The sequence below is a fragment of the Saccharothrix sp. 6-C genome (assembly GCF_016695385.1).
Taxonomy (GTDB): domain Bacteria; phylum Actinomycetota; class Actinomycetes; order Mycobacteriales; family Pseudonocardiaceae; genus Actinosynnema; species Actinosynnema texasense.
Map to the genome: position 1 here is coordinate 8,359,058 of NZ_CP064192.1, position 57,237 is coordinate 8,416,294.

The following is a 57,237-nucleotide window of genomic DNA, read 5'->3' on the forward strand; positions in this document are numbered from 1 at the left end:
CCCTCCTTCGCATGTTGGTGTGGGAGCGACCGGAGCCGCCGGACCGACCGGTGCCGGCCCCGCTGAGCCGGGAGCGGATCGTGCGGGCGGCGATCCGGCTCGCCGACGCGGACGGCCTGGACGCGGTGTCGCTGCGCAAGGTCGCCGCGGCGCTGGACGTCGGGCCGATGCGGCTGTACGGCTACATCGCCACCAAGGAGGAGCTGCTCGACCTGATGGTCGACGCGGTCCACGAGGAGATCCGGCCGACCGGCGACGGGTGGCGTGAGGTGCTGCGCTCCCTGGCCGAGACCACCCGGCAGGCCGCCCGGCGGCACGAGTGGCTCGCCGACCTGATCGGCGGGCGGCCCCAGCTCGGGCCGAACACGCTGGCCGGCGGGGAGGCCGTGCTGGCCGCGATGACCGGGGTCGACCTGGCCACGGTCGTGCCGGCGGTCGCCGCGGTCAACGCGTACGTGGTCGGCGCGGTGCGGCGGGAGATCACCGAGCTGCGCGCCGAACGGGCTTCCGGGCTGGACAAGGAGCAGTGGCAGGCCACCTACGGGCCGTACCTGACCAAGGTCTTCGCCACCGGCCGGTTCCCCGCGCTGGCCAACCTCGTGCACGACGGCCCCCACCTGGACGCCGACGAGACCTTCCGGGCAGGCCTCGACTTCGTCCTCGACGGCATCGCGGCCCGCGTCCCGGGCTGACACCCGGCGGCACGCGCTCGCGGACCTCCCGCCGCGGGCGCGACCGCCAGGGGGAGCGATCAGGAATCGAGAAGCGCAGGTCAGCGTGCGTGCTTAGGCTGGTCGCCATGGAACTCACGATCAACACCAGCGTCCTGCCGCACGACGACCCGGAGGCGTCCCTCGCCTTCTTCCGCGACACCCTCGGCTTCGAGGTCCGCAGCGACGTCGGCCAGGGCCGGATGCGCTGGATCACGGTCGGCCCCGTCGGCCGGCCCGACACGTCGATCCTGCTCGCGCCGCCCGCCGCCGACCCGAACATCACCGAGGACGAGCGCAACACCATCACCGAGATGATGGCCAAGGGCACCTACGGCTGGATCCTGCTGGCCACCCCGGACCTCGACTCGACGTTCGAGAAGGTGCAGGCGGGCGACGCCGAGGTGGTCCAGGAGCCGACCTCGCAGCCCTACGGCGTCCGCGACTGCGCTTTCCGGGACCCGGCGGGCAACCTGATCCGCATCCAAGAGCTCCGCTGACCGGGAAGGCCCGCCATGTGCCACCCCGCGTGGGCACGCGCACGTGCCACCGCGCGACGCCTCGAAGACCTGGCGCGCCTGCGCCGCGTGCGCGACCGGATCGACCGCGACCTCGCGCGGCCGTTGGACGTCCTGGCGCTCGCCCGCGACGCGGGCATCCCCGCCGGGCGGCTCAGCCGCGAGTTCCGCAGCGCCTACGGCAGGTCCCCGTACTCGTACCTGGTGGCTCGGCGCGCCGAGCGGGCCGGTCACCGGTTGCGCGCTCGGTGAGTCATTCCCGCACCGCGGGAACTGCGCATACGATCGAAAGATGCCACCCGACGCGGCGCGGCGCAGCGACCGTTCGAGGCGGGCGATCCTCGTGGCCGCGTGGGAGTTGGTCGAGGCGCTCGGCCACTCCCGGTTGACCATCGAGGCGGTGGCGGCGCGGGCCGGGGTCGGCAAGCAGACGATCTACCGGTGGTGGCCGTCGAAGGGGCCGCTGCTGTTCGACGCCTTCGTGGAGTTCGGGCCGGCCGGCGCGGACGAGCTGCCCAGCGGCGTGCTGGCGATCGACCTGAAGCGGGAGCTGTGGGCCGCCGCCGAGGAGCTGGCCGAACGGCGGTTCGACCAGGTGTGCCGGGTGCTGGTGCACGAGTCCCGCACGGACCTGGTGACGTTGCTGCTGATGCCCCGCCGGATCGCGTTGGAGGACCGATTACGCGCGGCCCGGCGATTAGGCGACGTACGGGCCGACGTCGACGTGCCGGCGGCGGTGGAGTTGTTGTTGGGACCGGTCTACCAGCGGTGGTTCCTGAGGACGGCGCCGTTGACCGAGGAGTTCGTCGACGCGGTGGTCGATCTCGTGCTCCGCGCGCTGAGCGGGTGACCATGATCGGTAGGGTTCGTCGATCATGGGGTACGCGGTGGTCGACGTGGAGACGACCGGGTTCGCCGCGCGCGGGTCGGACCGGGTGGTCGAGGTGGCCGTCGTCGGGTTGGACGACGCGGGCCGGGTGACCGACGAGTGGTGCACCCTGCTCAACCCCGGGCGCGACCTCGGGCCGCAGCACGTGCACCGCATCCGCGCGGCCGACGTGTGGCACGCGCCGACGTTCGCGCAGGCCGCGGGCGCGGTGGCGGCACGTCTCGCCGACCGGGTCGTGGTCGCGCACAACCTGTCCTTCGACGCCCGGTTCCTGACCGCCGAGTTCGCCCGCGCCGGGGTGGACCTGCCGGTGACGGGCCTGTGCACGATGCGCCTGGCCGACCGGTACCTGCCGGACCGGGCCGGGCGGTCGCTGGCCGCGTGCTGCGCGGCGATCGGCGTGGTGCTCGGCTCGGCGCACTCCGCGCTGCACGACGCCCGCGCCACGGCCCGCTTGTTCGCGCACTACCTGGGGTTCGGCGTGCCGGCGGCCGAACCCGTGCCGCGCCTGCCGTTGGCCGACGACGTGGTCGAGGTGCGCCGCGGCACGGGCGTGCCGGCGTCGCACCGGCCGGAGCTGGTGACGTTGGTGCGCGGTGACCGGGTCGTGTTCACGGGCCGGATGCACGCGCCGCGCGAGGAGTGGGTCGACCGGGCCGCGTCGGTCGGGCTGGTCAACCAGGGGCACGTGACCAGGGCGACCCGCCTGGTCGTGGCCGCCGACCCGTTCACGCTGTCGAGCAAGGCGCGCCGGGCGCGGGCGTACCGGGTGCCGATCGTGTCCGAAGAGGACTTCGCCGGGATGCTGGATTCGCTGGGCGTTACAGCGCCGGCCAAAGATCACCGGACCGGGTGGCGCCGGGGCTATTGAAAAGCCCGCTACCCGCAGGGAGGCTCTTCACGGACAGGCCATGCCTCAGCGGAAGGCACGAGTCCTATGAGTACCGTGCAGACGAGTACCGCGCAGACGACGGTTCCCCGTGCGGTGTGGGACGAGTTCGTCTCGGAACTGCCGGTCGGGGTCCTGCTCCAGGACGGGAACGGCGTGGTGCTCGCCGCGAACCCGATGGCGTCGTCCCTGCTCGGTGACGCCCGCGCCCTCGACGACTCCGGCGCGCCGCTGCCCAGCTGCGCCGAGCTCGCCGCCCAGGTGCTGCGCACCGGATCACCGCTGACCATCCCGATGGCGCTGCCGCACGCCAAGGTGTGGGCCGAGTACTTCCCGGTCGAGGCCCGCGGGCAGGTGCTGGTGCTGCTGCGGCCGGTGCAGGCGGACGTGCCGCACAGCGCCGGGCTGCTCGACGCGCTGACCGGGCTGCCGGGCCGGGCGCTGCTGCTCGACCGGTTGGACCAGGCGTTGATCCGGGCCCGCACCCAGGGCACGTTGGCGTCCCTGGTGCTGGCGGACGTGCACCGGATGGCGGCGGTGAACGCGGCGCACGGCTTCAGGCGCGGCGACGAGCTGCTGGCCGTGCTGGCGAAGCGGCTGCGGCAGGGTTTACGGGCCGACTACACCGTGGCGCGGTACGGCGGCGACTCGTTCGCCGTGGTCGCGGAGCACCCGAACGGCAGCGGCGAGGCGGTCGCGGCGCGGGTGCGCGAGCTGACCGGGCGCGCGGTGCGGCTGGGCGGTGAACGCGTGCGCACCGGGGTGCGGGTGTGCTGGGTGACCAGCGACGGCGAAGCGCCGCTGCACTCGGTGATCGCGCACGTCGAGGAACGCCTGCGCCGCTGACCACGCCACCGAACCCACGCCACCGAACCACGCCGCCGCCGCACGGCCCCGCGCACACGACCGGGCCCCTGGCACGTCGAGTGCCAGGGGCCCGGTAGCGGGGACGGGTCGTGGATCAGATCCGCGGCATCACGGCGGTGTCCTCAAGCGAGTTGAAGACGCTGCGCGCGTCGATGCCCGCCAGGGCGGGCGCCTGCGCCTCGGTGAACCGCGTCGGGCCGGTGCCACCCTGCACCGGGTTGACGTTCAGGCCGCTCAGGGCCAGCGGCGGCACCATCGGGGACTCGGTGCGGGGCTGCGCCACACCGGGCGTCGGCAGCACGAACGGCAGCCCGGCCGGCGCCGCGACGGGCAGCGTCGGCAGGGTGCGGCCCTGCGTCAGGCCCTGCAGCGGCAGGCTGTCCACGGCCGGGAGGGCCGACGTCGAGGTGAGGTCGCCGATCAGCGGCAGGCTGCCGCCGAACGAGCGCTCGTCCGACTCGGACTGCACCGAACGGGTCAGCACACCCGCGACGGGCACCGTGCGGAACGCGGCGCGGCTCGCCTGGACGACCGGCGGCAACCCGTTGCGGAGCACCTGGTCGACGCTGCCGATGCGCGGCATCTCCTGGGTGGGCAGCTCGGCCTGCGACAGCGCGCCGAGCGGCGCGTCCGCCTCGGGCAGCTGGGGCTTGGGCAGTTCGGGCTTGGGCAGCTCCACCTCCGGCGCTTCCGGCTTCGGGACGGACCGGGCGAGCAGGTCGCTGCCCGGCAGCTGGACCTGGTCCAGGCGGTCGATCGGCAGCGCGCGCAGGTCGTCCATCCCCGGCAGGGCCACCGGCACGGTGTACCGGGACACCATGCCGAGGAGGTCCAGGGTCGGCACCTCGGTGACGCGCAGCAGGCTGTCGACGCTCGCCGGGAGCTGGATGCCCCGGTTCGCGTCACCGACCTGGGCGGTGTCGCCCCGGTCGTCGCCGGTGCGCACGTCGTTGACCTCGTGCGCGTTGGTGGTGGCCGTGCCGAGCACGTCCACCGGGATGCCGAACATGCGGGCGAACGCCTCGGTCGGCGCTTCCAGGTCGTGCGCGCTGACCGCGCCGCGGCCCCCGGTGGTGGTCACGCCACCGGACTGGCTCTGCGACCGGCTGGCGGTCGCGGCGTCCGCGAGGCCGGCCACGGTCACGGCGTCGCCGTGCACCGACGGCGTGAGCGCGGCGGGCGCGGTGAGCAGGTTGCCCGACCACGCGCTGTCCTCGGCGGAGGTCAGGTGCCGGCCGCCGGCGATCAGGCCGGTCCGGTTGTCCGTCCGCGACTCGCCGTTGCCGGCGGCGGTGACGGCGTCGCCGAACACCTGCAGCGGGATCGACGGCTGCGCGCCGACGCCGTTGCCCGAGAACGACGCGTCGTCGCCGGAGGTCTGCACGTCGCCACCGGAGTGCGAGCCGAACTGGTTGCGGCTCTCCGACTCGACGTTGCTGCCCGCGCCGATCGCGCTGCCGAACACCTGCGGCGAGGAGGCCTCGGGCAGCGACAGCACGTTGCCCGACAGCGAGCCCTCGTCACCGGTGGTGGTGGCGGCCCCGCCGGAGCGGGAGTCGAGCTTGCTGTCGGTCTCCGACGAGCCGTTGCCGACCGCGACCACGGAGTCGCCGAAGACCTGGGCCGGGTTCGAGGTGGGCAGGTGCACGATGTTGCCGGAGGCGGAGCCGTGCTTGCCGTTGGCGGTCGGCGGGTTGCCGAGGTCGATCTCGGTGTCGCTGTCCGTCTTCGACGTCGGGTTGGCGACCGCGCCGCCCGAGTTGCCGAACACCTGGCCGCCGAGCGCGGTCGGCGCGGACACCACGTTGCTGGACGCGGTGCCGTTGTCGTCGACGCTGGTCGCGACCCGGCCGGAGCGCACGGTCTTGTTCTCGGTGGCCCGGCCGGTCGGCGTGCCCGCCGCGCCGACGCCGTTGCCGAACGCCTCGGCGGGCAGGCCCAGCGGCACCTGGCCGACGTTGCCGGAGCCGACCGCGTCGTTGCCGGTGGTGCCGTTGTAGCCGCCGGAGTCCGCGACCACGTCGTTGCCGCAGTCGGCGTCGGCGATGCCGCCGCCGGCCAGGCCGTTGCCGCACAGGTCGGCCGCGCCGGCGGGCGGCAGGTTCACCGAGTTCGCCGCCAGGACCGACCGGTCGCCGTTGGTGTAGGTGTCGCCGCCGGAGACCGCGGTGGCCTCGTTCGCGTGCCGGGCCGAGGTGGTGCCCACGCCGGACAGCGCGTTGCCCGCGCCGGAGACCGGCAGGGCGACGGGCGCGTCGGCGAAGGTGCCGGACAGCACCGAGTCCTGGCCGGCGGTGAAGCTGTTGCCGCCGGCTTCGGCGTCGTGCGCCATGGCGTTGTCGACCTGCGCGTTGCCGCCGCCCGCCAGGGCGTTGTCACCCGCGGCGACGGGCCCGGCGAACGCGGGCTGGACCACGTTGCCCGCGAGGGTGCCGTCGTTGCCGGAGGTGTAGGTCCACATCGGCAGGTCGGTGTGGTCGCGGTGGGTGGTGCCCGCGTCGGCCGACGCCCGGTTCTCGGTGGCGGTGTCCGCGTTGCCCGCGGCGGCCACGCCGTTGCCGGTGACCGCGACGACCGGCGCGACCGGCGCGCCGAGGACGTTGCCGCCGGCGGTGCCGCGCCGGCCGGTGGTGGTCAGCGAGCCGACGGCCTGGGCGTCGTTCGAGGACGAGGCCCCGCTGAAGGAGTTGCCGCCCGCGGCGACCGCGTTGTTGGTGACCTGCGCGGGCACCGCGCCCTGGACGGCGGCGATGTTGCCCGACAGCGAGCCGTCCTCGCCCGAGGTGCGGACGCGGTCGCCCGCGACCGCCCGCTGGTGGGACGTGGCGTGGGACTCGGCGTTGGCCAGGGCCGCGACGGCGTTGCCGTTGACCTGGGGCGAGACGGCGGCGGCGGCGTGCGCCACGTTGCCGGCCAGCGTGCCGCGCGACCCGTCGGTCCGGATCTCGCCGGTGCTGGAGGCCGACTGGACGCACACGCCGTCGCTGTAGGCGTCGCCGGTGGCCGCGATCGCGTTGCCGCAGACGCTGACCGGCACGACCACGTCGGCGTCGGCGGTGTTGCCGCGGGTCAGGCCCCCGGTCTCGACGCCGGCCGCCCGGTCCTGCGCGCCGCGGACCAGCGGGTTGGCCGGCTCGGCGAGGTGGCGGACGGGCAGGCCGGCCGCGCTCGGGGTGCCGAACTCGTGGTGGATGTCCGGCAGGTCGTGGTTGCCGAGCAGGGTGCCCAGGTTGTTGTGGTCGACGTCGACCGGCACGCGAACCTTCGCGTCGAGCGGGTTCGGTTTCGCGTCGGGGTTGACGTTCTCCTGGGCTGAAGCGATGCCCGTGCCGAGCATCAGCAAACCACCAGTGACAAGTGCGGTCTGGAGACCGCGCTTGGCCCAGGTGTGCATGGGTTCTCCTTCTTCCGGTGTCCCTTGCGGGAGGTGAGGGGTGATCGGACGCGGCGACCGCGTCGAAGAGGACGACCACCCTGGTCTTTTTTCGAGGGGCGCGGCAGCTCGACCGGTGTGGGAGCGCACGCGAAGCGGCGCGACGGTCGAGCACCGGGTCAGCTCGTCGATGAGCTGCCGCGGACCGCGCGCTGGGGTCAGTCGGGAGTGACGCCGGGCTGCTTGCCCTGCGTCACGGTGTTCCGCTCGGTGGCGGGGAACAGAGCCCGGGCCACCGCGGGGTCGATGCGGCCGGCGGAGACGGCCGTGAAGGAGCCGTTGCCGCCGCCGGAGGAGCCGGAGCCGTCGCCACCGCAGGAGCAGTGGGCCGGCGCGCCGAGCGGCGCGAACGGCATCGACGGCAACCCGGACGGGTCTCCCGGCAGGGAGGGCACGTCCGCGTCGGACAGCGCGGCGACCGGCTGCCGCGGCGCGTCCAGCCACGACCGGCTGAGCTTGCCGAACACCCCGTGCACCACCGGGGTGCCGGCGGACACCGGCACGGCGGCGGCGGCCGGGGTGGTCTCGGTGACCTGCCGCGTCACGGCGCCGGCGACGACCACGTCGACGGGCGCCTGCTCGGACGCGCGGTGCCCCAGCCAGTCGCGCACGCCTCCGACGGCGCCGCGGAGGTCATCCGCGACGCGGCGCAGGTCGGGCGGGCTCGGCTCGGGCACCCGTGGGCTGCTCAGCGCGGTGTCGAGGTCGTGCACGGCTCGGCCGACCGGGGCCAACGCGGCCTCGACCGAGCCTTCCGCCGCACGGGGCGGCAGCGAGTCGTGCGCGATCTCGGCGATCGGCTCGACGACGGGGATCTGCGCCGACGCCGCGGTCGCGGACAGCGCCCAGGCCGCGGCGGTGCCGGCCAGCGTGCCGCCGACGACCAGCAGGGCGCGGGAGAGCAGCCGCCGAACGCGGCTCGCCCCCGTTCCCACTTGCTGGTCACCGCACGACATCGCTGAAACCTCCGCCGAAAAGCCCTGGGATTCGCCGGCGACGTGATCCGGGTGATCAAGCCGACGACGAGAGACTGCCAGCAGCCGGTGCCCGCGCGCACTCCATCCACACCTGGTTCGCCGGATCGTGTGACGAACACTCTGTGCTTCCGGGAGTGACGGTACGTGATCAGACCCGCTTGAGCACCCGCGCCGCGCCGGCGGCGGCCGTCGACGCGAGGATCCAGCCGACCGCGATCAGGGTGCTGGAAATCCACTGCGAGGCGCCGCTGAACTTCCACTTGCCGTCCTGGCCGAGGTCCACGATCGGGATCAGCAGGTCCATCGACAGCAGCCAGGCGTTCCAGGACGGCGACTCGTCCTCGTTGAGCTTCGGCACCTCGTGGCCCAGGAACCAGCCCGTGCCGGCCAGCCAGAACGCGGTCAGCCAGGCGATGGCGAGCCACGGCCGGTAGCCGTAGCCGACCGTCCAGCGCTGCAGGAAGCCCCAGACCCGGCCTGCGACGCCGAGCTCGGAGTAGCGCCGCCGCTGCTTCTCCAGCTGCACGAGCTGCGCCAGCTCCTCCTCGCCGCCGTCGCGGTACACCGCGGCCAGCTGCTCGTAGGGGCCGGGCGCGAAGTCCGGCTGCACCTCGCGCAGCCAGCGCAGCCGGGTGCGCACGTCCACGTGCGGCGTGGACGAGATCGAGCGGAACGTGAAGTCCTCCACGTCGACGCCGCCGGTGGCGGCCCACAGCCCCGGCCCGTCCAGCACGGTCGCCGCGCCGACCCGGGTCAGCACGACCCGGCCCACCGGGGTGCGGTCCTCCGAGAGCCGCAGCACGAGCTGGCTCACCGTGAGCCCGTAGGCGTTCAGCGCGATGTCGCTGCCCGGACCGCCCAGGCGCGCGCCCGCGAAGGTGGCCATCTTGCCGACCTCGGCGAGCCGGATCCGCACGCCGCCCGCGGCGGTGAAGCCGTGGCTGCACAGGAAGTCCTTGCCGATGGTGGCCACGCGGGCGTCCAGCGACGGCTTCACCGTGCCGTCGGGGCGGCGGCGCGGCGAGAGCAGGGACGCGCCGGAGCAGTCGAGGGTGGAGCCGATCTCGGCGTTCTGCAGGCGCAGCGAGCCGTGGGCGCGCAGGTCGCGGAGGAACAGCGTGCCGCCGACGCGCAGCCGGTCGGCGAACAGCACGTCGATGCCGGGCCCGTGCAGCTCGACGCCGGACAGGGACGCGCTGCCCCGCACGTGCGCGTCGACCAGGCGCACCTGGCCGTAGGCCTTCAGCGCGGCGGTCCGTTCGCCGTCGCCGTGGATGCCGCCGTTGACCGCGCCGCGCGCTTCGAGGTCGCCGCGCACCTGGATGCCGTCCGCGTGCAGGGCGACCGGGATGCGCTGGACGGCCTCGCCGGCGTGCTCCGCCGGGTCCTCGACCGCGTCGCGGCGGCCGATCACCGCGCCGGAGAGCCGCAGGTAGCCGCCGATGTCGGCGTTGGGCAGGCGGACCGTGCCGGAGGAGGTGAAGCCGTCGTCCAGCTCGACGTTGCCCTCCACCCGCATCCGGTCGGCGACCAGCGCGGCGGCCTCGTCGGCGGTGCCGCGCGGTATCACCAGGACCGGGCGGTCGACCACGCTGGCGTGCAGCCGGGCGCCGGAGAACACGGCGCTGCCGCCGATCCGCGCGCCGTCGAGCAGGATGCGGCCCTCGGCGGTGAACCGGCCGCCCTCGGCGTCGCAGAACAGGGTGCCCGCGATGGTGACGCCGGTGGCGTCCAGGGCGTTCCGGCCGGCGTTGAGCAGGCGCGCGCCGCCGAGGTGCACGTTGCCGCCGACGTCCGCGCCGCGCAGCCGCACCTCGCCGCCCGCGCGCAGCGCGATGGCCTGCAACGAGCCGGACAGCCGGATGCGCGCGGCGAGCAGGGCGTGGTCGCCGCCGCCGTCGCGCAGCACGGCGCCCGCCAGCCGGAACGTGCCGTCGACCGAGGCGTCGGTCAGGTCGACCACGCCGTCGCTGGTGAAACCGGCCTCCAGCACCAGGTCGCTGCCGACGCGCAGGTTGCGGCCCCACAGGCCGGGCACCTCGCAGCCGCGCATCCGCAGGCCGACCAGGCGGGCCATGCGCAGGTCCGGCGGGCGTTCGAAGGAGCAGTCCAGGAAGTCGACCACGTGGTCGACCCGCGCTCCCTCCAGGGCGAACGAGCCGACGACGTTCGCGCCGACCAGCCTCAGCGCGGCGGTCCGCGGGCCGCTGTCGGTGAGCAGCCCGGACAGCAGCTCGCCGCGGACCGTGCGGTTGCGCTTGGGCGTCCTGGGGTCGAACCGCAGGGGGCGGCCGGCGGCGAACGCGGCGCGGACGGCGCCCTCGACGGTCTGCTCGGCGGTCACGCCCGCGATCCGATCACCCGCCGTGCCGGTTCCGCCAGGGTTTGCCGCAATCCGAAACGTGGGGTTCGACATGCGGGCGGGGTGCTCGACCGGCGCACCCGGGGTGGTGGGGCGGGCTACCGTGATCGGCGTGACGGGCAGTGATGAGATCAGCGAGAGGGTGCCGCGGCTGTTGCGCGTCTCGGCCGCCCTGAGTTGGCGGTTCGTGGCCGTGGTCGCGGCGCTCTACGTGGTGTTCCACGTGGTCGGGTTCATGGCCACGATCGTCATCCCGACCGGGGTGGCGCTGCTGCTGGCCGCGCTGCTGTCGCCCGCGGTGTCGCAGCTGAACCGGGCGGGCATCCCGCGCGGCCTGGCCACGGGCGTGGTGCTCGTCGGCGGCATCGCGGTGGTCGGCGGCGTGCTCACGTTCGTGATCACCGAGTTCTCCAAGGGCCTGCCGCAGTTGCAGGAGCAGGTCAGCGCGAGCCTCGACACGATCCGCGGCTGGCTCAAGGACGGTCCGCTGCACCTGAGCGACGTCCAGCTCCAGCAGTACCTGGACCGGGTGGTGGAGACGGTCAAGGAGAACCAGACCGAGATCACCTCCGGGGCGCTGACCACGGCGGCCACCGTGGGCGAGCTGCTGACCGGGTTGATCCTCGCCCTGTTCACGCTGATCTTCTTCCTGCACGACGGCGACGGCATCTGGCGGTTCCTGGTCCGGATCGTGCCGCGCGACGTGCGCGGCCGGGCCGACGTGGCGGGGCGGCGCGGGTTCGCCTCGCTCGTGTCGTACGTGCGGGCGACCGCGCTGGTGGCGGTCGTGGACGCGGTCGGCGTCGGCATCGGGTTGTGGATCGTGGACGTGCCGCTGGTGGTGCCGCTGTCGGCGCTGGTGTTCCTCGGCGCGTTCATCCCGATCGTGGGCGCGGTGATCACCGGCGCGGTGGCGGTGCTGGTGGCGCTGGTGGCCAACGGGCCGATCGAGGCGCTGATCATCCTGGCCGTGCTCATCGGCGTGATGCAGCTGGAGAGCCACGTGCTGCAGCCGCTGCTGCTGGGGCGCGCGGTGAAGCTGCACCCGCTGGCCGTGGTGCTGGCGATCACCACCGGTCTCGTCGTGGGCGGCATCGCGGGCGCGCTGCTGTCGGTGCCGCTGCTGGCGGTGCTGAACTCGGGGATCAGGTCGTTGCTGTCGGAGTCGGACCGGGACGTGGAGCCGCGCCAGGTCGACGTGCTGGAGCCGCAGGAGAGCGGGCCGATCGACACCGGCGGGGAGCGGGTCGCCGACGACGGGGTCGTCGACCGGATCCAGGACGCCTTGTCGGACGACACCGACCGCGGGCACCCGGACGCCGGGCACAGCGGGCGGCGGTAGGCGCCGCGGGTCAGGCCATCTCGACCAGGTTGCGGCCGTAGCCCTTGGCCGCGAGCAGCGCGGCGTCGGCGGCCACCAGCAGGTCGGGCAGCTCGTAGCCGAACCGCTGGGTGGTCGCCACGCCGATGCTCACGGTCAGCCCGGTGAGCAGGTGCTCCCGGCCGTCCGTGCCGACGGTGGGCACGGCGAGGTCGGCGACGGCGTGCCGCACGCGCTGGGCCACGGACCGGGCGATGGCGGGCTCCGCGTCCGGCAGGAGCACGACGAACTCCTCGCCGCCGAAGCGGCCGACCAGGTCGCCGCTGCGGACGGTGCCGGTGAGCAGCAGGGCGACCGCGCTGAGCGCCGAGTCGCCCGCCAGGTGGCCGACCTCGTCGTTGACCCGCTTGAAGTGGTCGAGGTCGAGCAGCATCACGGCCATCGGCCGGTCGCGCGCCCGCGCCTTGGACAGCTCGTACCTGGCCCGGCTGTCCCAGTGCACGGCGTTGGCCAGGCCGGTCTTCGCGTCGCGCTGGGCGGAACGCCGCCAGTGCGGCAGCTGCGCCGCCCGTTCCAGCAGGGCCAGCGGGGGTCCGGCCATCAGCGCGTGCACCGGGGTGGTCGCGGCGACGAAGCCCATCAGGCCGCCGATGCTCACCGCGACGACGCCGAGCACCACGTCGATCGGCTCGCCGATGACCTCCTCGCCCTTGGCGCGCGGGCTGCGCAGCTTCAGGCCGAGCGCGATCACGCCGGCGCGCGCCACCAGCAGCACGGTCGCGCCGAGCACCATGACGACCAGGTCGGTGCGCGGCTCGGCCCAGCCGATGGCGAAGCGGGTGGCGAACACGGCCAGCGCGGTCGCGGACAGGGTGAACACCCAGCGGTGCGACTCGGGGCGCTGGGTCAGCACGCCGTGCAGCGCGGGGCCGAAGAGCAGCAGGACGAGCAGGTTGCACGGCAGGGCGACCAGGCCGGCGGTGAGGTAGCAGAGGTGGGCGGCCCACGGGTTGCGCGCGGCCTCGCCCACCCGGTGGGAGTAGATGGAGCTGCCGATGATCACCGCGCCCGCGGTGCCCGCGATGGCCGCGAACCGGCCGATCTCGCCGGGCGACGGCTGCGGCGACGTCACGATCGCGTAGACCACGACGGCCAGCCCGAGCAGATCCACGAGCAGCCAGTAGGCCAGCGCGGAGCGCTTCAGCGTCCACAGTGGCCAGTGGCGCACGCTCGGCCCTCCCTCGCCGCAGCAGCCCACGGACGTGATCTTCACCCCCGGAGGTAATCAGACTCCGGGAGATCACGCTCGGTGACTCCCGTCAGCCTTCCACAGGTGTCGTTATCGGAACAGACGGCCACCTGGGGGTTAGCTGCGCCACTCCGACACGGCAAGATTGGGGGTGAAGGGAGCACACCGTGCACACAAAGCCATCCGACCAGGGGACGGCGGCCATGGACGACCCGGTCGCGCACCTCTGGCGGGGAACGGTAGCGCTACGCGTAGTGACGTTCCTGTTCGCCTTGGGCAACGCGATCGTCCAGCGCGACGAGTACGAGCGACCGTGGCTCGCGTGGGCGACCATCGCGGCGATGGCCCTCTGGTCGGCGTTCACCATCCAGGCCTACAGCCGGCAGCACGGGCGGCGGCCGTGGATCGTGGCGGCGGACGTCGCGGTCACGTGCGGGCTGATGTCCCTGTCCCCGCTGATCATGACGGATGCCCAGTTCCTGTTCGACGTCCCGCTGATCACCACGATCTGGGCGGCCGGGCCGCCGGTGGCGGCGGGCGCGCTCGGCGGGCAGGTCGCGGGCGCGGTGTCCGGGTTCGCGGTCGGGCTGAGCACCTACCTCAACCGCGGCGGGCTCACCGTCGACCTGGTGCGGGACGTCGTCCTGCTGGCGGGCGCCGGGTTCTTGGTCGGCATGGCGTCGACCACGGCGCGCCGCTCGGCGGTGCGGCTGGCGCAGGCGTTGCGGACCGAGGCGGCCACCGCGGAGCGCGAGCGGCTGGCTCGGTCCATCCACGACGGTGTGCTGCAGGTGCTGGCGCGCGTGCGCAAGCGCGGCACGGAGCTCGGCGGCGAGGCGGCGGAACTGGCGGAGCTGGCCGGTGAGCAGGAGGTCGCGCTGCGGTCCCTGGTGGCCGCCGCGCCCACGGAGTCCACTGTGGACGGTGACGCGGACCTGAGGCCGGCGTTGCAGCTGCTCGCCACGTCCCGGTTCCAGGTGTCCACCCCGGCCACGCAGGTGATGCTGCCGGCCGGCACGGCGTTCGAGCTGACCGCCGTGGTGCGGGAGGCCCTGTCCAACGTGGACAAGCACGCGGGGCCGGACGCGCGGGCGTGGGTGCTGCTGGAGGACCTCGGCGACGAGGTCGTGATCAGCGTGCGCGACGACGGCCCCGGCATCCCCGACGGCAGGCTCGCCTCCGCCGAGGCGGAGGGCCGGATGGGTGTCGCCCAGTCCATCCGGGGCCGGGTGGAGGCGCTGCGTGGGACCCTTGAGCTGCAGACGGGGCCGGGGGAGGGCGCCGAATGGGAGGTGCGGGTCTACCGATGAGCGTGTCCGTGATGGTGGTGGACGACCACCCGCTGTGGCGCGACGGCGTCGCGCGCGACCTGGCCGAGCGCGGGTTCGAGGTGGTGGCGACCGCGGGTGACGCCGCGTCGGCGGTGCGGATCGCGCGCGCCGTGCGGCCCGACGTGGTGCTGATGGACCTCAACCTCGGCGAGACGACCGGGGTGGAGGCGACCACGCTGATCACCGGGTCGCTGGAGGGCACCCGGGTGCTGGTGCTGTCCGCGAGCGGCGAGCACAGCGACGTGCTGGAGGCGGTGAAGGCCGGCGCGTCCGGCTACCTGGTGAAGTCGGCCTCGGCCGAGGAGCTGGTGGAGGCGGTGAACCGGACCGCGGCCGGCGACGCGGTGTTCACCGCGGGGCTGGCGGGGCTGGTGCTCGGCGAGTACCGGCGGATGGCCGCCACGCCGGACGACGACAAGCCGCAGCTCACCGAGCGCGAGACCGAGGTGCTGCGACTGGTGGCGAAGGGGCTGACCGCGCGGCAGATCGCGAACCGGCTGGTCATCTCGCACCGCACGGTGGAGAACCACGTGCAGTCCACCCTGCGCAAGCTGCAACTGCACAACCGCGTCGAGCTGGCGCGGTACGCCATCGAGCACGGGCTCGACGTCGAGCCGGAGGGCTGAGCCATGACCGACCCCAAGGACTTCCGGGTGTCCGACGCCGAGCGCGAGCACGTCGTCGGCCTGCTGCAGAAGGCGATCGGCCGCGGCCTGATCACGCTGGACGAGTTCACCGAGCGCACCGACACCGCGCTGGCCGCCCGCACCCGCGGCGACCTGAACGCGGTGCTGCTGGACCTGCCGGGCATGGTGAACAACGAGCAGCTGCTCGCCGTGCCGCAGGACCAGCAGGAGCTCAAGGCCACCATGTCCGCGGTCAACCGCAAGGGCAGCTGGACGGTGCCCCGCCGGCTCGTCGTGCGCAGCCGGATGGGGTCGACGGACCTGGACTTCCGCGAGGCGTCCATCCCGCACGCGGTGGTGGACATCGAGCTGGACGTGACCGCCGGTTCGGTGAAGCTGGTGCTGCCGGAGGGCGCGACGGTCAACGCCGAGGGCGTCGAGCTGGCCGCGAGCAACCTCAAGGACAAGGTGGGCACCGGCGCGAACGGCCGGCCGCACTTCGTCGTGCACGGCCTCGTGCGCGCGGGCAACGTGGAGATCAAGAAGAAGGCGCGCTGGTTCCGGCACGCGTGACGCCCGTCGTGCGCGCCGGCCGCCGGGCGGCGAGGATCGTGACGTGCACTGCCTCGTCACCGGCGCGACCGGCTACCTCGGCGGACGGCTCGTGCCCCGGTTGCTCGCGGCGGGCCACCGGGTCAGGTGCCTGGTCCGCGACCCGCGCAAGCTGCGGGACGTGCCGTGGGCCGGGCAGGTGGAGGTCGTGCGCGGCGACGTGCTCGACCGGGCGTCGCTGGACGCGGCGATGGTCGACGTCGACGTCGTGCACTACCTCGTGCACTCCTTGAGCGACCCGGACTTCGTCGACGCCGACCGCCGTGCCGCGGAGAACACCGCGCGCGCCGCCGCGGACGCGGGCGTGGGGCGGATCGTCTACCTGGGCGGACTGCACCCGCCGGGGGTGGCGCTGTCACCCCACCTCGCCTCGCGCAAGGAGGTCGGGGACGTGTTCCTGCGCGGCCCGGTGCCCGCGGTGGTGCTGCAGGCGGCGGTGGTCATCGGGTCCGGGTCGGCGAGCTTCGAGATGCTGCGCTACCTCGCCGAGCGGCTGCCGGTCATGGTCACGCCGCGCTGGGTGCGCAACCGGGTCCAGCCGATCGCGGTGCGGGACGTGCTGCGTTACCTGGTCGACGCGGTGAGGCTGCCGGCCGAGGTGAACCGGACGTTCGACATCGGCGGCCCGGACGTGCTGACCTACCTGGACATGATGCTGCGGTACGCGGAGGTGGCCGGGCTGCGCCGGCGGCGCGTGCTGCCGGTGCCGGTGCTCACCCCGCGCCTGTCCGCGCACTGGGTCAACCTGGTCACGCCCGTGCCGCGCTCGATCGCCGCGCCGTTGATCGAGTCCCTGGTGCACGAGGTGGTGTGCCGGGAGCACGACGTCGAGACCTGCCTGCCGGGGGAGAACACCGGCTACGACCAGGCGGTGGCGCTCGCGCTGACCAGGATCCGCGACGCGGACGTGGAGACGCGCTGGTCGGGCGCGTCAGTGCCGGGCGCGCCCGCCGACCCGCTGCCCACGGACCCCGACTGGTCCGGCGGCTCGTCCTACGTCGACGTGCGGGAACGCCGGACCGCCGCCTCGCCGGAACGGCTGTGGCAGGTCGTGGAGGGCATCGGCGGCGAGCACGGCTGGTACTCGTTCCCGCTGGCCTGGGCGGTGCGCGGCTGGCTGGACCGGCTGGTCGGCGGGGTCGGGCTGCGGCGCGGGCGGCGCGACCCCCGGCGGCTGCACGTCGGCGAGGCGCTGGACTTCTGGCGGGTGGAGGAGCTAGACCGGGGGCGGCTGCTGCGGTTGCGCGCGGAGATGCGGGTGCCGGGTCTGGCCTGGTTGGAGCTGCGGGTCGCGGCGGCGGAGGGCGGCGGGTCGACCTACCGGCAACGGGCGGTGTTCGTGCCGCGCGGGCTGGCCGGGCACGTCTACTGGTGGCTGGTGTGGCCGTTCCACGGGGTGGTGTTCGGCGGCATGGCCCGCAACATCGCCTGTGAAGCTGAACTTACGAGTGAATTCAGAAAGTCCTGATGGACTGCACAAGGCGGCGGGAGCACACTCGCCCGCATGAAGGCACTGGTCAAGGCGACCGCCGGGCCGGGGTTGTCGCTGACCGACGTCCCCGACCCCACTCCCGGCGCGGGTGACGTGGTGGTCCGGGTCCTGCGCACCGGCATCTGCGGCACGGACCTGCACATCGACTCGTGGGACGAGTGGGCCGCGCACAACATCCACGCGCCGCTCGTGCTCGGGCACGAGTTCGTCGGCGAGGTGGTGGAGACCGGCCCCTCGGTGACCGGGGTGGCGGTCGGCGACCTGGTCAGCGGCGAGGGCCACCTGGTCTGCGGCACGTGCCGCAACTGCAAGGCGGGCCGCCGGCACCTGTGCGCCAACACCCGCGGCCTCGGCGTGCACAGCGACGGCGCGTTCGCGCAGTACGTGGTGCTGCCCGAGCAGAACGCCTGGGTGCACCGCGCGCCCGTCGACCTGGACGTGGCGGCGATCTTCGACCCCTTCGGCAACGCCGTGCACACCGCGCTGTCGTTCCCGGTCATCGGCGAGGACGTGCTGATCACCGGCGCCGGCCCGATCGGGATCATGGCGGCGGCCGTGGCCAAGCACGCGGGCGCGCGCAACGTCGTCATCACCGACGTCAGCGAGCACCGGCTGGACCTGGCCCGCGCGGTCGGCGTCGACCTCGCCCTGAACGTCACCGGGCGCACGATCGCCGACGCGCAGGCCGAGCTGGGCATGTCCGAGGGCTTCGACGTCGGCATGGAGATGTCCGGCAAGCCGGTCGCGCTGCAGGAGATGATCGGCAACATGGCCCACGGCGGCCGGGTCGCCATCCTGGGCCTGCCCGCCGAGGAGTTCGCGGTCGACTGGAGCAGCGTCGTGCTGAAGATGCTGCACATCAAGGGCATCTACGGCCGGGAGATGTTCGAGACCTGGTACTCGATGTCCGTGCTGCTGCAACGCGGCCTCGACCTGACGCCGGTGATCACGCACCGGTTCGACTACACGGCGTTCGACGAGGCGTTCGCGACGGCGCGCGAGGGCAAGTGCGGCAAGGTCATCCTCGACTGGACGGGAGCTCACTGATGTACGGCGCGATGCGCGAGGACCTGCGGACCGGGCTGGACGAGATCCGCGCGGCCGGGCTCTACAAGGCGGAACGGGTGATCGGCACGCCGCAGAACGCCGCCGTCCGCGTCGGCTCCGGCGCCGAGGTGCTGAACTTCTGCGCCAACAACTACCTGGGCCTGGCCGACCACCCGAGGCTGGTCGAGGCCGCGCACGAGGCGCTGGACCGGTGGGGCTTCGGCATGGCGTCGGTGCGGTTCATCTGCGGCACCCAGGAACCGCACAAGGAGCTGGAGCGCCGGCTCTCGGAGTTCCTCGGCACCGAGGACACGATCCTCTACAGCTCGTGCTTCGACGCCAACGGCGGCCTGTTCGAGACCCTGCTCGGCGCGGACGACGCGATCATCTCCGACGAGCTGAACCACGCGTCGATCATCGACGGCGTGCGGCTGTCGAAGGCGCGGCGGTACCGGTACAAGAACCGGGACATGGACGACCTGGAGCGTCAGCTCAAGGACTCCGCCGACGCCCGCTACCGGCTGATCGCCACCGACGGCGTGTTCTCCATGGACGGCTACCTCGCGCCGCTGGACGACATCTGCGACCTGGCCGAGCGGTACGACGCGCTGGTGATGGTCGACGACTCGCACGCGGTCGGCTTCACCGGGCCCCGGGGCCGCGGCACGCCCGAGCTGTTCGGCGTGCAGGACCGGGTGGACATCGTCACCGGCACCCTCGGCAAGGCGTTGGGCGGCGCGTCCGGCGGCTACACCTCCGGGCGGTCGGAGATCGTGGAGATGCTGCGGCAGCGGTCGCGGCCGTACCTGTTCTCCAACTCGCTGGCGCCGTCGATCACCGCCGCCGCCATCGCCGCGCTGGACCTGCTCAGCTCCTCCGGCGAGCTGCTGACCAGGCTGCGCGAGAACACCGCGCTGTTCCGGTCGCGGATGACCGAGGCGGGCTTCGACCTGCTGCCCGGCGAGCACCCGATCATCCCGGTGATGATCGGCGACGCGGCCGAGGCGTCCCGGATGGCCGACCTGCTGCTGGAGCAGGGCATCTACGTGATCGGCTTCTCCTACCCGGTCGTGCCGCACGGCAAGGCGCGCATCCGCACCCAGATGTCGGCGGCGCACTCGACCGACGACGTGAACCGGGCGGTGGACGCCTTCGTGGCGGCGCGGAGCCGGATGTGAGCTAGCGCTTGCCCCAGATGCCCAGGAACACGAGCAGGATCGCGGGCACGACGAGCGACAGCAGCACGACGGTGCCGTTCACCTCGAACCCGCCTGCCCGGACACTGGGCACGATGAAGCCGAACACGACCAGGACGAGCAGGCCGAGTCCCGCGACGACCAGGCTCGGCGTGCGGTTGGAGCGCATGCCACTTGGTACCGCACCCGCACCCGGTCCGCACCTCGTGACGGGCGGGACCGGGTGATCGACCCACGACGGCTGCGGGTGCTGCGCGCGCTCGCCGACCACGGCACCGTGACGGCGGCGGCGCGGGCCCTGCACCTCACGCCGTCCGCGGTGTCGCAGCAGCTGGCCGCGCTGGAGTCCGAGGTGGGGCACGAGCTGCTGCGGCGGCGCGGCCGGCGGGTGTCGCTGACCGCCGCCGGGGAGCTGCTGGTCCGGCACGCGAACGCGGTGGCCGCCGAGCTGGAGCGGGCGCAGGCCACGCTGGCGGCGTTCACCTCCGGCGCGACCGGGCGGGTCGAGGTCGGCAGCTTCGCCTCGGCGATCACGCAGGTCGTCGCGCCCGCGCTGGCCGCGCTGCGGGTGTCCGCGCCGGACGTGACGCTGCGGGTGCGCGACGTGGAGGGGCACGCCAGCGTGCCGCTGCTGCTCGACGGCGAGATCGACCTGGCGATCACCGAGGAGTACCGGCTGCGCACCGACGACCGGCGGCTGACCCGGTTCCCGCTCTACACCGAGCCGTTCGACGTGGTGCTGCCGCCGGCGCACCCGCTGGCCGGTCGGGCGGAGCTCGACCTGGCCGACCTCGCGGACGACGACTGGGTCGTGACGCTGCCCGGCAACCCGGTGCGCGACGTCGTGCAGCTGGCCTGCGAGCAGGCCGGTTTCGCGCCGCGGATCACGCACACGTCCGACGACTTCCGGGCCGTCGACGCGTTGGTGCGGGCGGGCGCGGGGGTGGCCCTGGTGCCGCGCAACGCGGTGCGCGGGGTGCCCGTGCGCGGCACGGCCCCGCTGCGGCGGGTGGTCGCGGCGGTGCGCCGGGGCAGCGAGGACCACCCGTTGATCGGGCTGGTGCGGGACGCCCTGCTGGCCGCCGTGGGTCAGCCCGCCATGACGTACTCCGAGTTGTAGAACCAGACGAGATCCTCGACGTGGGTCGAGTGGTAAGTGTCGAACTCGCCGTCCTCGTCCGCCTCGACCAGGAATGCGTGGTAGAAACCGTCCCGGTGCTCGCCACCGCGGAGCAGTCTCGACGCCCACGGCCTCAGCCCGGCGACGGACTCCTCGACCGTCGCGCCGGGCTCCACCGCCTCGGTCGCCACCGCCTCGCACCACTGCCAGGTCCGGCCTGTGTTGCGCACTTCGCTCAACACGTACAGGTTCGCCATGCTGTAAGGCTTACAAATTAACCTTGTGATGTCTATTACCCGATCAGGTGGCCCAGTTCGGCTGAGAGACTGCCCGCGACAGAAGGAGGGCCGTGACGGACACCGATCCGCTCGTGCTGAGCCCCACCGTGGGACGGCGCTGGCTCGCCCAGGAGATCCGCCGACTGAGAGAAGCCGCGGGACTGAAACAAGCCGACGTCGCACGACGCCTCCGCTGCAACCCGACCAAGATCACGCACTTGGAGAGCATGCGCACGCCGGTCAACGGGCCGGACCTCGAAGTCATGCTGCCGTTCCTCGGCGTCCCGGCCGAGCGGGTCGACTGGTACCTGAAGGTGTGCGACCTCTCGCGGGAGAAGGGCTGGTGGGACGGCGACCGCTCGATCCCGAGCTGGTTCTCCCTCTACGTGGGGCTCGAAGCGGGGGCGAGCGAGATCCACTGCTGGGACGCGGGCTACGTCACCGGCCTGTTCCAGACCACGGCCTACGCCACGGCGATGTTGGCCGACGACGACGCGGCCGGAATCCGGCTCCGCCGCCAGGAGGCGCTTCGGCGCGACGACCCGGTCCGCGTGCACGCGATCCTGGACGAGGCGGTGCTCCACCGCCGCATCGGGGACGCCAGGCTGATGCGCGAGCAGCTCGACCACTTGGGGACGCTCGCCGCGATGCCTAACATCACCATTCAGGTGATGTCCTTCGGCGCTGCGGACCACCGGGGCCATCTCGGGTCGTTCAAGTGGTTGGGCTTCCCCCAGGATGACGATCCCGGTGCGGTGTACCTGGAGAACCAGCTCGGGGGTTGGTTCCTGGAGAAGCCCGAGGAGTTGGCGGTCTTCGGCGCCGACTTCGCCGAGCTGGTCGCCCGTGCGCTCGCACCGGAGGACAGCGCCGCCCTGATCGCCCGGCGAGCGGAGGAAGTGCGATGAACTGGCGCAAGAGCAGCCACAGCGGGCCCAACGGGGGCGATTGCGTCGAGGTCGCGCGCACCGTCGAGATGACCGGTGTGCGCGACTCCAAGAACGCCGAAGGCCCCGTGCTGCGGTTCGGCGCGGCGGCGTGGGCGCGCTTCCTAGTGCGGGGCGCGGGCGGCGAGCTTCGCTGACGCCGGATCCGCCGCGGCCACCGCGCCGCGCGCCGCCAGCTGGCACAGGTCGAAGCTGGTCGAGGCGAGCTTCGCGCCGACACCCGCCAGCGCCGTGTGGTTCATCGACAGGCTCGTCACGCCCAGCCCGGTCAGCACGCACGCCAGCAGCGGGTCGGCGGCGGCCTCGCCGCAGACGCCCACCGGCTTGCCCGCGGCCGTGCCCGCGTCGCCGACCAGCTTGACCAACCGGAGCAGGGCGGGCTGCCACGGGTCGTTGAGCGCGGCCACCGCGCCGACCTGCCGGTCCGCCGCGAACACGTACTGGGCCAGGTCGTTGGTGCCGATGGAGGCGAAGTCGACCGCGGCCAGCACCTCGTGGGCGCTCAGGGCCGCCGCCGGGATCTCGATCATCACGCCGACGCGCCGGAGGCCGGCCGCGCGCGCCCGTTCGGCGAACCACGCGGCCTCGGCGGCGGTGGCGACCATCGGCGCCATCACCGACACCTCGGCGCCCGTGTCGGCGGCGGCGAGGGCGATCGCCTCCAGTTGGCGTTCCAGCACGTCGGGGCGGTCGAAGGCGACCCGCAGGCCGCGCACGCCCAGCGCCGGGTTCGGCTCCGGGTCGGGCGCCAGGAACGGCAGCGGCTTGTCCGCGCCCGCGTCCAGCGTGCGGACCACCACGGGCTTGCCCGCGAACGGCGCGAGCACCGCCGCGTACGCCTCGCGCTGCTCGGCCACGGAGGGCTCGGTGGAGGCGGACAGGAAGCAGAACTCGGTCCGGAACAGGCCGACGCCCTCCGCGCCGGCCGCCGCCGCCGCGACCGCGTCCGCCGGCGAGCCGACGTTGCCGAGCACCTTCACCCGGTACCCGTCGCGCAGCGCGCCGACCCCGTTCCACTCCGCCCGCCCGGCCACGTGGGCCGCGCGGACCGCGCCGTCGGACGCCTGCACCACGCCGGTGTCGCCGTCCACGAGCAGGGCCGGCGCGTCGAGGTCGAGCACGCCGCGGCACGCGACCACGGCCGGGATGCCGAGCGACCGGGCCAGGATCGCGGTGTGCGAGGTGGGTCCGCCCTCCTCGGTGACCAGCGCCAGCACCTTGGCCGGGTCGAGGTCGGCGGTGTCGGCGGGGGCCAGGTCGCGGGCCACCAGCACGGACGGCGAGGACAGCGACGGCACGCCGGGGGCGGCCACGCCGAGCAGCTCGGCGACCAGCCGGTCGCGGACGTCGCGGACGTCGCGGGCCCGTTCGGCCATGTACCCGCCCGCCGCTTCGAGCGCCGAGATGAACCCGCCGGCGGCCTGGTGCACGGCCCGCGCGGCGGGCAGGGCGTCGGAGACCACCGACTTCTCCGCCTGGGACAGCAGCGCCGGGTCGGCCGCCATCGCCGCCGTCGTCTCCAGCACGTCCTTGGCGTCACCGCTCGCCGCGGCGGCGCGTTCCCGCAAGCGGGCCGCGACGGCGTCCGCCGCCGGCCTGATCCGCGCCGCCTCGGCCGCCGGGTCCGCCGGCGCGGGCCCGGCGGGCGGTTCACCCAGGGGCTCGGCCACCCGGACCACCGGCCCCGAAGCCCGCCCGGAACTCACGCCGACACCGCTCAGCCGCACACTCGACATGGTCTAGACCATACCCTCAGGTCGACGGGACGTGAAGGACAAGCCAACGCCACCAGGCCCCACCGCGCCACCCCGGCGGCCGCCGCCGGGTTTCACCCGGTTCTCCGCACCTCGTCCAGGGTCGGGTAGGACGGTTGGGCGCCGGGTGAGGTCACCGACAGGGCGGCCACGCGGGCGGCGAAGCCGGCGGCTTCCGGCAGCGACGAGCCGGTCGACAGGGCGGACGCCAGCGCGCCCGCGAACGCGTCGCCGGCCCCGGTGGTGTCCACGACGGACACTTCGGGCGCGCCCACCTCGACCACGCCGGACGGCGTGACGACGGCCGCGCCGCGTGCGCCCAACGTGACCACGGCGGACTTGGGGCCCAGCGCCAGCAGCCCGTCGAACGACGCCGCCAGCGACGCGGCCTCGTGCTCGTTGACGATCAGCGGGTCCAGCAGGGCCAGCGTCCGCGCCGGCACCTCGACCACCGGCGACAGGTTCAGCACCGGCCGGACGCCGTGCGACGCCGCCACCCGCACCGCGTGCGCCACCGTCGGCACCGGGACCTCCAGCGAGCACACCAGCACCGACACGTCGTCCCAGCTCAGCGCGTCCACATCGGACACGCCCAGGTCGGAGTTCGCGCCGGGGGCGACGACGATCGAGTTCTCGCCGTCCGGCGTCACGGTGATGTAGGCCAAGCCCGTGGGGCGCGACGACCTGCGCACGAAACCGGTCCGCACCCCCGAGGACGACAGCGACTCCAGCAGCAGCTCCCCGTACTGGTCCCCGCCCACCGCGCCGACGAACGCCACCGGCGCGCCCAGCCGGGCGGCCGCCACGGCGGTGTTCGCGCCCTTGCCGCCGGGCAGGACGACGGTGTCGCCGCCGAGCACCGTCTCACCGCCGGCGGGTCGGCGTGGCACCGAGACGACGAGGTCCGCGTTGGCCGAACCGAGCACGAGAACAGTCACGGTGAGACTGTGCCAGGTCCCGGTGTGACCGGTTCGGTACCGGGTTGAGTAGTGGTACGGATTCCGGATACACCGATTTCGGGCGACCCTGGTCACATGACCGGTATCGGGCAGGACCCGCTGGTGAGGCTCGCGGACGAACTGGGGCACCTGGGCCGCCGCTTGGAGGCGGTGGGCCTGGAGCTGCACCGGGTCGGCAGCGCCCAGGCGGTGGCGACGCCGTCCGCGCCGCCCGCCACCGGGGCAGCGGTCGAACAGATCACCGGACCTCCCTCGGTCGGCACACCCGCGCCCGCGGGCGATCAGGCCGTGCGGCAGACCGAGGCTCCCCAGCCCGCTGCCCAACCCGCCGCTGCCCAACCCGCCGCTGCCCAGCCCGCTGTCACCCAGCCCGCCGCCGCGGCTGCCCAGAGCGCGCCGGCCCCGGCCCAGCCGGTCGCGCCGGCCCAGCAGGCAGCGCCCCGGCCGGCCTACCCGAACGGCCCGGCGGCCTACCCCGCGCCGCACCCCGCCTACGCGCCACCGCAGAACCCGGCGCAGAACCCGGCGCAGGGCGGTCCGGGCTGGGGCCGACCCGCACCGCACTGGTCGCCCGCCCCTCCGCCGCCACCCGGGCCCACCCTGTTCGACCGGCTCGGCAAGGACGGCGCGGGCAGCAAGCTCCTCGCCTGGGTCGGCGGCGCGGTCACGTTGCTCGGTGTCGTCCTCCTCCTGGTCCTGGCCGTGCAACGCGGCTACCTCGGCCCGCTGCCCCGCGTCCTCGGCGGCGCCGCGCTCGGCGGGGCGCTGGTCGGCCTCGGCCTGTGGCTGCACCGCACCCCGGCCGGCCGCACCGGCGCGTTCGCCCTCGCCGCCACCGGCATCGCCGTGCTCTACCTGGACGTCATCGCCGCCACCTCGATCTACTCCTACCTGCCCGAAGGCGGCGGACTGGCCGCGGGCCTGCTCGTCGCGGGCGGCGGGCTGCTGCTCGCGCTGCGCTGGGACTCGGCCGCCCTCGCCATCGGCGTGGTCGCCGCCTGCGCCCTGTGCGCCCCCGTCCTCACCGAGGGGTTCACGCCGCTGCTCGTGGCGTTCCTGCTGGTCCTGAAGATCGCGGCCAGTCCGGTGCACCTCAAGCGCGACTGGCCGTGGCTCGCGGTCACCGCGGGCGTGCCGCCGCTGCTCGCGTCGGTCCTCGTGATCGGCCGCGCGGACGAGCCCACCCTGGCCGGGATCTCGTTGCTGGCCGCCGTGATCGGCGTGGCCGCCGCCGTGCTCACGGTCAAGGTCCGGCCCGGCGACGTCACCGCGCTCGCCCTCGCCGTCGGCTCGCCGATGCCGGCGCTGCTCACCACCGCCGTCCTCGACCGCACCCTCGGCGCGGGTGTCGCCGGCGCGGTCGCGGTGCTGATGCTCGCGCTGTGGGCGGCCGGTCGGCGCTCGTTGCCGAAGAACTTCACCGCGGCGGTCGGCGCGGTCGGCGTGTTCGCGTTGTTCCAGACCACGGCGATCGCCCTGGACGGCGGCACGCGGGCCGCCGCGGTGCTGGCCGAGGCGCTGGCGCTGGCGTTCCTGGCCAAGGTCCTCTCCTCACGCGGTCCGCTGCTCGGGTCGCTCGTGTTCGGCGCCACCGGCTTCCTGCTCACGGTCGCGCACGCCGTGCCGCCGCGGCTGCTGCTCGACGAGCCGTGGCGCGCGGACACCCCGGGCTTCCTGGTGTCCGGCATGCTGACCGCGCTGGTCCTCGGTGTGCTCGTAATCGTGCTGTCGTGGGTCGCGTCGGGCCTGGATGTCGTGGGCGGGCACCCGTTCCCGTGGGTCGTCGCGGGTGTCGTGCTGCTGTACGCGGCGGCCGGTGTCGTGCTGTGCGGCGCGCTGCTGGTGTCGCAGGACGTGACCGGATTCCTCTTCGGTCACTCGATCGTGACGGTGTCGTGGACGGTCGCCGCGCTGGTGCTGCTGGTGCGCGGCATCGACCGGAAGTCCCTGCGGGTGGCCGGATTGGTGCTGGTCGGCGCGGCGGTGGCGAAGCTGGTGCTGTTCGACATGGCCGCGTTGGACGGCATCGCGCGGGTGCTCGCGTTCATCGGCGCGGGCCTCGTCCTCCTGACGGCGGGCACGCGTTACGCCAAGCTGGTGGCAACTCGGAGAATTTCGGCTGATTCGTAGCTCTCGGGATCCAAAACCGCCCGGACTGCGTCAACCTGGTGTAGAGGTCTACGTCGTCGGGGTACGACCACCGGTGCTCCGGCACCGGCAGGGGTCCGGCGTCGGTCGTTTCGCCCCCCGAGCGACCGGCGCCGGGCGCGCCACCGCCGTTGCCGCCCGTCCCGCCGCCGCGGGCGGCAGCCAGGCACCCGTCACCCGGTCCGGCACACAAAGGCACCCGTCCGGAGGACCGGAGTGGAACCCGACCGCGCGGCGGTGTTCCCATCCAGCCATGTGGGGACGACGAGGCACCGCAGCCCTGGGCACCGCAGCCGTCCTCCTCGCCGCCGCGCTCTCCGCCGCCGGCCAGGAGGGGTCCTACGTCGTCACCGCCGCGGGCACGCCCGCGGCCGAGGCGTACGTGATCACGCACGACGGCCGGGTGCAGGTGCTCGACACCACCGACGGCCGGACCGTGGCGACGGTCGACACCGGCGCGTGGACGACGGGCGCGGCGGTCGGGTCGGGTGGCCGGCGGGTGTACGTGGTCAACGGCTGGGCGGGCGTGATCACGGCGGTCGACCCGGCGGCGGGCGAGGTCGTCGGCCGCATCGACATCCCCGCGCGGCTGGCGCAGGCGGTGCTGCGCCCGGACGGCCGGCGCCTGTACGTCACCGGCGGCGGCGCGGTCGCGGTGGTGGACCCGGTGAAGTTCCGGCTCGTCGCGGCGATCAAGGCGGGCGGCCAGCCGGAGGGCATCGCGATCACGCCGGACGGCCGCCGGCTGTACGTGGCCAACGCGCAGGACGGCACGGTGAGCGTGCTCGACACCGCGAGCGCGAGCCCGCTGACCACGATCGACGTCGAGGGCATGCCGCAGCACGTCGCGGTCGGCCCGAGGGGTGACGCGGTCTACGTCAGCTCGCTCGACCTCGGCGAGGGCGCCGGCACGGTCTCCATGATCGACCCGGGCACCGACGAGGTGCGCTGGTCGGTTCCGGTCGGCAAGGGCGCGGGCAGCATCGCGGTCACGCCGGACGGCCGCCGCGTCTACGTGGCGCTGGACCGCCGCGTGGTCGTGGTCGACACCACGACGCGCACCGCGAAGGCGTTGCGGCTCAAGGCGAAGGCGCTGGCCATCGCGCCCGGCGACCGCCGCGTGGTCGTGTCCAGCGGCAACACCGCGACCGTGCTGGACAGCGCGGACAACCGGGTGCTGAACACGTTCCAGCTCAGCGGGTTGGACGACGACGGCCGCGGCAACACGGCCACGGCCATCGTGTTCGAACCGGTCGACGGGTCCTAAGGGGACACGGCCTGGACGGGCCGCGGCGGCTTCTCGTCCTCCGCCGGCGCGTCCTCGTGGATCGCCATCCGCTCCTGGATCCGCCGCAGCGGCCCCGGCGCCCACCACGCGGCGTCGCCGAGCATCTTCATCACGGCGGGCACGAGCAGCATCCGCACCACGGTGGCGTCCAGCGCGAGCGCCAGGATCATGCCGACGCCGACGAACCGCATCATGGTGATCTGGGAGAACGCGAACGCGCCCGTCACCACGATCAGCAGCAGCGCCGCCGCGGTGATCACCCGGCCGGTCTTGGCCAGACCGGCGGTCACCGCCTCCTCGGTGCTCGCGCCGCGACCGCGCGCCTCGACCATCCGGGACAGCAGGAACACCTCGTAGTCCGTGGACAACCCGAAGACCACGGCAGCCATCAGCACCACGATCCCGGACTCCAGCGGCGCGGGCGTGACGCCGAGCAGCGACGCGCCGTGCCCGTCCTGGAACACCCACACCAGCACGCCGAACGTGGCGGACAGGCTCAGCGCGCTCATCACCACGGCCTTGATCGGCAGCAGCACGGACCCGAACGCCAGGAACATCAGCACGAACGTCGCGCCCACCAGCAGCAGGACCATCAGCGGCAGCTTCTCGCCGATGGCGTCGAGGCTGTCGGTCACCATCGCCGTGCTGCCGCCGACGAGCACCTCGTCGCCGGGCCCGGCCAGCGCCCGCACGTCCCGCAGCGCCTGCTTGGACTCGTCGCTCAGCGCGTCCTGGTCCAGGCCCGCGTTGACCAGCCACACGCCGTCGGCGGGCTCCGCCGCGACCTGGGCCTCGCCCACCCCGGGCACCGCGCCGACGTCGCCGATGAACCGCTGCACGTCGGCGGGCGACGGGTCACCGGTGATCACGATCTTGAAGCCGGCGTTGGACAGCGCCGCGAAGTCGTTGTTGACCGTCTCGGCGGCGACGCGCGCCGGGTTGCCCTCGGGCAGCACCTTCTCGGTGACCTCGCCGAACTTCACGCCCAGGAACGGCGAGCCGAGCGCGAGCAGCACCAGCACGATCGGCAGCGCGACCAGCACCGGCCGCTTCATCACCCGGCCGGCCAGCCTGCGCCAGCCGCCCTCGGACGCCGTCTTGTTCTTGCGCCACGGCATGGCGAGCTTGTCCACGCGGTGGCCGAGGACGGCCAGCAGGGCGGGGAGCAGGGTGAGCGACACGACCGCCGCGATCGCCACCGCGGACATGCCGCCGTAGCTCAGGGACTTGAGGAAGCCCTGGGGGAACAGCAGGAGCCCGGCGAGCGCGATCACCAGCAGCGTCGCGGAGAACAGCACGGTGCGGCCCGCCGACATGACGGTGCGGCGCACGGCGTCCGGTGTGCTGCGGCCGGCGGCCAGCTCCTCCCGGAACCGGCCGACCATGAACAGGCCGTAGTCGATCGCCATGCCCAGGCCGAGCAGGCTGGCCACGTTGACCGCGAACGAGTTCACGTCGGCGACCAGCGACACGGCGTGCAGCACGCCGAGGGAGCCCATGATCGCGAGGCCGCCCACCAGCACCGGGAGCGACGCGGCGACCAGGCCGCCGAAGATGACGATCAGCAGGACGAGCACGATCGGCAGCGAGACGGCCTCGGCCTTGGTGAGGTCGGAGGCGGACATGTCGCTGATCGCCTTCTGGGTCGGCACCAGGCCGCCCACCTGCGCGTCCAGTCCGTCGACCTGGAGCTGGTCGGCGATCTGCTCGTACTGCTTGAGCTGCGTGTTCGAGTCACCCGAGGCGAGCGTGATCACGACGAGCGACTTGCCGCTCTCGGGCGAGGGGAACGGCGGCTGCACCTTCAGCACGGCGTCGCGGGGTAGGTCGGACAGCTCGCCGGCGATCCGCTGGAGCTCGGCGGGTTCGGTGGTGTTGTAAACGACCAGCACGTCGCCGCCCTGTCGGCCGAACGCCTCCTGCGCCACCTGGTTGGCCCGCGCGGCCTCGCTCGTCGGCGCTTCGTAGCCGCCTTGGCTGAGCCGGTCGAACACGCCGAGCCCCCAGATGCCACCCACCACCGCGAGGGCCACTGTCGCGATCAGCACCACCCACCTGCGGCGGTACGCCAGCGATCCCCACTTCGCGAACACGCGTCCTCCCAGGCAGATGGGTTACCGTTGGGTGAATGGCGTCAACTACGTAAACACTGTTCACTCACCTGTCCCGAAGTTATACCCGGGTGAACAGCGCTTACAACCGGATTGGGTGACTTATGACCGAGGCCACTCGTCGTGAGCGGCTACGCGCTGAGACGGAGCGTGACATCCGACGACAGGCTCGCGCCCTACTCGTGGAACACGGCCGGGACGCCGTCACTCTGCGTGCTATCGCACGTGAGGTCGGCATCACCGCGCCGGGGCTGTACCGGTACTACGACTCGCGCGAAGACCTGCTCCGCCGGCTCGCCGAGGACATCTGCACGGACCTGGCCGCGGAACTCGACGCCCACCTCGACCGCATCGACCAGGACGACGTGAGCGCGCAGGTCTACGCGGTGTGCCGGGGCTTCCGGCGCTGGGCGCTCGCGCACCCGCAGGAGTTCACGCTGGTGTTCGCCTCCACCGAGGCCGCCCTCGGCCCGTGCGCGCCGGACGGGGGCCACAGCGAGGTCGGCGATCAGTTCGGCCGGGTGTTCCTGGAGGTCGCGGGCCGGCTGATCGCGAGCCACCCGCTGCCGGACGACCTCGGCGACGACGTCCCGGAGGACCTGCGCGCCGACCTGGCCGCGTTCCAGCAGGTGCTGCTGGCCGCCGTGAACGACCGCGGCGTCGCGGTGGACGAGGCCGCGCTGCCGCTGCGCGCGGTCCACCACGTCACGCAGTCGTGGGTGCGGATCTACGGTCACGTGGCCCTCGAGGTCTTCGGCCGCTTCCCGTTCGCGGTGTCCGATCCCGAGCCGCTGTTCGACTCGATGCTGGCGCAGATCCTGGGCGAGATGGGTTTTCGTCACCTGACGCGTCCGTGAGCTGCGACTTCCGGGCATACCTGCTGGTCCGTTCGAGGGCTTTTCGCGTTCTCGGCGCAACCAGGGGCACCCGATCGGGGTTGCATGTGGTGGCCGCACGGCGCGAACGTCTCGGGGCGGGGGGATGGTGGCACGGAAGAGTTCCGACAAGGGATCCGGCGGCGTGGCGTTAGTGGCCGCGGTGCTCGTCGTCCTCGCGGGCGCGGGCGGGGCCGGTGGCGCGGCGCTGAACTCGGGCGCGGGCGGCGGCGGCGCGGCGGCGGCCCCGGTGCAGAGCATCGGCGTCCGCAAGTGGGACGCCAAGCGCGCGGCGCGCGGCGGGGACGCCGAAGGCGCGATGGGCCACCTCGGGGTCGGGATCAGCAAGCAGGCGGTCAAGCAGGAGCTCGACTGCCTGGAGAACTCGTTCGGCCAGGTGCGCGACTTCTTCGCCGCCACGCCGTGCACGTCGCTGGACCGCCTCCTGCTCGCCGTCGGCGACCAGGCGGGCAACGCGGCCCTGGTGTCGGTGGTGTGGGTGACCTTCCCGGGCCGCAACCAGGCCAGGCAGTTCGACCGGGTCGTCGACGTCGCCGGCTCCGGCGACGTGAAACCGCTGCCCGGCGGCGTGGTCGGCCTGCCGGACGTCCACTTCACCGCCGCGCACTACTGGTCGGAGATCAAGGACACCACGATCACCATCGCCGAGTCCGAACCGGCAACCGGGCACGTCGAGCCGGACCTGCTCGACGCGATGACCGAAGTGGCCGCCCAGTTGCCCCGTCCGTGAACCCCGCTGCCGGTGAACCCCGCCGGCCGCGGAACGGTTACAGCACCACGTTGACCAGGCGGCCCGGCACGACGATCACCTTGCGCGGCGTGCCGCCGTTCAGCAGCTCGGCCACCTTCCCGTCGGCCAGCGCCGCCCCCCGCACCTCGTCCGACGACGCGGACGCGGACACGACCACCCGGGCCTTCACCTTGCCGTTGACCTGGATCGGGTACTCCACCGTGTCCTCGACCAGGTACTTCTCCTCCGCCGCCGGGAACGGGCCGTGGGCCAGCGAGTCGCCGTGGCCCAGCTTCGCCCACAGCTCCTCGGCGACGTGCGGGCTCAGCGGCGCCAGCATCAGCGCCAGCGGCTCCGCCAGCACGCGTGGCGCGCCGCCCGGGAAGTGCTTGGTGACGTGGTTGTTCAGCTCGATCAGCTTCGCGCCCGCCGTGTTGTAGCGCAGGTTCGCGAAGTCGTCGTGCACGCCGGCGATCGTCTTGTGCAGCAGCCGCAGCGCGTCCTCGCCCGGCTCCTCGTCGGTGACCCGCGGCTCGCCCGTCGCCTCGTCGACCAGGTTGCGCCACAGCCGCTGCAGGAACCGCTGCGCGCCGACGACGTCCTTGGTCGCCCACGGCCGCGAGACGTCCATCGGGCCCATCGACATCTCGTACAGCCGGAACGTGTCGGCGCCGTACTTCTCGCACATGTCGTCCGGCGTGACCACGTTCTTCAGGCTCTTGCCCATCTTGCCGTACTCGCGGCGCACCTCCTCGCCCTCGAAGAAGTGCTTGCCGTCGCGCTCCTCCACCAGCTCGGCGGGCACGTAGGAGCCGCGCGCGTCGGTGTAGGCGTAGGCCTCGATGTAGCCCTGGTTGAACAGCCGCCGGTACGGCTCGTCGCCGGACACGTGGCCCAGGTCGAACAGCACCTTCTGCCAGAACCGCGCGTACAGCAGGTGCAGCACCGCGTGCTCCACGCCGCCGATGTACAGGTCGACGCCACCGGGGTCGGACGCGCCGTGCTCCTCCGTGCGCGGGCCCAGCCAGTACCGCTCGTTCTCCGCGTCGACGAACCGCTCGGACTCCGTCGGGTCCACGTACCGCAGCTGGTACCAGCACGAACCGGCCCAGTTGGGCATGGTGTTGGTCTCGCGCCGGTACCGCTTGGGCCCGTCGCCCAGGTCCAGCTCGACGGCGACCCAGTCCTCGGCGCGCGACAGCGGCGGCGACGGCTCGGAGTCCGCGTCCTCCGGGTCGAACGTCCGCGGCGAGTAGTCGTCGACGTCGGGCAGCTCGATCGGCAGCATCGACTCCGGCACGGCGATCGGCGTGCCGTCCTCGTCGTACACGATCGGGAACGGCTCGCCCCAGTACCGCTGCCGGGAGAACAGCCAGTCGCGCAGCTTGAACTGCACCGTGCCCTGGCCGCGGCCCTGCTCCTCCAGCCAGGCGATGATCTTCGTCTTGGCCTCGTCGACGTCCAGGCCGTCCAGGCTGACGCTGCTCTCGTGGCTGGAGTTCACGGCCGGGCCGGCGCCGGTGTACGCCTCGCCGTCGAAGTCCTCCGGCGGCTGCACGGTCCGGACGATCGGCAGGTCGAACGCCTTGGCGAAGTCCCAGTCGCGCTGGTCCTGGCCGGGCACCGCCATGATCGCGCCGGTGCCGTAGCCCATCAGCACGTAGTCCGCGACGTACACCGGGATGCGGGCGCCGTTGACCGGGTTCGTCGCGTGCGCGCCGGTGAAGACGCCGGTCTTCTCCTTGTTCTCCTGCCGGTCCAGCTCGGACTTGCGCGAGACCTCGGCGCGGTACGCGGCGACCGCGTCGGCCTGCCCGGCGGACGTGATCACGTCCACCAGCGGGTGCTCGGGCGCCAGCACCAGGTACGTCGCGCCGAACAGGGTGTCGGGCCGGGTGGTGAACACCTCGACGTCGACGGCGCCCGCGTCCGCGCGCCCGACCTCGAACCTGACCCGGGCGCCGTGCGAGCGCCCGATCCAGTTGCGCTGCATCGCCTTGATCTTGTCCGGCCAGTCCAGCCGGTCCAGGTCGTCGATCAGCCGGTCGGAGTAGGCGGTGATCCGCATCATCCACTGGCGCAGCGAGCGCCGGAACACCGGGAAGTTGCCGCGCTCGCTGCGGCCGTCCGCGGTGACCTCCTCGTTCGCCAGCACCGTGCCCAGGCCGGGGCACCAGTTCACCGGCGCCTCGGACAGGTACACCAGGCGGTACCGGCCCAGCAGCTTCTCCCGCTCCGGGCGGGACATCTCCGCCCACGGCTTGTCCGGCGTGGCCCGCTCGCCCGCGGCGAACTGCGCCTCCAGCTCCGCGATCGGCCGGGCCCTGCCCGCCGCCGGGTCGTACCAGGAGTTGAAGATCTGCAGGAAGATCCACTGGGTCCACTTGTAGTAGCCCGGGTCGATGGTGGAGATCCGGCGGCGCTCGTCGTGGCCCAGGCCCAGCCTGCGGATCTGCCGCAGGTAGGTCTGGATGTTGTCCTCGGTGGTCTTGCGCGGGTGCTGCCCGGTCTGCACGGCGTACTGCTCGGCGGGCAGGCCGAACGCGTCGAAGCCCATCGTGTGCAGCACGTTGCGGCCGTTCATCCGGTGGTACCGGGCGAACACGTCGGTGCCGATGAAGCCCAGCGGGTGGCCCACGTGCAGGCCCGCGCCCGACGGGTAGGGGAACATGTCCTGCACGAACAGCTTGTCCGCGGGCACGTCGCCCGTGAGCGGCCCGACCGGGTTCGGCGCGTGGAAGGTGCCCTGCTCCTCCCAGTGCCGCTGCCAGCGCCGCTCGATCTCCCCCGCCAGCTCGGCGGTGTAGCGGTAGGCGGGCGTCGCGTCCGCCGCGTCGGTGCTCATCGGGATGTCCCTCTCCATCGGTACCTGCCCCTGACATGACGAAACCCCCCAGCCCGGAAGGGCGTGAGGGGTTGCCGCGCGGACCTGCTTGACGAGGTCTGCGCGGCTAGCTAAGGAGCAGGCGGGCCTTGCTCATGCCGTCAACGGTATCAGCGCAGCGCAAGCCCGGTGAACCGGGTGAACGACCGCGACCGGCCGGTGAAGGCGGGGCCGGCCCGACCTGGGTCGGCGGACCGGCCTACCCTCGTCAGCGTGAACATCGTGCTGCCTGTGGTGCTGGGTCTGATCGGTGTCGCGTTCGCGACCATCGGCTTGCTCGGCGTGCGTGGCCGACTCCGGCGCAACCGCTTCTTCGGGGTGCGCACCAAGGCCACCCTGCGTGACGACGAGACCTTCGCGCTGGCCAACAAGATCGCCGGCGTGCCGAACGCGGCCGCGGGCGCCATCGCTCTCGTGGCGGCCGTCGCGGCGGCCGTGAACCCGGCGTTGTCGCTGGTCATCGGCCTGGTCGGGCTGGTCGGCAGCATCGTGGTCGCGGGCGCTGGCGGCGTGCTCGGCCACCGGGCCGCCGAGGCGCTGCCGGAGCAGGCCCCGGCCGGCTGCGGCGGCTGCGCGTGCTCGGGCACGGGTGGCGGTTGCAGCGTGCTGACCCGCGCCTAGTTCCGCCGGATGTCCGTCGGGAACGTCGCCATCAGCGCCGTCGGCATGCCCTGACGGCGCAGCACCCGGCCCCACAGGTCGACGTTCGGCGGCGTGAGCACGTCGTCGGGCAGGCCCTTCACGACGATCCAGTCGCCGCGCGCCACCTCGTTGCCCAACTGGCCCTCGCCCCAGCCGGAGTAGCCGGCGAACACGCGCATCCCGCGCACCTTCGCCACCAGCGCGTCCGGGTCGGCGTCCAGGTCGACCAGCGCCACCGGTCCGTGCACGCCGACCACACCGTCGAGTGACGCCAGGTCCTCCCCGGTGCGCAGCGCGGCCAGGCACAGCGCCGTCTTCTGCTCCACCGGCCCGCCGATGTAGACGGCCTGCGGCCTGCTCACGTGCGGCCCCCACGCGGGCAGCACGTCGTGGACGGCGACCTCGCTCGGGCGGTTCAGCACCACGCCGAGGCTGCCTTCGTCCCGGTGGTCGATGACGTAGACCACCGTCCGGCGGAAGTTGGGGTCGGTCAGACTCGGTGCCGCGACCAGCAGGGAACCCGGTTCGACGTCGGCATCAGGGCGCACACCACGCATGATCCCAGACGACGGCCGGGCGGCCGGCGACGCAGCACGCGCGCCGCGTGGACGCGGCGGATCCCGCCGGGCAGGAACATCCGGGTTACCGTGTTCGTTGCAGTGAACGTCAGGCGCCATCGAGTCCCCCGGGCCCACTGAAACGCCTACGCGGAATACCGTCCGGCTGGAGCCGCGTAGTGCCACCCGCCGAGAGGCGACCGGGCGCCTGGCGCCAGGGAGGCCGGACCCACCAGGGTCCGGCCTTCGTGGTTCGCGGCCCCGGAGGCATAGGCTCACCACCGTGACCACTGCCGGCACCACCGCGGCGAAGCACCACCTCGGTGTCCGGAAACTCCTCGCGCTGGCGGACTTCCGCAGGCTGCTGGCCTCGCGGCTGGCCGCCCAGTGGGGCGACGGGCTGTTCCAGGCCGGTCTCGCGGGCGCGGTCCTGTTCAACCCCGAGCGCCACGCCGACCCGCTCGCGGTGGCGGCCGGGTTCGCCGTGCTGCTGCTCCCGTACTCGATCGTCGGCCCGTTCGCGGGGGCCCTGCTGGACCGGTGGGACCGCCGCCGCGTGCTGGTGGTGGCGAACCTCACGCGCGCGGTCTTCGTCGTGCTGACCGCGACGGCCGTCGGGCTCGGGCTCGACGGCGTGCCGCTGTACGCCTCGGCGCTGTTCGTCACGGGGGTGAGCCGGTTCGTCGGCTCCGGCCTGTCCGCGTCCCTGCCGCACGTGGTGGACGGCGACCACCTGGTGGAGGCGAACGCGTTCGTCACCACGCTCGGCGCGTTGACCGCCGTGCTCGGCGCGGGGTGCGCGGTGGGGCTGCGGTCGCTCTTCGGCTCCGGTGACGACGGCTCGGCGTGGACCACGGCCGTCGCGGTCGCGGGTTCGCTCGGCGCCGCTCTCCTGGCCTCCCGCTTCGCCCGTGGCGCGCTCGGACCCGACGAGGTGGACGAGCCCCGCCGGACGGTCACCGCGGTCGCCCTGGGCCTGCTGGACGGCGCGCGGGCCGCGTGGCGCGCGCCCACCGTCGCCGCCGCCCTGGTGGCGCTGCTCGCGCACCGGCTCGCGTTCGGCGCGTCGCTGCTGCTGACGTTGCTGCTGATGCGCCACACGTTCACCGACTACGGGCCGTTCAAGGCGGGCATGGCGGGGCTCGGCGAGGTCGCCGTCGCCGGTGGCGCGGGCATCCTGCTGGCGGGACTCGTGACCGACCGGCTGGTGGACCTGCTCGGCCGGCGCGGCACGGTCTGCGCCGCGCTCGTGCTGGCCGCGGCCACCCAGCTCGGCCTCGGCCTGCCCATGCTGCTGCCCACCATCCTGGCCGCGTCGTTCGTGCTGACCTTCGCGGGCCAGGTGGTGAAGCTGTGCGTGGACGCGGCCGTGCAGGGCGACATCGGCGACGAGGTCCGCGGCCGGGTGTTCGCCCTGTACGACACGCTGTTCAACGTCACGCAGGTGGCAGCCGTCACCGCCGCGGCGGCCGTCGTGCCCTTGGACGGTCGGTCCCCGGGCCTCGTGGTCGCCGCGACGGTGGCCTACCTGCTCGGCCTGCTCGGCTACCTGCTGCTCGACAAGCGCACGTCGGCGGCCACCCACCGCTGATTCGCGAGGTCGCCGCCGGCCGCGGAGCAGCGGCAGGTCAACGCGGCAGGGGCAGGCGGATGATGCCCGTCTCGTGGGCGTAGACCACCGCGGCCATCCGGTCGCGCAGGTTCAACGCCCGCAGGATCTCCGACACCACCGCCCCCACCTGGTGCTGGCTCAGCGCCAGCACCCGCGCTATCTCGTGGTCCGCGAGCCCCCTGGCCAGGCAGCGGAGCACGGCCCGCTGCCTGTCGGACAGCTCGTCCAGGCCCTGCTGTGCCCGGGTGCCCCCCTCGGACAATCCCCAAGCGTTCATACGACACCACCCCCAGTGCGCGTCTGACGCACACAGTCATGGTCCCGCAACGGGCTGTCACTGGCCAAGTCCAAGTTCGAGATTGGTCACTCGGTGTCAGTCACCGGGCGGCTGGACGCCCTCCGCGCGGGCCCACGCGAGCAGCTCCGCGACCGCCTCGTCGTGGTCGAGCGGACCGCGGTCCAGGCGCAGCTCCTTGAGGAACTTCCACGCCCTGCCGACCACCGGCCCCGGTGGCACGCCCAGCAGCCGCATGATCTCGTTGCCGTCGAGGTCGGGCCGGACCCGCTTGAGGTCCTCCTCGGCGGCGATGCGCTCGATGCGGCGCTCCAGGTCGTCGTAGGTCCGCTGCAACGCGTTGGCCTTGCGCCGGTTGCGCGTGGTGCAGTCGGCGCGGACCAGCTTGTGCAGGCGGGGGAGCAGGTGCTCGGCGTCGGTGACGTACCGGCGCACCGCCGAGTCGGTCCACTCGCCGCTGCCGTAGCCGTGGAAGCGCAGGTGGAGGTACACGAGCTTGGCGACGTCCTCGACGATCTCCTTCGAGTACTTCAAGGCGCGCAAACGCTTGCGGACCATCTTCGCGCCGACCACCTCGTGGTGGTGGAACGAGACGCCGCCGCCCTCCTCGAACCGACGCGTGCCCGGCTTGCCGATGTCGTGCAGCAACGCCGCCAGCCGCAGCACGAGGTCCGGCTCGGGCCCGTCCTCCAGGTCGACGGCCTGGTCGAGCACGACCAGCGAGTGGTGGAACACGTCCTTGTGCTGGTGGTGCTCGTCGATCTCCAGCTTCATCGCGGGCAGCTCGGGCAGCACCACGTCGGCCAGCTTCGACTCGACCATCAGCTCCACGCCCGCCCGCGGGTGCGCGCCCGTGAGCAGCTTGGACACCTCGACCTGCACGCGCTCGGCGGTGATGCGGGTCAGCTCGCCCGCCATGGCCGCCATCGCGTCGAGCACGCGCGGCGCGACGGTGAAGCCGAGCTGGGACGCGAACCGGGCCGCGCGCAGCATCCGCAGCGGGTCGTCGGAGAACGACTCCTGCGGCGTCGCGGGGGTGTCCAGGGTCCTGGCCCGCAGCGCGTCGCGCCCGCCGGTGGGGTCGATGAGCTGCCGGTTCACCACGTCGTAGGCCATCGCGTTGACGGTGAAGTCGCGGCGGACCAGGTCGCCCTCGATGCTGTCGCCGAAGGTCACCTCGGGGTTGCGGGTGACGCCGTCGTAGCTGTCGGCGCGGAACGTGGTGACCTCGACGGTCTGCCCGTGCTTGGTCGCGCCGACCGTGCCGAACGCGATGCCGGTGTCCCAGATCGCGTCCGCCCAGCCCTTGAGCAGCGCCATGACCTGCGGCGGCCGGGCGTCGGTGGTGAAGTCGAGGTCGCCGGAGAGCCGACCGAGCACGGCGTCCCGCACGCTGCCGCCCACCAGGTACAGGCGGTGGCCGGCGCCGGCGAAGCGGGCGGCCAGTTCCTCGGCGACGGGGAGGGCGCTCAGCAGTTCCACCACGGCATTGTCCTGCCCGGCAGGAGTGGCGGCGGGGGCGGTGGGTCCGGACACGAGCAGCCAGCCTACTGGTCGGCGGTCCCCGGTCCGAACGAGTCGCCCGTAGTCGATCACCGGCCGCCACCGGGCGGTCACGTCCGGTACCCGCTGGTCGCCACTACCATCAGGGCATGCCCCAGTCGTCCGGTCGCTCCGGCGGTCCCAAGCCGAGGCGCCGGAACCGGCGTCGCGGTCGGCGGCTGAAGACCGTCGACGAGACCTCGGCGGGCGGACTGGTGCTGGACTTCGAGCAGCACGTCGCCGCGATCATCGGGCGGCTCGACCGGCGCGGCAGGCTGTTGTGGTCGTTGCCGAAGGGTCACATCGAGGCCGGCGAGACCGCGGAACAGACCGCGGTGCGCGAGGTCGCGGAGGAGACCGGTATTCATAGCAAGGTCCTGCGCCCGCTCGGCTCGATCGACTACTGGTTCGTCGCCGAGGACCGGCGGGTGCACAAGACCGTCCACCACTTCCTCCTGGAAGCGCTGGGCGGCGAGCTTTCCGACGAAGACGTGGAGGTCACCGAGGTGGCGTGGGTGCCCCTTGGCGAGCTGGACGACCGGCTCGCCTACGCGGACGAGCGTCGACTCGTGCGCCGAGCCGCCGAACTGCTCTCCGAGTACCAGACGGACGGAGCGGAGTCCGCGTGAAACGGCTGCTGTCCGCACTAGCGGCGGCGGGGGTCCTCGTCGTGTCGACGGCGTCCGCGGCGTCCGCCGCGCCCGTCGACACCGGGCGGCTGCCCGTCCGACCGGCGCCCGCCACCCAGGTGTGGGCGACCAGGGCGCTGTCCAGCCAACCGGGCCAGCAGTCGCAGGTGTGGCTGCGCCTGGACGTCGAGGAGATGACCCCCCGCGTGATCACCGCGGACGGGCCGGACTCGATCACCATCTCGGGCAAGGTCGTCAACGTCGGCGACCGGCCGATCGAGGAGATCGAGCTGCGCCTGGAGCGCGGCCAGCCGCTGACCGGCGAGGACGAGGTCCGCAAGGCGCTGCGCGAGCCGACCGACGCCGAGGTCGTCCAGCCCAGGTTCACCCGGGTCGCCGACCGCCTGGAGCAGAACGAGTCGAAGCCGTTCCGGCTGACCGTGCCCCTGCGCGGGAACGACCCCACGTCGCTGCAGGTCACCGAACCGGGCATCTACCCGATCCTGGCCAACATCAACGGCGTCCCGGCCTACGGCGGGCGGGCCCGGCTGGCCGCGCTGAGCACCCTGCTGCCGGTGCTCGCGATGCCCGGAGGCCAGGCGCCGACCCCGCCGGCCACCCCCGCCAAGATCACCCTGCTGTGGCCGCTGGCCGACCGGCCGCGCGTCGTCACCGGCAGCCCGACCGTGCTCACCGACGACGAGCTGGCGGGCTCGCTGGCCATGGGCGGACGGCTGTACGGCCTGCTCATGGCCTACGAGTCGGCGCTGACCGGCCCGTTGGGCGCCGGCGTGTGCCTGGCCGTGGACCCCGACCTGCTGCGCACGGTCGAGGCGATGACCCAGGGCTACGAGGTGCGCGGCCAGGGCGCGGGCAAGGGCAAGAGCGCGGCCGAGCTGTGGCGCGACCGGCTGCGCCTGGTGGCCGCCGGCCGGTGCGTGATCGCGCTGCCCGACGCGGACGCCGACCTGGTCGCGCTGACCCGTGCCGAGCTCACCGGCCTGGGCGACCTCGCGCTCGCCGGCGCGGAGGTGGTCCGCGAGGTCCTCGGCGTGCAGCCGACGCAGGGCCTGACCTGGCCCGAGGAGGGCGTGCTCGACCAGGCGACGCTGGCCGGCCTGACCGGTCGGGGCGTCACGTCCCTGGTGCTCGACCAGTCGGCCGTCGCGGGCACCCCCGGCACGGGACCGGTGCGGTTCGACGTGGCCGAGGGCAAGCCGGTCACGGCGGTGCGCGTCGACGGCATGGTGTCCGACGCGCTGCAGGGCGCGGCGACGGCCCGGCCGGTCGCGGGCGTGACCACGCCGAGCGAGACCCGGCCGGTGTCGGTGCAGAACGCGCTGGCCGCGCTCACGTTCCGGGCCGGGTTCCAGAGCACCGGCCAGAACGTGGTCATCGCGCCGCCACGCCGGTGGAACGCGCCGACCGGCGAGGTCGACACGCTGCTGCGCGCGGCGAAGTCCCTGGTCGCGGACGGGTTCGCGACCCCCGTCGGCCTCGAGGCGCTGCTGGCGTCGCCGCCGGCGCAGACCGCCGCGCTGAGCTACCCGGTCGAGGCGGGCGCCCGCGAGGTGCCGCCGACCGTGACCGCCGCGGTCTCCGACTCGTGGCTCCGGTTGCACCAGCTGTCGGAGTCGATGAGCCAGCCGGACGCGGAGTCCGCCGAGCCCGCCGACCTGGTCGCCCCGCTGCGGCTGTCGCTGCTGCGCGCGGTGTCGGGCGCGTGGCGCGGCGACGAGGACGGCGCGCGGGCCGCGCTGGGGCTCGCCCGCGAGCAGATCGACGGGTTGCGCGAGCAGGTCACGGTGACCGAGCCGAACAGCCCGATCCTGCTCGGCTCGGGCGACAGCCCCATCCCGCTGTCCATCAAGAACCGGCTCGACGTCCGGATCACGGTGCGGATCGTGATCGAGGACACGCCGGGCATCGTGGCCAGGGACCTGACCGACATCGAGCTGCCCGCGCGTGGCGACCGGCTGGTGCGGGTACCGGTGGAGGTGCAGCGGTCCGGGCGGTTCCCGGTGCACGTCCGCCTGGTCACCACCAGCGGCGTCGAGCTGGGCGAACGGGCGCGGCTGGAGGTGTCGTCCTCGGCGTACGGCACCATCACGGTCGTCATCACGTGCCTGGCGGGCGCCGCGCTGGTGCTGCTGTCCGCCCGGCGCATCTACCGTCGGGTGCGCGCCGCCCGGGCCGCCTCCGCGCAGGTGCCGAACGACGCGAGCGGGGTAACGCCACCGGAGAGGTCGAGCACGAGTTGAGCGGAACAACCACGGTGACGCAGGAGCAGCCGCAGGGCCCGTCGCTGGCGCGCGCCGGCGGCTCGATGGCCATCGCCACGATCGTCAGCCGCGCCTCCGGGCTGCTGTCCAAGCTGCTGCTGATCACGATCCTCGGCGTCGACGCGCTCAACGACTCCTACCAGGTCGCCACCACGCTACCGACGATGATCAACGAGCTGCTGCTGGGCGGCGTGCTGACCAGCGTGGCCATCCCGCTGCTGGTGCGCGCCGAGAAGGAGGACGGCGACCGCGGCGAGTCCTACGCCCAGTGGATGATCACGATGTCCGCGGTGGTCCTGGGCATCGGCACGATCATCGCGGTCGCCTGCGCGCCGCTGCTGACCGGGCTGTTCATCGACTCGCCCAACGCCAAGCCCGAGCTGGTCACCGCGTTCGCCTACCTGGTGCTGCCGGGCATCGTCTTCTACGGGCTGTCCGCGCTGATCGGCGCGGTGCTCAACACCCGGCACGTGTTCGGCCTGCCCACGTGGGCGCCGGTGCTGAACAACCTCGTGGTGATCGTGACGCTGGGCGTCTACTGGCTGATGCCGGGCGAGATCTCCCTCGACCCGGTGCGGATGGGCGAGCCGAAGCTGCTGGTCCTCGGCCTCGGCACGATGCTCGGCGTGGCGCTGCAGGCGTCGGTGCTGGTGCCGGCGCTGCGCCGGACCGGGTTCCGCTTCCGCTGGCGGTGGGGCTGGGACCGGCGGCTGTCGGAGTTCGGCGGGCTCGCGTTCTGGGTGCTGCTGTACGTGGCGCTCGGCTTCGCCAGCATGGTCGTGCTGACGAAGGTCGCCACGCACTACGACGGCGCCATCACGGTCTACAACATGCAGTGGCTGATCGCCCAGGTGCCCTACGGGGTGCTCGGCGTGTCGCTGCTGACGGCGCTGATGCCGAAGATGAGCCGCGCGGCGGCGGCGCACGACACCGACGCGCTGGTCGGCGACCTGGCGTTCGGCAACCGGATGTCGTCGATCCTGCTGATGCCGTTCAGCGCGCTGATGACGGTGTCCGGCGTGTCGATCGGCCTGGCGCTGTTCGCGCACGGCAGGTCCGGCGTCGACGGCGGCGAGTCGATCGGCACGGCGCTCGCGCTGTCCGCGTTCGGCCTGGTGCCCTACGCGATCACGTTGTTGCAGCTGCGGGTGTTCTACGCGTTGAAGGACGCCCGGACGCCGACGATCATCCAGGGGATCATCGTGGTGGCGCGCATCGCGCTGCTGTACGGGTTCCTGGCGATCTCGCCGCCGGACAAGCTGGCGGTCGGCGTGTCGATCGCGATGTCGCTGAGCTTCGTGGTCGGCGCCCTGGTCGGGCAGCTGTGGCTGCGGCTGCGGCTCGGCCGGCTGCGCACCGGTTACACGGCGTGGACGATCTGCCTCACGGTCGTGGCGTCCGCCATCGCGTTCGGCGCGGCGACCGGGCTCGCGTGGCTCGCCGTCCGAGTGCTGGGAATCGAGTCCCGCGTGGCGGGTGCCTGGGTCGAAGTGGTGATCCAGACGATCGTCGGGTTGCCGCTGAGCTTCCTGCTGCTCGCCCTGTTCCGAGTACCCGAGGTGAAGCCCGCGCTCGGCAAGATCAGTCGTTTGGTGGGTCGCCGATGACACCTGTGACGCCACGCGGTCACGTACCCTCGGCCCCGTGAGCAGCGGTCCGATGCAGAACACCTCGCTGGTGCCCGGCGGGGTGATCGGCGACGGCCGGTACCGGCTCCTGACCCGGTCCGGTGTGGACCGGCGGTGCGACGCGCACCTGTGGCGGGCCAGGGACGGGCAGCTCAACCGGGACGTGGCGCTGACCGTCCTGGTGGGCGACCCGGCCGACCACGCCGCCGCGGCGCGGGCCAAGCGGACCGCCGAACGCGCGATGCACGCCGCCAGCTTCACCCACCCGGGCGTTTCCCGGGTGATCGACGTGTTGACGCCGGGCGCCGGGATCAGGCTGGACGAGGGCATCCTCGGCGTGATCGTCGCCGAGTGGACCCAGGGCACCGACCTGCTGGACCTGGTCGCCGAGGGCCCGCTGCCGGCGGGCGCCGCGACGCGGCTGCTGGAGCCGCTGGGCGCGGCGATCGAGGGCGCGCACCACGCCGGCCTCGTGCTCGGCGCGGACCACCCGCAGCGCATCCGGGTGACGGCGGACGGCAGGCTGCGGCTCGCGTTCCCCGGGCCGCGGCCGGACGCCATCGCCCGTGACGACGTCAAGGGCCTGGGCGCGATCCTGTACCTGCTGCTCACCGGCAAGTGGGCGCTGCCGAACGGGCCGGACGGCGTGCCCGCCGCGCCGACGGGCCCGGACGGCTCCGTGCTCGCGCCGAGCGCGCTGCACCCGTACGTGCCGCACGAGCTGTCGTCGGTCGCCGTGCGCAGCCTGGAGGACACCAGCGTCGGCGGCATCCGGACCAGCGCGGCGATCCTGCAGGTGCTCGACCAGATCGCCCAGTCGGAGGCGCAGACCGCGCTGATCCAGCCGGTGCCGGGCGACGCGGCGGACGACGGCGCGGTGTGGACCACGCAGCGCCCGGTCCGCGACAAGGACCGCAAGCGGAAGCTGATGATCAGCGTGGCCGTGCTCGCGGTCGCGACGCTGGCCGTGATCGTCTGGCTCGGCGTGCAGATCGTGAGCTTCTTCAGCGACGAGCCGACCGGCGGCGGCGGGCCGACGGTGGTGATCGGCCAGTCCACCACGCCGGGGCAGAGCGGCCAGCCCGCGCCGCCCGCGACACCGGCCGGTCCCGTGCAGCCCGCGTCCGTCGGCGTGTACGACGTCACCAACCAGCCCGACAACGCCACCCGGGCCAACCGCGCGGTCGACAAGGACCCGACCACGGTGTGGCAGACGGAGAACTACTTCGAGCCGTTCCCGGCGCTGAAGCCGGGCATCGGCCTGATGGCGGGCTTCGCCGAGCCGGTGAAGCTGTCGTCGGTGACGATCACGTCGCCCAGCGAGGGCACGGTGGTGGAGATCCGCGTGGCGGGCACGCCCGGCGCGCCGCTGTCGGAGACGAAGGTCATCGCGACCGCGACCCTGTCGGCCGGGCAGACCCAGATCCAGCTGGCCGACCACGAGCCGTCGCAGCACCTGCTGGTGTGGATCACGAAGCTGTCGGGCAGCGGCAAGAACAACCGCTCCGAGATCGCGGAACTCGTCTACACCCGCGCGCAGTAGCCGTCCGGGCGCGGGCGGCGCGGTGGTCCGGCGGGGGTGGCGGGCGAGTGCGGGCGTTCACCCGTGCAGGTGAAAAGTGAGGAGTTGCCCGAGCCCGCTAGGCTCCCGGCGTGACCGCCGCAGCCAGCTCGGACGCAGACCTCATCACGGCGCACGCCGCGGGTGACCCGCACGCCTTCTCCGAGCTCGTGCGCAGGCACCGAGATCGCATGTGGGCCGTCGCGCTGCGCACGCTGCGCGACCCCGAGGAGGCCGCGGACGCGCTGCAGGAGGCGTTCATCTCGGCCTTCCGGGCGGCCGCGAGCTTCCGGGCCGAGTCCCAGGTCACCACCTGGCTGCACCGAATAGTCGTGAACGCCTGCCTGGACCGGATGCGCAGGCGACAAACCAGGCCGACCGTGCCGCTCCCCGAGGCGGGCCCCGGCGAACCGGTGGCGCCCCGCGACGCGATGGCCGAGCGGGAGACCCGACTGGTCGTCCAGGCGGCCCTCAACGAGCTGCCGGAGGAGCAGCGCGCCCCGATCGTGCTGGTCGACGTGGAGGGCTACTCGGTGGCCGAAACGGCCAAGCTGCTGGGTATCGCGGAGGGCACGGTGAAGTCGAGGTGCGCCCGCGGACGGGCCAAGCTCGCCAAAGTTCTGGGGCACCTCCGGAACCAGAGTGCAGATGCGAACGTCCCACTGAACAACGATGTGCAGGTGCAACAGGGACGTCAGTTGGAGGAACGATGACCGGCAATGCGCGGCGTTCAGGGCCGCCGTGGTCCGTCGACCTGCTGGCTGACCTGCACGCGGGGGCTCTGGACCCGCGGACCGAGGCCGAGCTCCGGCCGCTGGTCGAGAACGACCCCGAGGCCCGCGAGATCCTCGCCGCCCTCGACGCGACGCTCGACGACCTGCACAACCTGCCGCCGATCCCCATGCCGCGCCACGTGGCCGACCGGATCGACGCGGCCCTCGCCGACGAGGCCCGCCCGGTCGCGCCGGTGGTCGACTTCGCGCAGGCCAAGGCCCGTCGCGCCAAGCGCCTCGGCTGGGGCGCGGGGCTGCTCGCGGCGGCCGCGGTCGCCGTCGGCGTGGCCGTGGTGACGATCCCGCGGGACACCGCGGGTGACGGCGGCGGCCAGGCCCAGCCGGCCCAGACCACGAACACGCCGGTCACGGGCGGCGCCGACCGGATGCCCGCGGTGCGCGGCGAGAACTTCGGCCCGGTGTTCGGCGACGTGCTCAAGGCGCAGAACTACGGGCCGCTGGAGAACCAGGAGCAGCTGGCCGACTGCCTGCGCGGGGCGAACATCACCGCGGGCAAGCCGCTCGGGGTCAGCCCCATCACGCTGGACGAGAAGCCGGCCGTGATGGCGATCCTGCCCGCGGGCGCGCCCGGGGCCTACCGGATCGTGGTGGTCGACCCCCAGACCTGCGGTCCGGACAACCCCGACGGCGTCCTGGCGAACAGCACGATCGAGCCGTGACCCCGGCCGCGGCCGGGTCGTCGCCGGCCGCGTAGCCCAACTCACCCCGACGGTGCGGAATTACCGCACCCTACGATCCGTTGTGCGAAGTGCCGGGCCGGGTGATCCGGGCCCGGGAGCGACTAACGGAGGTCGAGGGTGTCGGACGTTCGGAACCTGATCGTCGTGGGATCGGGGCCCGCCGGGTACACCGCGGCGGTCTACGCGGCGCGTGCCCAGCTCGAACCGCTGGTGTTCGAGGGCTCGCAGTACGGCGGCGCGCTGATGACCACGACCGAAGTCGAGAACTACCCCGGTTTCCGCGACGGCATCATGGGCCCCGACCTCATGGAGCAGATGCGGGAGCAGGCCAAGCGCTTCGGCGCCGAGCTGCGCGCGGAGGACGTCGAGGGCCTCGAGCTCGACGGCCCGGTGAAGTACGTCACCGCGAACGGCAAGCGGTACGCCGCCCGCTCGGTGATCCTGGCCATGGGCGCCGCGGCGCGCTACCTGCACGTCCCCGGCGAGCAGGAGCTGCTCGGCCGCGGCGTGTCGTCCTGCGCCACGTGCGACGGCTTCTTCTTCCGCGACCAGGACATCGCGGTGATCGGCGGCGGCGACTCGGCGATGGAGGAGGCGACGTTCCTCACCAAGTTCGCCCGGACCGTCACGATCATCCACCGCCGCGAGGAGTTCCGCGCCTCCAAGATCATGCTGGAGCGCGCGCGGAGCAACGAGAAGATCAAGTGGCTGCTGAACGCCGAGGTCGTCGAGGTGCTGGGCCAGGACGCCGGCACGGTGTCGGGCGTGAAGACCCGCGACACCCGCACGGGTGAGGTGAGCGAGCACCCGTTCACCGGCTTCTTCGTCGCCATCGGCCACGACCCCCGCAGCGAGCTGGTCAAGGGCCAGGTCGAGCTGGACGACGAGGGCTACGTCCAGGTCGTCGGCCGCACGACTCACACGAACGTGGACGGCGTGTTCGGCGCGGGCGACCTCGTCGACCACACCTACCGCCAGGCGATCACCGCCGCCGGTTCGGGCTGCGCCGCCGCGATCGACGCGGAGCGCTGGCTCGCCGAGCACGGGACCACGGAGGCCGCCGTCACCGCCGAGCACGTCGGCGGGGGCTACGGCGAGCCCGTCTCCACCAGCTGAACCCACCTTTCCCGAGGGAGAAACACGACATGGCAGGCACCCCCGTGGTCACGTCCGCTCAGACGTTCACCGATGACGTTCTGACCAGCGAAAAGCCGGTTCTGGTCGACTTCTGGGCGACCTGGTGCGGCCCGTGCAAGATGGTCGCCCCGGTGCTCGAGGAGATCGCCGCCGAGAACCCCGACAAGATCACCATCGCGAAGCTCGACATCGACGCCAACCCGTCGATCGCGCGGGACTACCAGATCATGTCGGTGCCGACCCTGATCCTGTTCCAGGGCGGCAAGCCGGTGAAGCAGATCGTCGGCGCCAAGCCGAAGGCGGCCCTGCTCAAGGACCTGTCCGACGTGCTCTGAGTGCAACCGAACCGGTGGCCCGTCCGTCTTCCGAGGAGACGGACGGGTCACTCGTTTGTGGAGCCGTGACCACTCGCAGTAGCCCCGTCCGTGGCATCGGCGCGAGCAAGGCACAATAGGTCGTCAAGTTCGCGTCGACGGATGTCGGCGCCTTAGTGAGCGAGGGGTGCATGCTGCTACTCCGCCGCGGGGATTTCGGTCCGGACGTCGCCGAGGTCAGGGCAACGCTGACGAAGCTCGGTCTGCTGTCCGATCCGCAGCCGTCCCAGGTGTTCGACCTGCCGGTCGAGCACGCGGTGCGCGCCTTCCAGCAGCAGCGGGGTCTCATCACCGACGGTCTCGTCGGCCCCGCCACCTACCGCGCCCTGCGCGACGCGACGTACCGGCTCGGCGACCGCCCGCTCGCGTTCCTCATGGCGCAGCCGGTGACCGGTGACGACGTGTTCGCGTTGCAGGAGCGCCTGCTGGAGCTGGGGTACGACGCCGGTCGGGCCAACGGCGAGTTCGGTCAGCAGACCGAGCAGGCGTTGCGGAGCTTCCAACGCGACTACGGGCTGATCGTCGACGGCATGTGCGGCCCCGACACGGTCCGCGCGCTGCGGCAGCTCCAGCCGAAGGTGCGGGGCGGGCGGCCGGTGTTCCTGCGCGAGCAGGAGCGGGTCCGGCGGGCCGGGCCGAGGCTGTCCGGCAAGCGCATCATCATCGACCCCGGTCACGGCGGCGAGGACCGCGGTGTCGTGGTCGACGGCGTGTCCGAGGCCGACGTCATGCTCGACCTGGCCAGGCTGCTCGAGGGCAAGATGGCCGCCACCGGCATGGAGGCCCTGCTCACGCGCGGGCCCAACCACAACCCGGACGAGGGTGAGCGGGCCCGGTTCGCCAACGAGGCGGGCGCCGACCTGATCCTGTCCCTGCACACCGACCGCAACGCCTCGCCCCTGGCGTCCGGTGTGGCGACGTTCCACTTCGGGACGGGCAACGGCACGTCGTCCACCGTCGGCGAGGCGCTGGCCGGGTTCATCCAGCGCGAGATCGTCGCCCGCACCGGCCTGCTCGACTGCCGCACGCACCCGAAGACCTGGGACATGCTCCGGATGACCCGCTGCACCGCGGTCCGCGTGGAGGTCGGCTACCTGACCAACGCGGGCGACCGGCAGCGGCTGGCCAACCCGTCGTTCCGCGACGTGGTCGCCGAGGGCATCCTGGTCGCGGTGAAGCGCCTGTACCTGCTGGGCAAGGACGACCAGCCGACCGGGACCTTCACCATGGACGACCTGCTGCGGCACGAGGTGGCCACCGGCAAGCTCCGCTGACCCGGCCCCCAGAGCGTCGCGCCGCGGAGGCGTTGCTGGACGAGTTCCCGAGGGTGGACGTCCTCCCGAACGGTCGCACACCTGGCTGAAGGGTGCGTACGCCGGTCGCGAGATCGGCGGGCGGACGCTCGTCCAGCGGCAGTACGAGGTCACGGCCCCGAAAGCCACCGAGTGAGGCCGCTACCAGTCCGCCAGGACGTCCAGCACCTCGGCGACGGCGTCCTCGTCGTCCGCGCGGTTCTGGGCGCGCAGGTCCAGCATCAGGTCGGTCAGCTCGTCGACCAGGTGCCCGGTCGGGATGCCGTCGGCCTGCCACCCGTCGAGCAGTGTGCGAATCTTCACGAAGTCCCGCGAGCCCTCGATGATCGCGAGTACTTTGCCCTGGATCTCGACACCCACGTCCACGAGTCGATCTTATTGGCCGACCCCGCCGGTGAGGAGCACGATGGAGTTCTACCGCCTCGAACCCGAGGTCGCCGGCGCGTTGGACGAAGGAACCGTGATCGACGCCGGGGCCCACCCGCCGCGCATCGAAGCGGTGCACTACGAGATCACCGACTGGGCCGGCGACGACCTGATCGAGGCGTTCCCGGTCTACCTGGTGACCGACGACCTGGCCGACACGCTGGTCGACAGCGGCTTGGACGCCTTCCGCGTCCGCCGCGCCACGGTGACCCTCTCCGACGAGGCGCAGGAGATGCTGGAGGGCAAGGAGCTGCCCACCTTCCACTGGCTGGAGGTGACCGGCCAGGCGGGGGTGGACGACCTCGGCGTCACCGACCAGGGCCAGCTCGTCGTCAGCGAGCAGGCGCTCGACCTGCTGCAGTCCGGCACGCTGGAGAACTGCGAGGTCGACCGCTTCTAGCCGGAGTGCGCGGGCATCTCCCACGGGATGCCCGGCAGCACGTGCCCGGTCTCCAGCAGCGACTTCAGGTTCGACAGCACCGCCGCCCAGCCGGACGCCGCCTGCGCGCGCTCCGCCTCGTCGGCCAGGCCCGAGTGGGTCACGGTCAGCCGCACGATCTCGCCGTACGCCTCGATGCGGAACGTCACCGTCGAGGTCACGGCCGGGTCCGCCGGGTCCACCCACGTCGTCACCAGGCGGCGCGGCGGGTCGGCCTCGACGACCCGGCCCACCACGTCGTCCACGTCGGAGCCGTCCGCGCGCCGGTGCGCCCACGCCGAGCCGACCTGCCAGTCCGAGACGTTGCGGTGGCCCCAGTAGCTCGCCGTCAAATCCTCGTCGGTCAGGGCCTCCCACACCCGTTCGGGCGTGCTCTCGATGTAGGTCACGTACACGAACTCCGGCTTCACCGGTTCCTCCGCTCGTCGTTTCACGTCGCCGAGCAGCCGCAACCGCGGCTGCTCGAACTTGTCGATCCACCGCTCCTGCACCTCGTGCAGCGGCACCGGGTTGAGGTAGTGCAGCTTCTCCCGGCCCCGACGGGTGGTGCTGACCAGGTTCGCCGCCTCCAGCACGGCCAGGTGCTGGGTGACGGACTGCCTGGTCATCCCCAGCCGGGCGCACAGCTCGCCGAGCGTCTGGCCGTTCTCCTCGTGCAGCCGGTCCAGCAGGTAGCGGCGGGTCTCGTCGGCCAGGGCCTTGAACACCTTGTCCACACCGCACGTTAGGCAGGCGATTGACTGCATGTCAACCCGTGCCGATGAACCCCCAGCTCAGGGGGCCGGCTGATCAGACAGGCTTGAAACTGGGCTCCGGCGGGGCGGCGGTCACCGTCACCGAGCTGAGCAGGCGCTCCAACGCCGCCTCCACGTCTTCCTTCCACGAAGACGCGCTGCGCAGCTCCAGCCGCAACCGCGGCCACCGGGGGTGGGGGCGCACCGTCTTGAAGCCGACCTGGAGCAGGAAGTCGGCCGGCGTGACGCAGCTCGGCCCGTCGACCTCCGGCCGGTTGTCGCCGAACGCCTCGATCGCCTTCACGCCGCGACGCGTGAGGTCCTTGGCCACCGTCTGCACGAGCACCCGCCCGAGCCCGCCGCCGCGGAACTCCGGCAGCACCTCCAGCCCGGTCATCAGCACCGCGTCGGGGCTGGCGGGGGAGGTGGGGAAGGCCAACGACCGGGGCACGGCCGGCGGGGGCGCGTAGAACACCGAGCCGGCGGGAATCCCGTCCAGGTAGATGATCCGACCGCAGGAGCCCCACTCCAGCAGCACGCTGGAGACCCAGGCCTCCTTCTCGAACTCGGTGTCCCCGAACTCCTCGGCCTGCTCCTTCAGATGGGGCGCGAGCTCCCAGAATACGCAGGTCCGACTGTGCTTGGAGAGGTGCTCCAGGTTGTCCAAGGTGACGCCCACGACACGACGCGACACCCCGACCTCCAAGCCCCCGAAAGACTTCCCCCACGAGGATAGGCGGATGTGACCCCTGCCCGGAAGGCAGATGCCCCGAACGGGACGGCCGTTACACTCGGGCGGGAACAAACCCGCCGGTAACAGCCACCTACGGAGTTTCCCGTGAACCTACCCGGAGTGCCCCCCAAGCAGGGAGCCAGAAGCCTCGACCCCCACCTGCGCCGGTACGCGGCGCGCACGGCGGGCATGACGGCATCGGAGATCCGGGCGCTCTTCGCGGTGGCGAGCAGGCCTGAGGTGGTGTCCCTGGCGGGAGGGATGCCGCACCTGGCAGCACTGCCGCTGGAGTCCCTCAGCGCGGAGGTGGCCGACGTCGTGGCCACCGAGGGACTCGTGGCGCTCCAGTACGGCAGCGCGCACGGCGTGCCCGAGCTGCGCGAGCAGATCTGCGACGTGATGGCGCTGGAGGGCATCAACGCCCACCCGGACGACGTCGTGGTGACCGTCGGCTCCCAGATGGGCCTGGACATGGTCACCCGCATCTTCTGCGACCCGGGTGACGTCGTGCTGGCCGAGGGGCCGTCCTACGTGGGCGCGCTGGGCTCGTTCGCCGCTTACCAGGCCCAGGTCGTCCACGTGGGCATGGACGCGGACGGCCTCATGCCGGACGCCCTGCGCGAGGCCATCGCCTCGGTGGAGCGCTCAGGTCGCCGGATCAAGTTCCTCTACACGATCCCCAACTTCCACAACCCGGCCGGCGTCACGCTCGCCGTGCAGCGCCGGGCGGAGGTCCTGGAGATCTGCCGCACGCACGGCATCCTCGTGGTCGAGGACAACCCGTACGGCCTGCTGGGCTTCGACGGCGTCACGTACCCGGCCCTGCGCGCGACCGACCCGGACAACGTCGTCTACCTGGGCTCGTTCTCCAAGACCTTCGCCGCGGGCCTGCGGGTCGGCTGGGTCCTGGCGCCGCACGCCGTCCGGGAGAAGCTCGTCCTGGCGGCCGAGTCGGCCACCCTCTGCCCGCCGACCCTGAACCAGCTGATCGTGTCGCGCTACCTGTCGACGCACGACTGGAAGGGTCAGATCAAGACCTACCGCGAGGCCTACCGGGAACGCCGGGACGCGGCGATCTCGTCCCTCGAGCAGCACATGCCGCTTGGTTCCACGTGGAACAAGCCGAACGGCGGCTTCTACGTCTGGGTGACCGTGCCCGAGGGCATCGACACGAAGGCCATGCTGCCCCGGGCGATCACCCAGCGCGTGGCGTACGCGTCGGGCACCGGCTTCTACGCCGACGGCCTCGGCAGCCGCCAGTTGCGCATCTCGTACTGCTACCCGACGCCCGAACGCATCCGCGAGGGCGTGCGACGGCTCGCGAACGTCATCAAGGACGAGATCGAGCTGCACGAGACGTTCGGCCCGACCGTGGGCCGCGCCGTCTCCGGTCCGCACAGCCCTTCGCCCGACACCGCTTGATCAGGAGCACACGTTGTCCAACCGCTGGGTCGCAGTCCTGTCCGGGGGCCTTTCGCACGAGCGGGAGGTGTCCTTGCGATCCGGTCGCAGGCTGTCCGCCGCGCTGCGCTCGGTCGGCCTGGTCGTGGAGGAGTGGGACGCCGACGGCACCCTGCTCACCCGCCTGAAGGAACACCGTCCCGACGCCGTCGTGGTGGCGCTGCACGGCGGCGAGGGCGAGAACGGCTCGGTGCAGACGATCCTGGAGCTGATGAACGTCCCGTTCGTCGGCACGGACTCCCGGGCCTGCCGCCGTGCCTGGGACAAGCCGACCGCGAAGGGGGAGCTGGCCCGCGCCGGGCTGGCCACCCCGGAGTGGGCCGTGCTGCCGCACGCCACGTTCCGCGAGCTGGGCGCCCGACCGGTCCTGGACGCCATGGTCGACCGGCTCGGCCTGCCGCTGATGCTCAAGCCCGACCAGGGCGGCTCGGCCCTGGGCGCCCAGGTGGTCCGCGACGCCGCCGAGCTGCCGACCGCGATGGTCGGTTGCCTGGCCTACGGCGACACGGTCCTGGCCGAGCGCTTCGTGGAAGGCGTCGAGGTGGCCGTCGCGGTGGTGGACGGACCGGACGGTCCCCACGCCCTGCCGCCGGTCGAGATCGTCCCGGAGAACGGGGTCTACGACTACACCGCCCGCTACACGGCGGGGCTCACCGACTTCCACGCCCCGGCGCGCCTCGACGAGAAGGCCGCCCAGGCGGTCGGAGAGCTGGCGGTCTCCGCCCACCGCCTCCTGGGTCTGCGCGACGTCTCCCGGACCGACGCCATCGTCGCGCCGGACGGCACCGTCCACTTCCTGGAGGTGAACGTCTCGCCCGGTCTGACCGAGACCTCGCTCCTCCCGATGGCGGTCGAGGCGGCCGGCCGGTCGTTGGGGGAGATCTACGCGGGGCTCGTCGAGCGGGCGGTCGCGCGTTAGACCCTCTCACTCGATCATGACGGCCCGTGTCCGATTGGACACGGGCCGTCATCGTCACCGTGACAAAAGACCCCTGGGTGATCCCTTGCACCCCGAACGAATCCCATTTGTCCGATTTTCGACCACTCCGGTAGTGATCTTCGAACGGGCTCGTCGGACGCCGAAATCGACCCCGGAACTAGTCCGCGGCCCGCGCCCGCTGGGCTGCTTCGGGGGACATGAGCTGGATGATCCGCTCCAAGTCGTCGACGGAGCCGAACTCCACCACGATCCGCCCCTTCCGCTGCCCCAGCTCCACCTTCACCCGCGTCTCGAAGTTGTCCGACAGCCGCTCCGCCAACTCCTGCAACCCCGGCGCCTGCATCGGCTTGCGGCGGACGACCTTCGCCTTGGCCGGCTCCGCACCCTTGGCCAGCGTCACCGCTTCCTCGGTGGCCCGGACCGACATCCCCTCGGCGATGATCCGGGTGGCCAGCTCCTCCTGCACCCCGGGGTCCTCGACCCCCAGCAGCGCACGCGCGTGCCCCGCCGACAACACCCCGGCCGCCACGCGGCGCTGCACCGGCAGCGGCAGCTTCAGCAGCCGGATCGTGTTCGTCACCACCGGCCGGCTCCGGCCGATCCGGTCCGCCAGCTCCTCGTGCGTCACGCCGAACTCCTCCAGCAGCTGCTGGTAGGCCGACGCCTCTTCCAACGGGTTCAGCTGCACGCGGTGGATGTTCTCCAGCAGCGCGTCCCGCAGCATCACGTCGTCGGCGGTGTGCCGCACGATCGCCGGGATCGTCTTCAACCCCGCCAGCTGGGTCGCCCGCCACCGCCGCTCGCCCATGACGAGCTCGTAGTGGTCCGGCCCGATCGCCCGCACCACGATGGGCTGCATCAGCCCGAACTCGCGGATCGAGTGCTCCAGCTCCCGCAGCGCCTCTTCGTCGAACACCTGCCGCGGCTGCTTCGGGTTCGTTCGAATAGCCGTGACCGGCAGCTCCTGGTACACCGCGCCGGCCACCTCCCCCGTGGGGTCGGGGGAGGGCGCAGGGGTGGACGCCCCGTTCGACGACCCGTTGGAGCCCGCCCGGGCCGACGACGGCGCCGACGGTGTGCCGGGAGGTGGGCCGCTCGGGATCAGGGCCGCGAGCCCGCGGCCGAGGCCACCCTTGCGCTGTTCCGTCATGCCGACCCCATCTCCGCGCCGAACTCGGCGATCTCCCGTGCCGCGTCGAGGTAGCTCATCGCGCCCCGTGAGCCGGGATCGTAGGTGAGCACCGTCTGACCGAATCCTGGTGCCTCGGAGACCTTCACGCTGCGCGGGATCACCGTTTTGAGGACCGTGTCGCCGAAGTGGCCGCGCACCTCGCTGGTCACCTGGTCGGCCAGCTTCGTGCGGCCGTCGTACATCGTCAGCAGGATCGTGGACACGTTCAGCGTCGGGTTCAGGTGCGCCTGCACCAGCTCGATGTTGCGCAGCAGCTGCCCCAGCCCTTCCAGCGCGTAGTACTCGCACTGGATCGGGATCAGCACCTCCTGCGCGGCGACCATCGCGTTGACGGTCAGCAGGCCGAGCGAGGGCGGGCAGTCGATGAACACGTAGTCCGGCTTGATGGAGTCCAGCGCCTCGGGACTCAGCGCTTCCTTCAGCCGCGACTCGCGGGCGACCATCGAGACCAGCTCGATCTCCGCGCCCGCCAGGTCGATGGTGGCCGGCACGCAGTACAGGTTGGGGGACTGGTTGCTGACCTGAGCCGCCTCGGCCACGGACAGCTCACCGATGAGCACCTCGTACACCGACGGCGTGCCGGAGCGGTGCTCGACGGCCAGCGCCGTGCTCGCGTTGCCCTGCGGGTCGAGGTCGATGACGAGCACCTTGAGCCCGTGGATGGCGAGCGCGGCGGCCAGGTTCACCGTGCTCGTGGTCTTGCCGACGCCACCCTTCTGGTTGGCGACCACCATGACCCGGCGACGGTCCGGACGGGGGAGTTGGAGGGAGTCGGGGTGCAGGACGCGGGTGGCGCGTGCCGCTTCTTCCGCGATGGGGGTCCACACGGTGCTGTCTCCTGCCGGTTCCACGTTGTTTGCCAGATTCGACTCGGCTGCGGGGCGGAGCACTGCGCCCGCACCCACCGCGCCTTCAGGATCGGTTTCACGTGAAACACCGGCCGCTTGGAACACCGGTTGCAGGGGGTCGGGGTACACGTTCACCGAACCTTCCTTCTGCGACGCGCGCCTTCACGGCGGCTCGCCTGCTCATCGCGCTCCACGAGCACGACCGTCGTCGGCAGTTCGAGTACTTCGCCACCGCAGGTGGTGACGCGAGGTCGGATCCCTCCGGCCCGGCGCACCGCCTCGGCGTCGCGTTCCAGTTCTTCCGCGGCGCTCTCGCCCTTGAGAGCGACCAGACGTCCACCCGGCCGGAGCAGCGGCAGGCACCACCGCGTCAGCCGTTCCAGCGGAGCGACCGCGCGGGCCGTCACGACGTCGCTGTCGGACAGCTGATCCCGCACCGGTGGTTCCTCGGCCCGCCCGCGGACCACGGTGACGTCGAGGTCGAGGGCCTCGACGCACTCGGTCAGCCACGCCACCCGGCGTGCCATCGGCTCCAGGAGCGTGAGGTCGAGGTCGGGTCGCGCGATCGCCAGGGGGATGCCCGGCAGTCCCGCGCCCGAGCCGACGTCCACGACCCGTGCGCCTTGGGGGAGCAGCTCCGCCACGACGGCGGAGTTGAGGATGTGGCGCTCCCAGAGCCGGTCGACCTCCCGCGGGCCGATCAGCCCGCGTTCGACGCCGTGCTCGGTGAGCAGTGCCGTGAAGGCGACCGCCTTGTCGTAGTGGTCACCGAAGACCTTCTTCG

52 protein-coding genes and 1 pseudogene (1 of these 53 running past the window's edge) are annotated in these 57,237 nt (G+C 72.8%); 34 read left to right on the top strand and 19 right to left on the bottom strand.

The genetic code is table 11. The features are described from left to right. The first annotated feature begins 11 nt into the window (after positions 1–11). The 6 genes and pseudogenes from IOD16_RS36455 (at position 12) to IOD16_RS36480 (ending at position 3,852) form a co-directional block, all read left to right on the top strand. Positions 12–692, top strand: a complete 681-nt coding sequence (locus tag IOD16_RS36455; protein WP_201437997.1) for a TetR/AcrR family transcriptional regulator — start codon at positions 12–14, stop codon at positions 690–692. A gap of 107 nt (positions 693–799) precedes the next feature. Beyond that, complete coding sequence (locus IOD16_RS36460; protein ID WP_123744866.1) at positions 800–1,210, top strand: VOC family protein; 411 nt, start codon at positions 800–802, stop codon at positions 1,208–1,210. Between the two features lie 15 nt (positions 1,211–1,225). Further along, positions 1,226–1,471 (top strand): annotated as a pseudogene (locus IOD16_RS36465) (AraC family transcriptional regulator); the annotation flags it as partial. A 49-nt stretch (positions 1,472–1,520) separates the two neighbouring features. Then, positions 1,521–2,078 carry a TetR/AcrR family transcriptional regulator gene (locus tag IOD16_RS36470; RefSeq protein ID WP_123744865.1) on the top strand — a complete coding sequence of 186 codons (558 nt, stop codon included), beginning with the start codon at positions 1,521–1,523 and terminating at the stop codon, positions 2,076–2,078. 25 nt (positions 2,079–2,103) lie between these two features. After that, a complete protein-coding gene (locus IOD16_RS36475) occupies positions 2,104–2,988 on the top strand; it encodes an exonuclease domain-containing protein (protein WP_201437998.1) in 885 nt (294 codons plus the stop codon). A 66-nt stretch (positions 2,989–3,054) separates the two neighbouring features. Beyond that, positions 3,055–3,852 (top strand): sensor domain-containing diguanylate cyclase, encoded by a 798-nt coding sequence (locus tag IOD16_RS36480; RefSeq protein ID WP_201437999.1) that lies wholly within the window; start codon positions 3,055–3,057, stop codon positions 3,850–3,852. 115 nt (positions 3,853–3,967) lie between these two features. On the opposite strand, the gene IOD16_RS36485 is transcribed toward IOD16_RS36480, so the two are convergent. The 3 genes from IOD16_RS36485 to IOD16_RS36495 all read right to left on the bottom strand — a co-directional run bounded on the left by IOD16_RS36485 (position 3,968) and on the right by IOD16_RS36495 (position 10,627). Continuing rightward, positions 3,968–7,267: a beta strand repeat-containing protein gene (locus tag IOD16_RS36485; RefSeq protein WP_201438000.1), complete on the bottom strand. Its 3,300-nt coding sequence runs from the start codon at positions 7,265–7,267 to the stop codon at positions 3,968–3,970. Positions 7,268–7,464: 197 nt separating this feature from the next. Further along, positions 7,465–8,241, bottom strand: a complete 777-nt coding sequence (locus IOD16_RS36490) for a hypothetical protein (protein ID WP_201438001.1) — start codon at positions 8,239–8,241, stop codon at positions 7,465–7,467. A gap of 190 nt (positions 8,242–8,431) precedes the next feature. Beyond that, the gene (locus IOD16_RS36495) at positions 8,432–10,627 is read right to left on the bottom strand and encodes a hypothetical protein (RefSeq protein ID WP_201438002.1); all 2,196 of its coding nucleotides are present in this window, start codon (positions 10,625–10,627) and stop codon (positions 8,432–8,434) included. Between the two features lie 130 nt (positions 10,628–10,757). Between IOD16_RS36495 and IOD16_RS36500 the strand changes: the two genes are divergently transcribed. Continuing rightward, a complete protein-coding gene (locus IOD16_RS36500) occupies positions 10,758–11,987 on the top strand; it encodes an AI-2E family transporter (RefSeq protein ID WP_236594590.1) in 1,230 nt (409 codons plus the stop codon). Positions 11,988–11,997: 10 nt separating this feature from the next. On the opposite strand, the gene IOD16_RS36505 is transcribed toward IOD16_RS36500, so the two are convergent. Continuing rightward, entirely contained in the window at positions 11,998–13,194 is a 1,197-nt protein-coding gene (locus tag IOD16_RS36505) for a GGDEF domain-containing protein (protein ID WP_201438003.1), read from the bottom strand. Positions 13,195–13,418: 224 nt separating this feature from the next. On the opposite strand from IOD16_RS36505, the gene macS reads away from it, so the two are divergent. Genes macS through IOD16_RS36535 form a run of 6 tightly spaced genes read left to right on the top strand, consistent with a single transcriptional unit; the run spans position 13,419 to position 19,501 of the window. Continuing rightward, positions 13,419–14,525, top strand: a complete 1,107-nt coding sequence (gene macS / locus IOD16_RS36510; protein WP_201441720.1) for a MacS family sensor histidine kinase — start codon at positions 13,419–13,421, stop codon at positions 14,523–14,525. Next, complete coding sequence (locus IOD16_RS36515) at positions 14,522–15,172, top strand: response regulator (protein WP_123744858.1); 651 nt, start codon at positions 14,522–14,524, stop codon at positions 15,170–15,172. The genes macS and IOD16_RS36515 overlap by 4 nt, the downstream gene beginning before the upstream one ends. Positions 15,173–15,175: 3 nt before the next feature. After that, positions 15,176–15,745 carry a DUF1707 SHOCT-like domain-containing protein gene (locus tag IOD16_RS36520; protein ID WP_123744857.1) on the top strand — a complete coding sequence of 190 codons (570 nt, stop codon included), beginning with the start codon at positions 15,176–15,178 and terminating at the stop codon, positions 15,743–15,745. 43 nt (positions 15,746–15,788) lie between these two features. Beyond that, the gene (locus tag IOD16_RS36525; RefSeq protein WP_201438004.1) at positions 15,789–17,252 is read left to right on the top strand and encodes an SDR family oxidoreductase; all 1,464 of its coding nucleotides are present in this window, start codon (positions 15,789–15,791) and stop codon (positions 17,250–17,252) included. Between the two features lie 36 nt (positions 17,253–17,288). Further along, the gene (gene tdh, locus IOD16_RS36530; protein WP_201438005.1) at positions 17,289–18,323 is read left to right on the top strand and encodes an L-threonine 3-dehydrogenase; all 1,035 of its coding nucleotides are present in this window, start codon (positions 17,289–17,291) and stop codon (positions 18,321–18,323) included. Continuing rightward, a complete protein-coding gene (locus IOD16_RS36535; protein ID WP_201438006.1) occupies positions 18,323–19,501 on the top strand; it encodes a glycine C-acetyltransferase in 1,179 nt (392 codons plus the stop codon). The genes tdh and IOD16_RS36535 overlap by 1 nt, the downstream gene beginning before the upstream one ends. Before the next feature lies 1 nt (position 19,502). Here the strand turns inward: IOD16_RS36535 and IOD16_RS36540 are convergent, their stop codons facing one another. After that, positions 19,503–19,688, bottom strand: coding sequence for a hypothetical protein (locus IOD16_RS36540; RefSeq protein ID WP_123744853.1), 186 nt, complete (start codon positions 19,686–19,688; stop codon positions 19,503–19,505). 54 nt (positions 19,689–19,742) lie between these two features. Here IOD16_RS36540 and IOD16_RS36545 point away from each other — a divergent pair, with 54 nt between their 5' ends. Continuing rightward, positions 19,743–20,639 carry a LysR family transcriptional regulator gene (locus IOD16_RS36545; protein ID WP_201438007.1) on the top strand — a complete coding sequence of 299 codons (897 nt, stop codon included), beginning with the start codon at positions 19,743–19,745 and terminating at the stop codon, positions 20,637–20,639. Here the strand turns inward: IOD16_RS36545 and IOD16_RS36550 are convergent. Then, positions 20,609–20,896 carry a hypothetical protein gene (locus tag IOD16_RS36550; RefSeq protein ID WP_201438008.1) on the bottom strand — a complete coding sequence of 96 codons (288 nt, stop codon included), beginning with the start codon at positions 20,894–20,896 and terminating at the stop codon, positions 20,609–20,611. The genes IOD16_RS36545 and IOD16_RS36550 overlap by 31 nt on opposite strands. A gap of 92 nt (positions 20,897–20,988) precedes the next feature. Between IOD16_RS36550 and IOD16_RS36555 the strand changes: the two genes are divergently transcribed. After that, entirely contained in the window at positions 20,989–21,825 is an 837-nt protein-coding gene (locus IOD16_RS36555) for a helix-turn-helix domain-containing protein (RefSeq protein ID WP_201438009.1), read from the top strand. Further along, positions 21,822–22,001, top strand: coding sequence for a DUF397 domain-containing protein (locus IOD16_RS36560; protein WP_201438010.1), 180 nt, complete (start codon positions 21,822–21,824; stop codon positions 21,999–22,001). Before IOD16_RS36555 ends, IOD16_RS36560 begins: the two co-directional genes overlap by 4 nt. On the opposite strand, the gene ptsP is transcribed toward IOD16_RS36560, so the two are convergent. Together ptsP and IOD16_RS36570 are read right to left on the bottom strand one after the other, a co-directional pair. Beyond that, complete coding sequence (gene ptsP, locus IOD16_RS36565) at positions 21,969–23,600, bottom strand: phosphoenolpyruvate--protein phosphotransferase (protein ID WP_201438011.1); 1,632 nt, start codon at positions 23,598–23,600, stop codon at positions 21,969–21,971. The genes IOD16_RS36560 and ptsP overlap by 33 nt on opposite strands. 92 nt (positions 23,601–23,692) lie before the next feature. Beyond that, positions 23,693–24,556: a ribokinase gene (locus IOD16_RS36570; RefSeq protein ID WP_236594591.1), complete on the bottom strand. Its 864-nt coding sequence runs from the start codon at positions 24,554–24,556 to the stop codon at positions 23,693–23,695. A gap of 96 nt (positions 24,557–24,652) precedes the next feature. Here IOD16_RS36570 and IOD16_RS36575 point away from each other — a divergent pair, with 96 nt between their 5' ends. Beyond that, positions 24,653–26,707 carry a DUF2339 domain-containing protein gene (locus tag IOD16_RS36575; RefSeq protein ID WP_201438012.1) on the top strand — a complete coding sequence of 685 codons (2,055 nt, stop codon included), beginning with the start codon at positions 24,653–24,655 and terminating at the stop codon, positions 26,705–26,707. A gap of 271 nt (positions 26,708–26,978) precedes the next feature. Continuing rightward, complete coding sequence (locus IOD16_RS36580) at positions 26,979–27,992, top strand: YncE family protein (RefSeq protein ID WP_201438013.1); 1,014 nt, start codon at positions 26,979–26,981, stop codon at positions 27,990–27,992. On the opposite strand, the gene IOD16_RS36585 is transcribed toward IOD16_RS36580, so the two are convergent. Beyond that, positions 27,989–30,106 carry an MMPL family transporter gene (locus tag IOD16_RS36585; RefSeq protein ID WP_201438014.1) on the bottom strand — a complete coding sequence of 706 codons (2,118 nt, stop codon included), beginning with the start codon at positions 30,104–30,106 and terminating at the stop codon, positions 27,989–27,991. The genes IOD16_RS36580 and IOD16_RS36585 overlap by 4 nt on opposite strands. Before the next feature lie 122 nt (positions 30,107–30,228). Here IOD16_RS36585 and IOD16_RS36590 point away from each other — a divergent pair, with 122 nt between their 5' ends. Further along, positions 30,229–30,981, top strand: coding sequence for a TetR/AcrR family transcriptional regulator (locus IOD16_RS36590; protein ID WP_201438015.1), 753 nt, complete (start codon positions 30,229–30,231; stop codon positions 30,979–30,981). A 163-nt stretch (positions 30,982–31,144) separates the two neighbouring features. Continuing rightward, positions 31,145–31,750 (top strand): hypothetical protein, encoded by a 606-nt coding sequence (locus tag IOD16_RS36595; RefSeq protein ID WP_201438016.1) that lies wholly within the window; start codon positions 31,145–31,147, stop codon positions 31,748–31,750. A gap of 37 nt (positions 31,751–31,787) precedes the next feature. On the opposite strand, the gene leuS is transcribed toward IOD16_RS36595, so the two are convergent. Beyond that, entirely contained in the window at positions 31,788–34,595 is a 2,808-nt protein-coding gene (leuS, locus tag IOD16_RS36600) for a leucine--tRNA ligase (protein ID WP_201438017.1), read from the bottom strand. Positions 34,596–34,847: 252 nt separating this feature from the next. Between leuS and IOD16_RS36605 the strand changes: the two genes are divergently transcribed. Beyond that, positions 34,848–35,255, top strand: a complete 408-nt coding sequence (locus tag IOD16_RS36605) for an SdpI family protein (RefSeq protein ID WP_201438018.1) — start codon at positions 34,848–34,850, stop codon at positions 35,253–35,255. Here IOD16_RS36605 and IOD16_RS36610 read toward each other — a convergent pair. Further along, complete coding sequence (locus IOD16_RS36610) at positions 35,252–35,833, bottom strand: YqgE/AlgH family protein (protein ID WP_123744846.1); 582 nt, start codon at positions 35,831–35,833, stop codon at positions 35,252–35,254. The two genes, IOD16_RS36605 and IOD16_RS36610, sit on opposite strands and share 4 nt — an antisense overlap. A 283-nt stretch (positions 35,834–36,116) precedes the next feature. On the opposite strand from IOD16_RS36610, the gene IOD16_RS36615 reads away from it, so the two are divergent. After that, on the top strand, positions 36,117–37,424 hold the full coding sequence (locus IOD16_RS36615; RefSeq protein WP_201438019.1) for an MFS transporter: 1,308 nt from the start codon (positions 36,117–36,119) through the stop codon (positions 37,422–37,424). Between the two features lie 37 nt (positions 37,425–37,461). On the opposite strand, the gene IOD16_RS36620 is transcribed toward IOD16_RS36615, so the two are convergent. Both IOD16_RS36620 and IOD16_RS36625 read right to left on the bottom strand, forming a co-directional pair. Further along, positions 37,462–37,722, bottom strand: coding sequence for a response regulator transcription factor (locus IOD16_RS36620; protein ID WP_123744844.1), 261 nt, complete (start codon positions 37,720–37,722; stop codon positions 37,462–37,464). A gap of 96 nt (positions 37,723–37,818) precedes the next feature. Continuing rightward, the gene (locus IOD16_RS36625) at positions 37,819–39,276 is read right to left on the bottom strand and encodes a CCA tRNA nucleotidyltransferase (RefSeq protein ID WP_236594592.1); all 1,458 of its coding nucleotides are present in this window, start codon (positions 39,274–39,276) and stop codon (positions 37,819–37,821) included. Positions 39,277–39,392: 116 nt separating this feature from the next. Here IOD16_RS36625 and IOD16_RS36630 point away from each other — a divergent pair, with 116 nt between their 5' ends. From IOD16_RS36630 to IOD16_RS36670, 9 genes are all read left to right on the top strand, one after another. Beyond that, positions 39,393–39,911, top strand: coding sequence for an NUDIX hydrolase (locus IOD16_RS36630; RefSeq protein WP_123744843.1), 519 nt, complete (start codon positions 39,393–39,395; stop codon positions 39,909–39,911). Further along, complete coding sequence (locus tag IOD16_RS36635) at positions 39,908–42,172, top strand: DUF6049 family protein (RefSeq protein ID WP_201438020.1); 2,265 nt, start codon at positions 39,908–39,910, stop codon at positions 42,170–42,172. The genes IOD16_RS36630 and IOD16_RS36635 overlap by 4 nt, the downstream gene beginning before the upstream one ends. Beyond that, positions 42,169–43,800 carry a murein biosynthesis integral membrane protein MurJ gene (gene murJ / locus IOD16_RS36640; RefSeq protein ID WP_236594593.1) on the top strand — a complete coding sequence of 544 codons (1,632 nt, stop codon included), beginning with the start codon at positions 42,169–42,171 and terminating at the stop codon, positions 43,798–43,800. The genes IOD16_RS36635 and murJ overlap by 4 nt, the downstream gene beginning before the upstream one ends. Positions 43,801–43,837: 37 nt before the next feature. Beyond that, the gene (locus IOD16_RS36645; RefSeq protein WP_425471248.1) at positions 43,838–45,364 is read left to right on the top strand and encodes a protein kinase family protein; all 1,527 of its coding nucleotides are present in this window, start codon (positions 43,838–43,840) and stop codon (positions 45,362–45,364) included. A 110-nt stretch (positions 45,365–45,474) separates the two neighbouring features. Continuing rightward, the gene (gene sigM, locus IOD16_RS36650) at positions 45,475–46,095 is read left to right on the top strand and encodes an RNA polymerase sigma factor SigM (protein WP_123744841.1); all 621 of its coding nucleotides are present in this window, start codon (positions 45,475–45,477) and stop codon (positions 46,093–46,095) included. After that, positions 46,092–46,835: a hypothetical protein gene (locus IOD16_RS36655; RefSeq protein WP_201438021.1), complete on the top strand. Its 744-nt coding sequence runs from the start codon at positions 46,092–46,094 to the stop codon at positions 46,833–46,835. The genes sigM and IOD16_RS36655 overlap by 4 nt, the downstream gene beginning before the upstream one ends. A gap of 138 nt (positions 46,836–46,973) precedes the next feature. Beyond that, entirely contained in the window at positions 46,974–47,972 is a 999-nt protein-coding gene (trxB, locus tag IOD16_RS36660; protein ID WP_201438022.1) for a thioredoxin-disulfide reductase, read from the top strand. A 29-nt stretch (positions 47,973–48,001) separates the two neighbouring features. Then, the gene (gene trxA / locus IOD16_RS36665; RefSeq protein ID WP_123744838.1) at positions 48,002–48,328 is read left to right on the top strand and encodes a thioredoxin; all 327 of its coding nucleotides are present in this window, start codon (positions 48,002–48,004) and stop codon (positions 48,326–48,328) included. 170 nt (positions 48,329–48,498) lie between these two features. After that, positions 48,499–49,641 (top strand): N-acetylmuramoyl-L-alanine amidase, encoded by a 1,143-nt coding sequence (locus IOD16_RS36670; protein WP_123744837.1) that lies wholly within the window; start codon positions 48,499–48,501, stop codon positions 49,639–49,641. Positions 49,642–49,821: 180 nt separating this feature from the next. On the opposite strand, the gene IOD16_RS36675 is transcribed toward IOD16_RS36670, so the two are convergent. Further along, on the bottom strand, positions 49,822–50,046 hold the full coding sequence (locus IOD16_RS36675; protein WP_123744836.1) for a hypothetical protein: 225 nt from the start codon (positions 50,044–50,046) through the stop codon (positions 49,822–49,824). Between the two features lie 40 nt (positions 50,047–50,086). Between IOD16_RS36675 and IOD16_RS36680 the strand changes: the two genes are divergently transcribed. Continuing rightward, the gene (locus tag IOD16_RS36680; protein ID WP_123744835.1) at positions 50,087–50,506 is read left to right on the top strand and encodes a hypothetical protein; all 420 of its coding nucleotides are present in this window, start codon (positions 50,087–50,089) and stop codon (positions 50,504–50,506) included. Here IOD16_RS36680 and IOD16_RS36685 read toward each other — a convergent pair. Together IOD16_RS36685 and IOD16_RS36690 are read right to left on the bottom strand one after the other, a co-directional pair. After that, positions 50,503–51,261: an ArsR/SmtB family transcription factor gene (locus tag IOD16_RS36685; RefSeq protein WP_123744834.1), complete on the bottom strand. Its 759-nt coding sequence runs from the start codon at positions 51,259–51,261 to the stop codon at positions 50,503–50,505. The two genes, IOD16_RS36680 and IOD16_RS36685, sit on opposite strands and share 4 nt — an antisense overlap. Before the next feature lie 73 nt (positions 51,262–51,334). Then, complete coding sequence (locus IOD16_RS36690) at positions 51,335–51,973, bottom strand: GNAT family N-acetyltransferase (RefSeq protein WP_123744833.1); 639 nt, start codon at positions 51,971–51,973, stop codon at positions 51,335–51,337. 144 nt (positions 51,974–52,117) lie between these two features. On the opposite strand from IOD16_RS36690, the gene IOD16_RS36695 reads away from it, so the two are divergent. Continuing rightward, a complete protein-coding gene (locus IOD16_RS36695; protein WP_123744832.1) occupies positions 52,118–53,434 on the top strand; it encodes an aminotransferase-like domain-containing protein in 1,317 nt (438 codons plus the stop codon). A gap of 13 nt (positions 53,435–53,447) precedes the next feature. After that, entirely contained in the window at positions 53,448–54,392 is a 945-nt protein-coding gene (locus IOD16_RS36700) for a D-alanine--D-alanine ligase family protein (protein ID WP_201438023.1), read from the top strand. 178 nt (positions 54,393–54,570) lie between these two features. Here the strand turns inward: IOD16_RS36700 and IOD16_RS36705 are convergent, their stop codons facing one another. The 3 genes from IOD16_RS36705 to rsmG form a co-directional block, all read right to left on the bottom strand. Beyond that, entirely contained in the window at positions 54,571–55,563 is a 993-nt protein-coding gene (locus IOD16_RS36705) for a ParB/RepB/Spo0J family partition protein (RefSeq protein ID WP_123744830.1), read from the bottom strand. Next, positions 55,560–56,432 carry a ParA family protein gene (locus IOD16_RS36710; RefSeq protein WP_308257267.1) on the bottom strand — a complete coding sequence of 291 codons (873 nt, stop codon included), beginning with the start codon at positions 56,430–56,432 and terminating at the stop codon, positions 55,560–55,562. The genes IOD16_RS36705 and IOD16_RS36710 overlap by 4 nt, the downstream gene beginning before the upstream one ends. A 152-nt stretch (positions 56,433–56,584) precedes the next feature. After that, positions 56,585–57,237, bottom strand: partial view of a 16S rRNA (guanine(527)-N(7))-methyltransferase RsmG gene (gene rsmG / locus IOD16_RS36715; RefSeq protein WP_123744829.1) — the 3' portion only. 25 nt of this gene lie beyond the right edge of the window; only the last 653 of its 678 coding nucleotides appear in the window; the start codon falls outside the window, past its right edge; it ends in the stop codon at positions 56,585–56,587.

Bases quoted from the DNA above. Each gene is read 5' to 3' on its own strand.
- IOD16_RS36455 (WP_201437997.1), top strand. From the start codon at position 12: ATGTTGGTGTGGGAGCGACCGGAGCCGCCGGACCGACCGGTGCCGGCC.
- IOD16_RS36460 (WP_123744866.1), top strand. From the start codon at position 800: ATGGAACTCACGATCAACACCAGCGTCCTGCCGCACGACGACCCGGAG.
- IOD16_RS36470 (WP_123744865.1), top strand. From the start codon at position 1,521: ATGCCACCCGACGCGGCGCGGCGCAGCGACCGTTCGAGGCGGGCGATC.
- IOD16_RS36475 (WP_201437998.1), top strand. From the start codon at position 2,104: ATGGGGTACGCGGTGGTCGACGTGGAGACGACCGGGTTCGCCGCGCGC.
- IOD16_RS36480 (WP_201437999.1), top strand. From the start codon at position 3,055: ATGAGTACCGTGCAGACGAGTACCGCGCAGACGACGGTTCCCCGTGCG.
- IOD16_RS36485 (WP_201438000.1), bottom strand. From the start codon at position 7,267: ATGCACACCTGGGCCAAGCGCGGTCTCCAGACCGCACTTGTCACTGGT.
- macS (WP_201441720.1), top strand. From the start codon at position 13,419: ATGGACGACCCGGTCGCGCACCTCTGGCGGGGAACGGTAGCGCTACGC.
- IOD16_RS36515 (WP_123744858.1), top strand. From the start codon at position 14,522: ATGAGCGTGTCCGTGATGGTGGTGGACGACCACCCGCTGTGGCGCGAC.
- IOD16_RS36520 (WP_123744857.1), top strand. From the start codon at position 15,176: ATGACCGACCCCAAGGACTTCCGGGTGTCCGACGCCGAGCGCGAGCAC.
- tdh (WP_201438005.1), top strand. From the start codon at position 17,289: ATGAAGGCACTGGTCAAGGCGACCGCCGGGCCGGGGTTGTCGCTGACC.
- IOD16_RS36535 (WP_201438006.1), top strand. From the start codon at position 18,323: ATGTACGGCGCGATGCGCGAGGACCTGCGGACCGGGCTGGACGAGATC.
- IOD16_RS36540 (WP_123744853.1), bottom strand. From the start codon at position 19,688: ATGCGCTCCAACCGCACGCCGAGCCTGGTCGTCGCGGGACTCGGCCTG.
- IOD16_RS36550 (WP_201438008.1), bottom strand. From the start codon at position 20,896: ATGGCGAACCTGTACGTGTTGAGCGAAGTGCGCAACACAGGCCGGACC.
- IOD16_RS36560 (WP_201438010.1), top strand. From the start codon at position 21,822: ATGAACTGGCGCAAGAGCAGCCACAGCGGGCCCAACGGGGGCGATTGC.
- ptsP (WP_201438011.1), bottom strand. From the start codon at position 23,600: ATGTCGAGTGTGCGGCTGAGCGGTGTCGGCGTGAGTTCCGGGCGGGCT.
- IOD16_RS36575 (WP_201438012.1), top strand. From the start codon at position 24,653: ATGACCGGTATCGGGCAGGACCCGCTGGTGAGGCTCGCGGACGAACTG.
- IOD16_RS36580 (WP_201438013.1), top strand. From the start codon at position 26,979: ATGTGGGGACGACGAGGCACCGCAGCCCTGGGCACCGCAGCCGTCCTC.
- IOD16_RS36590 (WP_201438015.1), top strand. From the start codon at position 30,229: ATGACCGAGGCCACTCGTCGTGAGCGGCTACGCGCTGAGACGGAGCGT.
- leuS (WP_201438017.1), bottom strand. From the start codon at position 34,595: ATGAGCACCGACGCGGCGGACGCGACGCCCGCCTACCGCTACACCGCC.
- IOD16_RS36610 (WP_123744846.1), bottom strand. From the start codon at position 35,833: ATGCGTGGTGTGCGCCCTGATGCCGACGTCGAACCGGGTTCCCTGCTG.
- IOD16_RS36620 (WP_123744844.1), bottom strand. From the start codon at position 37,722: ATGAACGCTTGGGGATTGTCCGAGGGGGGCACCCGGGCACAGCAGGGC.
- IOD16_RS36630 (WP_123744843.1), top strand. From the start codon at position 39,393: ATGCCCCAGTCGTCCGGTCGCTCCGGCGGTCCCAAGCCGAGGCGCCGG.
- IOD16_RS36655 (WP_201438021.1), top strand. From the start codon at position 46,092: ATGACCGGCAATGCGCGGCGTTCAGGGCCGCCGTGGTCCGTCGACCTG.
- trxA (WP_123744838.1), top strand. From the start codon at position 48,002: ATGGCAGGCACCCCCGTGGTCACGTCCGCTCAGACGTTCACCGATGAC.
- IOD16_RS36670 (WP_123744837.1), top strand. From the start codon at position 48,499: ATGCTGCTACTCCGCCGCGGGGATTTCGGTCCGGACGTCGCCGAGGTC.
- IOD16_RS36680 (WP_123744835.1), top strand. From the start codon at position 50,087: ATGGAGTTCTACCGCCTCGAACCCGAGGTCGCCGGCGCGTTGGACGAA.
- IOD16_RS36705 (WP_123744830.1), bottom strand. From the start codon at position 55,563: ATGACGGAACAGCGCAAGGGTGGCCTCGGCCGCGGGCTCGCGGCCCTG.